Genomic DNA, 48,129 nt, shown 5'->3' on the forward strand with positions numbered 1-48,129 from the left:
GTCCCGTCCATGGTCAGGAACTGCATCATTTTCTCGGCAACACGCGGGTCCACCGGCGTGGTTGCGGAGTAATCGAGGTAAATCGGTAATTTCATTGCTCTTAAACTCCGTACATCACTCAATGCAAGGAATCAGGCAACCGGCTTGATGTACGACCGAGTACACGGAATGTCGGAGCATCCCGGCCTGATTCTGAAAGCTCTTTATAATCGTTGTCCCGCCGTTTCGCGCTGCCTCGCCCTGTCAGCCGCAGCCCGAAACGGGACGGGTCACTCAGGCGCGCAGTTTAACGTCGATCGCGTCCTGGGTGCGCGCATTGCGCTGGGTTTCGTGCTGATGCTGACGACCGGAAACATCGAGGATCTCCTGGTTATTCACCAGTTCTCCGAGGGTGATATTGTTCAGGAAGCCGGTCAGACGCTCGCTCAGATCGCGCCACAGCGCGTGAGTCAGGCATTTATCGCCGCCCTGACAGCCGCCCTTGCCCTGGCAACGGGTGGCATCAACGGATTCGTCCACGGCGCTGATGACTTCGCCGACGGCGATACTGCCGGCATCTTTACCTAACAGATAACCACCGCCTGGGCCACGAACGCTGGAAACCAGGCCATTTTTACGCAGGCGAGAGAACAGCTGTTCCAGATAGGAAAGCGAAATTCCCTGACGCTCTGAAATATCTGCCAACGGCACCGGGCCCGTTTCAGAGTTGAGCGCAACGTCAAGCATCGCGGTCACGGCATAACGCCCTTTAGATGTCAGTCTCATGTCTTACTTAACCTCAAACTCGCCCCTGGCCGGGCTTTTTATTAATATGGGTATTGCATAGCAGGGCCAAGTCTGACATTCCCGAGTAATTTGGTCAACTATTTACTTGACTGTTTTAGTCAGGTATTTGGCTTTCCGTGCCGTTATTAATTTCGAGCCGCTCCCGGGGTCGGCCAAAGGCCTCGCCCGGGCTACAACAGAGATGTAGATTCGTAGGCCGGATAAGCGAAGCGCCATCCGGCGTTAACGCTCTTACTTACCTTTATTCTGCTGCTCAATAGACGCCAGCATGCCGCGCAGGATGTTCAGCTCCTGGCTTTCCGGACGTGCGCGGGTGAACAGACGACGCAGCTTGTTCATCACCTGCCCCGGATGATTCGGGCGGATAAAGCCCGTCGCCAGCAGCGTCTGCTCAAGATGGTCGTAGAATCGCTCGAGATCGTCCACCAGCGGGTACGGCGCCTCTTCATGTTCAACCGCCGGCTGCGCTTGCTCCTGCGCCGCCAGCCAGGCCATCCGCACTTCATAGGCGATAACCTGCACCGCCATCGCCAGGTTCAGCGAGCTGTACTCCGGGTTGGCGGCGATGGCCACATGGTAGTGACACTTCTGCAGTTCATCGTTAGTCAGGCCAACGCGCTCGCGGCCAAACACCAGCGCCACCGGCGCATGCTGGCCTTCGGCGATGCTTTTCAGACCGCATTCGCGCGGGTCGAGCATCGGCCACGGCAGCGTGCGGGAGCGCGCGCTGGTGCCAACCACCAGGCTACAGCCCGCCAGCGCTTCATCAAGGGTATCGACGATCTGCGCGTTGCCAATGACGTCGCTGGCGCCCGCAGCCAGAGCAATGGCCTGGGAATCAGGCTTCACCAGCGGATTGACCAGCCACAGGTTGGTTAAGCCCATGGTTTTCATCGCGCGGGCAACGGAGCCCATATTGCCGGTGTGGGAAGTTTCTACCAGTACGATTCGAATATTTTGCAGCATTATGGTTCTTCGGCTAAAGATTATTCGGGCATGCTACCATAAAACGGAGACATAAGCAGATTTCGCTGTTATTATATGCGCCGTTTTTTCCCGTTCTTTAACATCCAGTGAGAGAGACCGATGCATCCGATGCTGAACATCGCCGTGCGCGCCGCGCGCAAGGCGGGTAATTTAATTGCCAAACACTACGAAACGCCAGACACCGTAGAAACCAGCCAGAAAGGCAGCAATGATTTTGTGACCAACGTCGATAAAGCCGCCGAAGCGATTATTATCGAAACCATTCGCAAATCTTACCCGCAGCACACCATTATCACCGAAGAAAGCGGTGAACACGCTGGTGAAGAGCAGGATGTTCAATGGGTTATCGATCCACTGGATGGCACCACCAACTTCGTTAAACGTCTGCCGCACTTCTCTGTTTCCATCGCCGTACGCATCAAAGGCCGTACTGAAGTCGCGGTGGTTTACGATCCGATGCGTAACGAACTGTTCACCGCGACCCGCGGCCAGGGCGCGCAGCTGAACGGCTACCGTCTGCGCGGCAGCAACGCTCGCGACCTCGACGGCACCATCATCGCGACCGGCTTCCCGTTCAAGGCGAAGCAGCACGCCACCACTTACATGAATATTCTCGGCAACATGTTCACCGAATGCGCCGATTTCCGCCGTACCGGCTCCGCCGCACTGGATCTGGCCTACGTTGCCGCCGGCCGCGTTGACGGTTACTTTGAAATCGCCCTGAAACCATGGGATTTCGCCGCAGGCGAGCTGATCGCTCGTGAAGCAGGCGCTATCGTGTGCGACTTCACCGGCGGTCATAACTATATGCTGACGGGTAACATCGTTGCCGGTAACCCGCGCGTGGTAAAAGCGATGCTGGCGAACATGCGCGAGCAGCTGAGCGATGCGCTGAAGCGTTAATCTCTTACTGATGTCAAAAAGGAAGCCGCGGCTTCCTTTTTTTATGTCATGACAGCATCCTCAGGATCTGGCGAATCACCGCATTACCGCCAATACAGAGCACCGTCAGGCCGCTAAATAAAGCCAGCGGTCCGCGCCAGCGCAGGCAGCCCTGCGGCCCCAGCCAGCACCGGAAACACAGCGCGATTCCTACCGTCGCCAGGCGAGCGAGCAGCACGCCCACCATCGCCGGAACCAGCAGCAGCCATCCCCACAGCGGCAGCTCATACTGCTGCGCACTGAGTAAAATCCATACCAGCTGAAACGGCAGATAAAAACTCAGGGCAACGATCAGCGGAATGCGAATATTGCCTGCCGGTGCGGCAACGCCTTTAACGCCGCGCCAGCCGTCGCGCAGCAGTATTGCTGCCAGCACCAGCGTGGCCAGATAGCAAACGTCGTTACAGATGCCCGCAATCTGCATTAGCCTGTCGCTGCTTAGCTTACTCATAAACGCGAAACGCCAGAAAATGATCACCAGAAAACCGAACTGCAACGCCCAACTGCGCAGGATCCAGTCGACCATCTCCCGCGGCGAGGGTTGGTTATGCACAGCCCAGGCGACGATGGGCAGTTTACTGTGCCCGGGATGGCAAAAGGCCAGCACGAAGCCTGACAGCGTCAGGGTGGCGTAGGCCACCAGCGGGATATCCGCGACACTCGCCACCCCGAATCGCATAACATACGGCATGGCGTGGTAGACGCGCACCAGATCGGACGGCCACCAGCTGGCCAGGGCTGGAAACCAGAAGACGATCGCCAGGCCCGCCAGCAGCCCGGCGGCGCCGGCGCAGCCATAATAGAACCGCCCGCTCTGCGCGGGAGAAACGATATTTGCGGCCATAGCGACTCCTTGTCATCCGCCGAAAAGCGGAAAACTAGAGCATCGCCGCGTCAGCGGCAAGCGCCGGCGCCCACTTTCGGATTTGCGCCCGACGCCTGGCTAAAACGGACGGATCCCGCCGCCGGCCGGGACGGCGCTGAACCACATCACGCCTGCCGCCGCCAGCAAAATGACGCCGCCGGCCAGCGCCAGCGTCAGCCAGCCTACCTGGCGCCACAGCGGCGGCGCCTGATGCTGACCCAGCTTCACCGCCAGCTGGCGAAAACTGTGCACCAGCAGCGCCAGCGCCGTGATAGTCAATGAGGTCCCTGCCGCCATCGCCAGCGCCGCCGCCATCCCCCAGCTGAACACTCCGATCACTTTGCTGAACAGCAGGACCATGATCGCCCCCGAGCAGGGACGCATGCCCATCGACAGGACTATCACGGTGCGGGCCCGCCAGTCGTCGCCGGCCTGCAGCTGCTCCGGGGCCGGGAGATGCTGATGCCCGCAGCCGCAGTGTTCGTTATGAACATGATGCGGGGTGAACGCGGTAAACGTTGGCCGGCTCAGCAGCAGACGCAGCTTTTTCAGCGCCCGCCAGCAGAGCAGCAGACCTAACGCGCCCACCAGCAAATAGCTCCCCTTCTCCAGCCAGAAACTGCTGAGATGCAGCTGGCGCGCTGGCAGCTGCAGTAGCGCCAGCACCACCACCACCAGCGCGATAGCCACCAGCCCCTGCAACAAAGAGGCGGCCAGCGTCAGGTTAATACTCGATTTCAGCTTTGAGGGATGGGTGGCAAGCCAGGTCGTAATGACAATTTTGCCGTGGCCGGGCCCTAAGGCATGCAGCACCCCGTAAACGAAGCTGAATCCAAGCAGCGACAGCCCCGCCGCAGCCGGGTTCTCCGCCACCGCCTGCAGCAGGCGGCTGAGCTCCAGATTGAGCGCGCGCTGCCAGACCGCGCTCTGCATCAGCACCTGCGGCCAGGCCAGCCACAGCCAGATGCCGCCCGTTACGCTCACGGCCAGCAGCAGCGCCAGCGGCCACAGCGCTTTCCAGCGCGAAGTTCGCGCGCGGGGGGTAAAAATTACTGACATGTCAGCGTCACCTTCTGGGCAAAATAGCTGCCCAGCGCCATATCCTCAGGCGGCGCATCCGCTTTATCCAGCGACTGGGCGTATGAGAGCATTTTGTCATTCGGTTTTGGCGTCATCACCGTTGCCTTACAGACGGCCTGCAGCGCGGCGGGCAGGGAAAAATCGCTATCTTTGTCATAAAACATATCGACATAGTAGGTCGGATCGAAAGTGGAAAAGGTAAATGTCTGCCCGGCAACGGGTTGCGGCGTCGCCAGCGGCAGGGTGAAGGTCAGTACCGCCTGCAAGCCGTCGCGCTCAAGACCGTAGCCGTCGGGGCGATTGTCAAATTTCACCCGCTGGCCGTTGTGCCACAGCTCGCTGAAATAGTGCTGGCCGAGCACGTTGGCCATCACCTCCGCCGCCAGTTTTTTCCATACTTCGCTGCCCGGTTTAGCGTTTCCGGCGTCGTAAAGCAGATCCGATGAGGTTATTTCATCCATTGTCCAGCGCATTTTAAAGGCGCTCAGCAGGCCGTCTTTGACCACCGGCTCGCTCTGCAAACTGATGAAGCTATGCGGATGCGCAGCGGCTGTCCATGATAAAACCATGAAAAACGCCGCGCTGGTGCATTGTTTCACTCTGTTCATCTGTTCCTCACGTGAAAAATTCTGTGAACTTCGCCAGCAATCCTGAGCTAAAGCGGGCGCACTTCCCTGCCCCCGCCGCCGTCATTGTCTATCCTTAGCGGAAACCCTAACTGGAACTTACCAGATGATGACCGTCATTGAACCACCATCTGCGCTTTCCAGTCCACAGCGCCGTAGCCAGGTGCTCCTGATGTTTTATCTGCCCGGACAGTCGGTAACGACTGAACGGCTTGGCAGAATCAACCTCGTTGATGAGACCACGGCCCGGCAGGATATCGAGGAGACCGGACGCGAAATTCAGCGTTACCACCGCCTGACCCTTCGGTCACAGGTGGACGGCAGCTATCGGATTGAAGGCGCCGCGCTCGACCAACGTTTATGCCTGCTGCATGCGCTGCGGCGGGGGCTGCGCCTGTGCCCGCAGTTCGTTAACCATCATTTTACCCCGGCGCTGAAAACGCAGCTTAAACAGGAAGGCATCGCCCGTACCTTGTACGATGATACCAACCTGCAGGCGCTGGTGAACCGTTGCGCGCGAGCGCTCAATCGCCAGTTCGACTGCCGGGACGTCCAGTTTCTGCGCCTGTACCTGCAGTACTGCCTGCTTGAGCATCACCGGGGCTATTCACCCGACTTCAATGATGAACAGCAACGCTGGGCGCAGACCGCCGCCGAGTTCACTCTGGCGCAGGAGATTGTCCGCCACTGGCAGCGCCGGGTCGGCGCTCCGCCGCATGTCGGAGAGCCTTTTTTCCTCTCGCTGCTGTTTATGATGCTCAAAACCCCCGATCCGCTTCGCGATGGTCACCCGCAGGATCGACGCCTGCGGCTGGCTATTTCCGGCCTGATCCACCGCTTCCAGATGCTCGCCGGCAGGTCGTTCAGTGACGAGCAGGGGCTGAGCGACCAGCTTTATATTCACTTGTCGCAGGCATTGATCCGCAGCGTGTTTGCCATCGGCATCGACAGCACGCTCACGGAGGAAGTGAGCCGGCTCTATCCTCGTTTACTGCGCACCACCCAGGCGGCATTGAGCGAATTCGAGGAGGCCTGGCACGTCCGTTTTAATGAGGAAGAGACCAGCTTAATCGCGGTGATCTTTGGCGCCTGGCTGATGCAGAAAAGCGACCTGCATGAGAAGCAGGTTCTGCTGCTGACCGATGATAATCCGGATATAGAAGCGGCCCTGGAGCAGCAGCTGCGCGAACTGACGCTGCTGCCGCTGAATATCAAATACCAGAGCGTAGAGCGCTTTCAGAAGGAAGGCGCGCCCAAAGGGGTGACGCTTATCGTCACTCCCTATGCGACGGCGCTGCCGCTGTTTTCACCGCCGCTGATCCACGCGGAGAACTGCTTCACCGAACGCCAGCAGCAGCATATCTGCGCGATGCTCGAGGACTAGGCCGCCACCGTTTTTGGCCGAATAGCCAACGCCGGGATGGTCAGCAGCGCCATTACCCAGAACACGCCCTGGTGCAGGTGCTGGTAGAGGAAGCCGGCGAAGACGGTCATAATGGCGATACTCCCGCCCATCGCCACCGCGGAGTAGACGGCCTGCAGGCGGATCACTTCGCTGCCCTGGCGGGCGGCGATATAGCGCATCGCCGCCAGATGACACACCGTAAAGGTCCCGCAGTGAAGGATCTGCGCGAGGATAAGCCCCGGCAGCGCTGTGGTCCAGCCCATCAGCGTCCAGCGAACCAGCCCGCACAGGGCAGAGAGCAGCAGCAGATCCCGCGCGCTAAAGCGGCGGAACACCTTTTTACTTAGCGCGAAGATCACCACTTCCGCCACCACACCTAACGACCACAGATAACCGACCGCCGAGGCAGAATAGCCGGCCTGCTGCCAGTAGATGGCGCTAAAGCCATAGTAGGCGGCGTGCGCCCCCTGCAGCAGACAAACGCAGGCGAGAAAGCGCCAGCTTTGGCGCACCAGCGTCAGCCAGGCCGCCATTCCGGCCCCCTGCTGCGGGCGCGACGCCCCCTGAGGCATCACCGACGGCTTAAGCAACATGCCGAGCAGCATCGAGGCGACGCCCAGGCTTAGCATCAGCAGGATCGCCCGGTAATCGAACAGGCTCACCAGCTTACCGGTCAGCGCCGAACCAATCACAAAGGCGATGGAGCCCCATAGCCGCACCCGGCCATAGTCCATGGTGATCTGCTTTTGCCAGGTATTGGCCAGAGCATCCGTCAGCGGCACCAGCGGTGAAAAGAACAGGTTGAAGCCGATGATAATCGCCAGCAGCCATGCCACGTGGCTGCCGGCCCAGAAGGCCAGCGCGAAGAGCAAGGTTAACAGCGCCAGCACGCGCAGCGCGGCGATCAGCCGGGAGGGGTCGCTCACCCGCGGGGCGATCAGCAGGCTGCCGAGAAAACGGGCCACCAGACCGGCGCCAAGCAAAATGCCGATGGTTTCCGGGGTCAGCCCGTTGCCGGCCAGCCAGACGCTCCAGAAGGGCAGAAAAATACCGTAGCTAAAAAAGTAAGTGAAATAACTGAGCGCCAGCCAGCGCGTGGAGTGCAAGACCATGATTTCCTCCCGAATGGTGGCGATAGTCTGGCGATAAACCCCATCGTGAGTAAACCTGTGTCTCACTCTCTATATGGAAGTTGAGTACATTTGTCTTTAAATCGTGACGCGCATCACGGAGCACTCCCCACTCCGTCACCGGTTGTATTAAATAAAATCCGATAACCGGGCATCAAAGTGCGACCAACGATACGGCGAAATCCTAATGAAACGAAGCGCGACATTATTATTTTCCTGCTATGGCGGCTGGCAACTTTGTGTATTACGTTTAAATCACACGTCTCTCATAACGAGCTGATTATGAACACACTCCGCTATTTTGATTTTGGCGCATCCCGCTCTCTGCTACTGCTCATCGCCCGCATCGCCGTGGTGGTTCTGTTTCTACTTTTTGGCTACCCCAAACTGCTGGGCTTTAGCGGTACGGTGCAATACATGGCCGCCTCCGGCGCGCCGATGCCGACCCTGGCGGCGATTATCGCCGTCATTATGGAAGTGCCTGCCGCGATTTTAATTGTGCTGGGCTTTTTCACCCGCCCGCTGGCGGTCATCTTTATCTTCTACACCCTCGGCACGGCGGTGATTGGCCATCACTACTGGGATATGACTGGCGATGCGGTATTGCCGAACATGATTAACTTCTGGAAAAACGTCAGCATCGCCGGCGCCTTCCTGCTGCTGGCAATCACCGGCCCAGGGGCAATCTCCCTCGACCGTCGCTAATCTGCAGATGCAAAAAAGGCCGCAAACGCGGCCTTTTTGATGTCAACGCTAACGCTTACGCGTAAACCGGGAAGCGGGCGCAGATATCCAGCACTTTGCCTTTCACACGCTCAATGACCGCGTCGTCATTGATATTGTCCAGCACGTCACACATCCAGCCAGCCAGCTCTTTGACTTCCGCTTCTTTAAAGCCGCGACGAGTCACAGCCGGAGAACCGATGCGGATACCGGAGGTCACGAACGGGCTCTTCGGATCGTTCGGCACGCTGTTTTTGTTGACGGTGATGTTGGCGCGGCCCAGGGCAGCGTCAGCTTCTTTACCGGTCAGGTTTTTATCCACCAGGTCCAGCAGGAACAGATGGTTCTCAGTACCGCCAGACACCACTTTGTAGCCGCGGTTCAGGAACACTTCCACCATTGCTTTGGCGTTTTTCGCAACCTGCTGCTGGTAAACTTTAAACTCTGGCTCCATCGCTTCTTTCAGCGCCACCGCTTTCGCCGCGATAACGTGCATCAGCGGGCCGCCCTGCGCGCTTGGGAATACCGCAGAGTTCAGCTTCTTATACAGCTCTTCGCTACCGCCTTTCGCCAGGATCAGGCCGCCGCGCGGACCCGCCAGGGTTTTGTGGGTGGTGGTGGTCACGACGTGAGCATGCGGAACCGGGTTCGGGTATACGCCAGCGGCAATCAGGCCTGCCACGTGCGCCATATCGACGAACAGGTAAGCGCCGATGCTGTCAGCGATTTCACGCATTTTTGCCCAGTCAACGATACCGGAGTAAGCGGAGAAACCACCGATGATCATCTTCGGTTTGTGTTCCTGAGCCTGCTTCGCCATGTCGTCGTAGTCAATTTTGCCGGACTCATCAATACCGTAAGGGATGATGTTGTACAGTTTGCCGGAGAAGTTAACCGGGGAGCCGTGAGTCAGGTGGCCGCCCTGCGCCAGGTTCATACCGAGCACGGTGTCGCCCGGCTGCAGCAGCGCGGTGTAGACGGCAAAGTTAGCCTGGGAGCCGGAGTGCGGCTGGACGTTAGCATAGTCAGCGCCGAACAGCTCTTTCGCGCGGTCGATAGCCAGTTGCTCAACCACGTCGACGTATTCGCAGCCGCCGTAGTAACGCTTGCCCGGATATCCTTCAGCGTATTTGTTGGTCAGCTGAGAGCCCTGCGCCTGCATTACGCGCGGGCTGGTGTAGTTTTCGGAGGCGATCAGTTCGATGTGCTCTTCCTGACGTACTTTTTCCTGCTCCATAGCCTGCCACAGTTCGGCATCATAATCGGCAATGTTCATTTCACGCTTTAACATCCGCATCTCCTGACTCAGCTAACAATAAAATTTCGGCCTAAAAAGGCGGTCCGATTGGACAACGGCCCACAGTATAACCGAATCATTCTGTGATAACAGGTCTTGACAAAGGATTTTACGCAAACGTTTGGCTCCGCATGACACAAGGCTTTGAGCAATAACGCCTCTCTCAGTATCAACGGATTTCTTTTCAGGATTGTGATGCAAATTCTTCATGTTGTAACTGCAACAGCGGAAAGTGTTAAAGAACCATTTACAACGCAGGGTTATTTCCTTAAGATGCATTTAAAATACATCATTAAGATAACACCCAAGGAAGCACACTATGCTCGACGCTCAAACCATCGCTACGGTCAAAGCCACCATCCCTCTGCTGGTAGAGACTGGACCAAAGTTAACCGCCCATTTCTACGATCGGATGTTCGCGCATAACCCGGAGCTCAAAGAGATCTTCAATATGAGCAACCAGCGCAATGGCGACCAGCGAGAAGCGCTGTTCAACGCCATTGCCGCCTACGCCAGCAATATCGATAACCTGCCTGCCCTGCTGCCGGCGGTGGAAAAGATCGCCCAGAAACACACCAGCTTCCAGATCAAACCGGAGCAGTACAATATTGTTGGCAGTCATCTGCTGGCGACCCTCGATGAAATGTTCAGTCCGGGCCAGGAAGTGCTCGATGCCTGGGGTAAAGCCTACGGGGTGCTGGCGAACGTCTTTATCGGCCGCGAAGCCGAGATCTATCAGCAAAACGCCCGTAAAACCGGCGGCTGGGAAGGGACTCGCGCGTTCCGCATCGTGAAGAAAACCCCGCGCAGCCAGCTTATCACCAGCTTTGAGCTCGAGCCGGTCGACGGCCAGCCGGTCGCCGATTACCAGCCTGGGCAGTATCTGGCCATCTGGCTGAAGCCGGAAGGCTTCGAATATCAGGAAATTCGCCAGTACTCCCTGACCCGCAAAGCGGACGGTAAGGGCTACCGCATCGCGGTTAAACGCGAGGAAGGCGGCCAGGTTTCCAGCTGGCTGCATAACCATGCCAGCGAAGGCGATGTGGTCTATCTGGCTGCGCCGGCCGGGGACTTCTTCCTTAACGTCGAACCGCAGACGCCGGTCACCCTGATCTCAGGCGGCGTCGGGCAAACGCCGATGCTGGCGATGCTGGATGCGCTGGCGAAGAGCCATCATCAGGGTCAGGTGAACTGGTTCCATGCGGCGGAAAATGGCGAGGTCCACGCCTTTGCCGATGAGGTGCAGGCGCTCGGCGCGGCGCTGCCGGCGTTTACCGCTCACGTCTGGTATCGCAACCCGAGCGAGGCTGACCGTCAGGCAGGACGTTTTGATAGCGAAGGTTTGATGGATTTAGCGGCGGTGGCGGAAACTATTCGCGACCCGCAGATGCAGTATTATCTCTGCGGCCCGGTAGCGTTTATGCAGTTTGCAGCGAAGCAGCTGGTAGAATTAGGGGTCAATAAAGACCACATTCATTACGAATGCTTCGGCCCGCATAAGGTGCTGTAAGCCCCGACGCCGCGGGGATTTGTAGGCCGGGTAAGCGCAGCGCCACCCGGCAATACTGCAACGAGCGGCGAGCGTTAAATCGCCGCGTCGTCTTCTTCGCCGGTACGGATACGAATGACCCGCGCCACGTCGAAGACAAAGATCTTGCCGTCACCGATTTTACCGGTCTGCGCGGTACGGATGATGGTATCCACACAGGTATCGACGATATCGTCGGTCACCACGATTTCAATTTTCACTTTCGGCAGAAAATCCACCATATATTCCGCGCCGCGGTAGAGTTCGGTGTGCCCTTTCTGGCGGCCAAAGCCTTTCACTTCCGTTACCGTCATCCCGGTGATGCCGACTTCGGCCAGCGCTTCACGCACGTCATCCAGTTTGAAAGGTTTAATAATCGCATCAATCTTTTTCATGGTGTTCCTGTCTTAGTCGCGTAACCGGTTGCTTACCGTATCATATCTTGCGCTATGTTGCGGAGCTACTCTTTAAAGTCATTGGCGTCGAGCTCATGGCGCGACAGCAGCTTATAGAATTCGGTGCGGTTGCGTCCAGCCATCCGCGCGGCGTGGGTGACGTTGCCCCTGGTAATCTGCAGCAGCTTGCGCAGGTAGTTCAGCTCAAACTGATTGCGCGCTTCCACGAAGGTCGGCAGCGCCGTGTTCTCGCCTTCCAGCGCCTGTTCCACCAGAGCATCGCCGATCACCGGCGACGAGGTCAGGGCCACGCACTGCTCAATCACGTTCACCAGCTGGCGCACATTGCCCGGCCATTTGGCGGCCATCAGCCGCTTCATTGCATCGCTGGAAAATGCCCGCACGAACGGCTTATGGCGATCGGCGGACTGACGCAGCAGATGGTTGGCCAACAGCGGAATATCTTCCGTGCGTTCGGAGAGCGGCGGGATCTTCAGGTTAACCACATTGAGGCGATAAAACAGATCTTCGCGAAACTCGCCGCGGGCCATCGCCTTCGGCAGGTCGCGGTGGGTGGCGGAGATGATCCGCACGTTGATCTCGATATCGCGGTTGCTGCCGAGCGGGCGAACCTTACGCTCCTGCAGGACGCGGAGCAGCTTCACCTGCAGGGCGACAGGCATATCGCCGATCTCGTCGAGAAACAGCGTGCCGCCTTCGGCGGCCTGGAATAACCCTTCGCGGTTGCTGACCGCGCCGGTAAAGGCGCCCCGAGCATGGCCGAACAGTTCGGACTCGAGCAGCTGTTCCGGCAGCGCGCCGCAGTTAATCGCCACGAAAGGCTTGTCATGACGCGGGCTGGCGTTGTGGATCGCCTGGGCGACTATCTCCTTCCCGGTCCCGCTCTGGCCGTTAATCAGCACGCTGACGTCGGACTGCGCCACCATCCCGGCCTGCTCGAGCAGGCGCAGCATCAGCGGGCTGCGGGTGACAATCGCCTGGCGCCACGCTTCGTCGGTGGCTGGCGATCGCTGCTCCAGCGCCTCATCAATGGCTTTATACAAGGCGTCTTTATCAACTGGCTTGGTCAGGAAGCTGAAGACGCCCTGCTGGGTGGCCGCCACCGCGTCGGGGATCGAGCCATGGGCGGTGAGAATGATCACCGGCATGCCGGGCTGCCCCTTCTGGATCTCACTGAACAGCTGCAGGCCGTCCATTTCATCCATCCGCAGATCGCTAATCACCAGATCCACTTTCTCACGTCCCAGCACGCGCAGCGCTTCCGGTCCGCTCTCGGCGGTGACCACGCTATAGCCTTCGCTGACCAGACGCATGCCGAGCAGCTTCAGCAGCCCCGGATCGTCATCCACCAGCAGCAAACGCGCCGGTTTACGGATCGTCATGGATCACCTCCGGTACTTTTTCGCTGCCGAAATTGCCGCCCGGCTTGCGGCTGGAGAGCTGGCGTTCAATATCCGTCAGATTCTCCAGCTTACGGGTGGTCAGCTCCAGCTGCTGGCGCAGCGACTGCTCCTGCTGGCGCAACGTCTCCAGCTCGCTATCGCTGGACTGCTGAAGCTTCGCGTAGCGGGCTCGCTCCTCCACCAGCTGCAGCTGACGGGTCTGCCCGTCGCGCCAGAGCTGATATAGCGGGCGGACCTGAACGGCGATTTGCGGGCTGAAGGTGTCGAGACGCGCCACCAGCTCGCGGCGCTCGTCAGGGGTAATTTTGGCATCGGCAAGCAGAATGCCGCGGCGGAATGCGTCCTGCCAGCTGTCGTCGGTATGGCGTTTCGCCTCCGCTCGCGCCTGCACCGGCGCGAGACGATCGGCGCAGTCAATGCCCCGCAGCCAGTAGAGGGGGTTTTTGTCGCTGGCATCGCTGCTGTGCGCCCAGATATCAGCGCAGTCCACGGCGACAAAATCGGCCACCTGGTGCTGCGCCTGCCCGGGGGCAGCGGCACCTTCCGCACTATGCGGCGAGAAGCCGGCGGAACACCCCGCCAGCGTCAGACAAGCAATGCCTGGGAGCAGCCATCCGCTAAGGGAACGGCGCCAGGCCAGGAATTGGGACATAGTTCCCCGATATCGATTCATTAGTTGGATTATTCCGGAGCTGAGGGAAGCGTAATGCGAAAACAGACCTGCCCGGCGGGGGCGTCAACCAGACTGAGTTCCCCTTGCATCTGACGGACACAGTCGCGGGCGATGCTTAACCCCAGCCCACTGCCTTTAACGGCCCCCTTACGCTGGTGACTTCCCTGGTAAAAAGGCTCAAAAATCATATTCTTTTCTGCGGCCGGGATCGGTTCGCCGCTGTTGGCGACATCAATACGCACCTGCTCTCCGTGCCGGTAGCTATGGATACGAATGTTACCGGATTCAGCGCCATAGTGCACCGCATTGGAGTAGAGATTATCCATTACGCTTATCAATAACGCAGGCTCCGCCAGACAATGCCGCGCCCGCAGCGCCAGCTCGGTATGCATCAGTTTAGCCCGCGCAGGCAAACTGTGCGCCGCCACGACGTTTTCCACCAGCTCCACCAGGTCCACTGCTTCCCGGGCTACCGGGCCGTCGGCCTGTTTGCGGTTGTAGTTCAGCAGCTGTTCAATCAGCTTTTGCAGGTTGCGGCTGCTGCTGTCGAGGATCTCGACGATCTCCTGCTGCTCCGGCGTCAGCGGTCCGGCGACCCGGTCGGCCAACAGCTCGGTGCCTTCACGCATACTGGCCAGCGGGGTTTTAAGCTCATGCGACAGATGGCGAAGAAACTGATGCCGCTGCGACTCCAGCCATGCCAGGCGCTCGCTGAGCCAGATGATGCGCTTGCCCACCGAGCGCAGCTCGCGCGGGCCAGTAAACAATGCCGCGTCGTCCAGCGACTTCCCTGCGCCCAGCTGATTGATCATTCTTTCGATACCTTTCACCGGGCCGATGATCATGCGGGTGAAAAGCAGCACCAGCGCCAGGCTCAGCAGAAACAGCACCAGCGCCTGCCAGCCGAAAAACTGGCCGCGCTCGGCAATCTCCTGCTGCAGCTGCTGGCCGCGGGAATAGACCACCGCCCGGGTCGCCTGGACCATGTCGCTGTTATTACTGGCGAAAACTTCCAGTCTGGCGGCTGCCTCGGCGTCAGGGCCGCTGTTGTTACACTGCAGCTGCGCCAGATCGCTGACATCCTGGCGCAGCGCCTGCCAGAGCTTTTCGTCCGGCAACACGCCGGCGTGCGCGTCCAGCATCTGGCTGTAGCGCTGCCGCTGGTTTTGATAGACGCGCGCCAGCGTCGGATCGTCCAGCACGCAGTACTGGCGATAGCTGCGTTCCATCTCCAGCGCGGCATTGATCATCGCCTCACTGCGGCGGGCATCGACCAGCGTCGTACGGTTGATATGCGCCGCCTGGGCGCTGAGGGCATTGAGGCTCTGCCAGGCCTGCCAGGCCAGCACCAGTAACGGCAGCAGGATCAGCACAAAGGAGAGCGTCACCAGCTGACGCAGCGAACGGGGAAAAAGAGAGAGTCGCTTCAAGGGTGTGGTCTCAATCATTAGCTCTGGTCGATGCTAACTGAGGAGCGCGGCGGAGAAAAGCGATACCCGTCGCCACGGCGCCGCAGAAACAACAAAGCCAGGCGCAAGGCCTGGCTTTGTTGAGAAATGAGGCGGTGCCTTACTCGACGTTTCGCCCGATGTCTGATAAAGCCAGGCTGTTATCAGGAGTTGGACGGCAGGCACCTGTTTGTGCGTCATTCGAAGTTTATGTAGCGCGTCCCGAAGGGGCTGACATAAGAAGGTGAATGAGCCACTGGTTAATATTATGCATGAACTATGCCATCTTTCAAAACATTTTATTAACACGTTGATATATATGACTTTCACCATAAAATCCAACCATTCCAGCGCTGTATACTTTTCATCCATGATGTCGCCGATTAGCGACACTAAATATGCCCCAGGTTACTCATCATTTAAATCAATAACTTAAGTGTCGCTTTTTGACGACACCGCAATATGCCGGTTGTCGGTGATTCCCGACACCCTGGCGTGCCGACCGTCACAGATAAAAAAAGCCCCCTGCCTGAGCAGGGGGCTGATACGTTCGCGTGACACGCTGCGGGAAAATTAACCCAGCTGTTTACGCGCATTGCGGAAGATACGCATCCACGGGCTGTCTTCGCCCCAGTTTTCCGGGTGCCAGGAGTTGCTCACGGTGCGGAAGACGCGTTCCGGGTGCGGCATCATGATAGTCGCGCGCCCGCTTTCGCTGGTCACGGCGGTGATACCGTTCGGGGAACCGTTCGGGTTCGCCGGATAGGTTTCGGTCACTTTGCCGAAGTTATCCACGAAGCGCAGCGCCACCAGGCCTTTGCTCTCCAGCTGGGCCAGATGCGCGCTGTCGCGCACTTCCACCTGACCTTCGCCGTGGGAGACCGCAATCGGCATCTGTGAGCCAACCATGCCTTGCAGCAGCAGAGACGGGCTTTGCGTCACTTCCACCAGGCTGAAGCGCGCTTCAAAGCGGTCAGAGTGGTTGCGCACAAAGCGCGGCCACAGGTCGCTGCCCGGGATCAGCTCGCGCAGATTGGACATCATCTGACAGCCGTTGCACACGCCGAGCGCCAGGGTCTGCGGACGATGGAAGAAGGTCGCGAACTCATCGCGCACGCGCTCGTTGAACAGAATCGACTTCGCCCAGCCTTCACCTGCCCCCAGCACGTCGCCGTAGGAGAAGCCGCCGCAGGCCACCAGGGCATGGAAATCGCCCAGACCGGTGCGGCCCGCCAGCAGGTCGCTCATATGCACGTCAATGGCGTCAAAGCCAGCGCGATGGAAGGCCGCCGCCATTTCAACGTGAGAGTTCACACCCTGCTCGCGCAGGACGGCCACTTTCGGACGCGCGCCGGTGGCAATGTACGGTGCGGCGACATCGTCATTAATATCAAACGAGAGCTTCACATTGAGGCCCGGGTCGGCGTCGTTGGCTTTCGCCTCGTGCTCCTGATCGGCGCAGGCCGGGTTGTCGCGCAGACGCTGCATCTGCCAGGTGGTTTCCGCCCACCACATGCGCAGCGTGGTGCGGCTTTCGCTAAACACCGTCTGACCACCGGCGGTCAGCACGAAGCGATCGCCCTCGACCGCTTTACCGAGGTAATGCACACAGTCCGCCAGGCCGTTAACCGCCAGAATGGCTTCCACCGCCTCACGGTCTGCGGCGCGGACCTGGATCACCGCCCCCAGCTCTTCGTTGAACAGCGCCGCCAGACGGTCGTCGCCCAGCGCGGCGATATCCGCCTCCACACCGCAGTGGCCGGTAAAGGCCATTTCCGCCAGGGTGACCAGCAGGCCGCCGTCGGAGCGGTCGTGGTAGGCCAGCAGTTTACGCTGCGCCACCAGGGCCTGCATCGCATCCCAGAAGCCTTTCAGCTGCGCGACATCGCGCACGTCAGCCGGCTTGTCGCCGAGCTGGCGATAGACCTGCGCCAGCGCCGTCGCGCCCAGCGCGTTGTGCCCTTTACCGAGGTCGATCAACAGCAGGGCGTTATCTTCCGTCAAGAGCTGCGGCGTGACGGTATGACGAACATCTTCGACACGGGCGAAGGCGGAGATCACCAGCGACAGCGGAGAGGTCATCTCACGCTGCTCGCTGCCTTCCTGCCAGCGGGTTTTCATCGACATTGAGTCTTTGCCGACCGGAATGGTCAGGCCCAGCGCCGGGCACAGCTCTTCGCCCACCGCTTTCACCGCCTCATACAGGCCAGCGTCTTCGCCCGGGTGGCCGGCAGCGGCCATCCAGTTAGCCGACAGCTTCACGCGGTTCAGCTCGCCAATCTGCGTGGCGGCGATGTTGGTCAGCGCTTCGCCAACCGCCAGACGGCCGGAGGCGGCGAAGTCCAGCAGAGCAACCGGGGCGCGCTCGCCCATCGCCATCGCTTCGCCGTAGTAGCTGTCGAGGCTGGCGGTGGTTACCGCGCAGTTGGCCACCGGGATCTGCCACGGGCCGACCATCTGGTCGCGGGCGACCATGCCGGTCACGGTGCGGTCGCCGATGGTCACGAGGAAGGTTTTCTCGGCCACCGTCGGCAGGTGCAGAACGCGATTAACCGCATCGGCGATGGTAATCGGTTGGCGATCCAGCGCGCTGCCCTGGGCTTTCAGGGTCTGCACGTCACGGGTCATTTTCGGCGTTTTGCCAAGCAGGACGTCCAGCGGCAGATCGATCGGCTGATCGTTAAAGTGGCTGTCGCTCAGGCTCAGGTGCTGCTCGGCGGTGGCTTCGCCGATAACCGCATAAGGCGCGCGCTCGCGGCGGCACAGCTCGTCGAACAGCGGCAGTTGCTCCGGGGCGACCGCCAGGACATAACGTTCCTGCGATTCGTTACACCAGATCTCCAGCGGGCTCATGCCTGGCTCATCGCTCAGGATATCGCGCAGCTGGAATTTACCGCCGCGGCCGCCGTCGCTGACCAGCTCCGGCATGGCGTTGGAGAGACCGCCGGCGCCGACGTCGTGGATAAACAGGATCGGGTTGGCGTCGCCCAGCTGCCAGCAGCGGTCAATCACTTCCTGACAGCGACGCTCCATTTCCGGGTTGTCACGCTGGACGGAGGCGAAATCGAGGTCGGCATCGGACTGGCCGGAGGCCATGGAAGACGCCGCGCCGCCGCCGAGGCCGATGTTCATCGCCGGGCCGCCCAGCACGATCAGCTTCGCGCCGACGGTAATCTCGCCCTTCTGCACGTGCTCGCCGCGGATGTTACCGATACCGCCGGCCAGCATGATCGGTTTGTGGTAGCCGCGCAGCTCTTCGCCGTTATGGCTGGTGACTTTCTCTTCATAGGTGCGGAAGTAGCCGTTCAGCGCCGGACGACCAAATTCGTTGTTAAACGCCGCGCCGCCCAGAGGGCCTTCGGTCATGATGTCCAGGGCGGTGACGATGCGATCCGGTTTCCCGAAATCTTCTTCCCACGGCTGTTCGAAGCCCGGGATGCGCAGGTTGGAAACCGAGAAGCCCACCAGACCCGCTTTCGGCTTCGCGCCGCGGCCGGTGGCGCCTTCATCGCGGATCTCGCCGCCGGAGCCGGTTGCCGCGCCCGGCCATGGGGAGATGGCCGTCGGGTGGTTATGGGTTTCCACCTTCATCAGAATGTGCGCCGGCTCCTGATGGAAGTCGTAGCGCCCGGTCTGGTGGTCGGCAAAATAGCGCCCCACTTCAGACCCTTCCATCACCGCGGCGTTGTCTTTATAGGCCGACAGGACGTAGTCCGGCGTTTTTTCGAAGGTGTTTTTGATCATTTTGAACAGCGACTTCGGCTGCTGTTCGCCGTCGATGATCCAGTCGGCGTTGAAAATCTTGTGGCGACAGTGCTCTGAGTTCGCCTGGGCGAACATGTACAGCTCGATGTCGTTCGGATTGCGTCCCAGACGGGTAAACGCGTCCTGCAGGTAGTCAATTTCGTCATCTGCCAGCGCCAGACCCAAACGGAGGTTGGCGTCAATCAGCGCCTGACGCCCTTCGCCCAGCAGGTCAACGCTGGTCACCGGCGTCGGCTGATGGTGAGCGAACAGCTTTTCGCCCGCTTCCAGCGCGTCGAAGACGCTCTCCATCATGCGGTCGTGCAGTTCCGCCGCCACCGCGGTCCACTGCGCTTCGCTCAGGGTCGAGGCTTCAACATAATACGCCACGCCGCGCTCCAGACGCACAACCTGAGCCAGGCCGCAGTTATGGGCGATATCGGTAGCTTTAGAAGACCAGGGAGAGATGGTGCCAGGGCGAGGGGTCACGAGCAGTAATTTACCGGTCGGGGTATGGCTGTTTAAGCTCGGGCCATATTTAAGCAGTCGCGCCAGGCGCTCGCGATCGTCAGCGCTCAGCGGGGCGTTCAGATCGGCAAAATGAATATACTCGGCGTATATGGCGCTTACCGGAAGGTTGGCCGCCTGAAATCGTGCCAGCAGTTTATTAATACGGAATGCCGACAGTGCAGGTGAACCACGCAAAATTTCCATCATAAGTCTCTCGTCTTCGAAGCTTTCAGGGTGAGCCAGGGGGGGAAACGGGCGTCATTATAGTGAATCCTGCGCCCCGACGAAACCGTTTGCGTAGAAATAAAATCATTGATGCTGTTTATCAATAAATGTGACGCCTATCGCGAATAAGTTGCCAACTGGCGCATTCTTAAGCAGAATGCCGCTCATTCGACGACAACCTTGCGTTTTTTCCGGACATCGCCTGCTGAGGAACCTGAAGCTGCAGAAGATTAACGCGCTGAAAAAATTAAAGATTAATTATCTGCTGATCGGCATTGTCACCCTTTTGCTGGCGGCTGCCCTGTGGCCGTCGATCCCCTGGTCCGGTAAACCCGAGAACCGGGTGGCGGGTATTATCGCTCGCGGCGAGCTGCGCATCAGCACCATCAACTCGCCGATGACCTTTGCCACCATGAACAATAAAACGTTCGGCCTGGACTACGAACTGGCGAAGCAGTTTGCCGACTACCTCGGCGTGACGCTTAAGATAACCGTCCGGCAGAACATCAGCCAGCTGTTTGACGACCTCGACGACGGTCAGGCCGATATGCTGGCTGCCGGGCTGGTCTATAACCAGGAGCGGGTGAAAAACTATCAGGCCGGCCCCACCTACTATTCTGTTTCGCAACAGCTGGTCTACCGCGTCGGCAATACCCGGCCGCGCAGCCTCGCGGCGCTGACCGCCGAGCAGCTCGCCATCGCTCCGGGCCACGTGGCGATCAACGACCTGCAGACCTTAAAAGCCGAGAAATACCCGGATCTTGCCTGGCGCGTGGACGAAAAACGCGGCACCACGGCGCTGATGCAGGCGGTGATTGACGGCAAACTCGATTACACCATCGCCGACTCGGTGGCCGTCAGCCTGTTTCAGCGCGTCCATCCGGAGCTGGCGGTAGCCCTCGATATCACCGACGAACAGCCGGTCACCTGGTTCAGCGCCCGGGACGATGATAATTCCCTGTCGGCGGCGATGCTTGATTTCTTCAACAACATCAATGAAGACGGCACCCTGGCGCGCCTGGAGGAGAAGTACCTCGGCCACGGCAACGATTTTGATTACGTCGATACCCGCACCTTCCTGCGCGCGGTGGAAAACATTCTTCCGGAGGTGCAGCCGCTGTTTGAAAAGTACGCCCGCGAGATCGACTGGCGCCTGCTGGCCGCCATCGCCTGGCAGGAATCCCACTGGGATCCACAGGCCACCTCTCCTACCGGCGTGCGCGGCATGATGATGCTCACGCGCAATACGGCGCAAAGTCTGGGGCTGACTGACCGGACCGATGCGGCGCAGAGTATCGACGGCGGCATGCGCTATCTACAGGATATGATGGATAAAGTGCCGGATTCGATCCCGAAAGATGAACGCATCTGGTTTGCGCTGGCCGCTTACAATATGGGCTATGCCCATATGCTGGACGCCATGGCGCTCACCCGCAAACAGAAAGGCAATCCTAACAGCTGGGCGGACGTTAAGCTGCGTTTACCGCTGCTGAGCCAGAAACCCTATTACAGCAAACTAAAATACGGCTATGCCCGCGGCCATGAGGCCTACGCCTATGTGGAAAACATCCGCAAATATCAGATAAGCCTTGTCGGCTATTTGTCAGAGAAGGAGCGCCAGCAGCAGCAAATGCTGGCCCTGGCGGAAGATTACCCGGCCGTGCTCCCCAATGAGCTCGAACAGCCGCAGGAGACCACCCTGCCCTTTTTCAAGTTTCGCGCCGAAAAACAGATGGATAATGCCCGGATGAAACTCCCAGGCCACCTGTATTAACTTTCCCCGTTCTGCTCCCGGGCTTTCTTCAGCGCTTTTTTCTCTTCCCGCCGCCAGCGGAAGAAGTCGCTCAGCATGGCAGAGCAGGACTCCGCCAGCACGCCTTCGCTAATCTCAACCCGATGGTTCATTCCCGGGTGATGCAGAACATCCATCAGCGAGCCGGCGGCACCGGTCTTGGCATCCCTGGCGCCAAACACCAGGCGGGCGATACGGCTGTGCACCATCGCCCCCGCGCACATCACGCAGGGCTCGAGGGTCACGTATAGCGTGGCATCGATCAGGCGGTAGTTTTGCAGCACCAGTCCGCCCTGGCGTAAGGCCATAATTTCCGCATGGGCGGTAGGGTCGTGACGGCCTATCGGCCGGTTCCAGCCCTCGCCAATGACCTGATTGTTATGCACCAGCACCGCGCCCACCGGTACCTCACCCTCTTCCCAGGCGCGCTTCGCCAGCGTCAGGGCATGACGCATCCAGTATTCATCATTGAGTTCGAGGTCAGACACAGCGGCCACTCCAGCAGAAAAAGCGGGGCGCATTATACATGGGAGCTATCAATTACACACTATTACTCCAGCTGCTGCAGCTCTCCCTGCGGAGTGACCCGCCAGCGATGCTGGCAAAAGCCGAGCAACGGGTTATCCTGCTCGCTGTCGCTATAGCCGCTATACAGCTGCAGCGGTGCGCCAATCTTTTTCTCCAGCTGCACCACCTTTTCATGGCCCAGGCAGCGCAGGGTCAATACCCAGCCGCCCCAGCGGCGCGCGGTGCGGCTGGCTATCAGATTCACCCGCGGCAGCCAGAGGGTATCGCGATAGACCTGTTCCACCAGCGACTGCGGCGAGCCGGTGATCAACCAGACGTCGGCATCGGTACTGGTCAGGTAGGCCGTCAGCCGCGCATGAACCACGGGAAACGCTGTCACATGATGACGAAACCAGCCGACAAACTCCGCTTCCAGCCGCTTCAGTACCGCCTCGCGACGGCCAAAGGTTGACGCCCATAGCAGGAGGCTCATCGGCCAGCGCGCCGCCCGCCCGCACACCGCCAGCCCGGCAAGGATCACCGGCCCCATCGCCACCACCAGCAGCAGGTTCAGCGGCAGATGGCGCAGCAGGTAGCGCAGAAAACTGCCGAACATATCCTGTTGATGCAAGGTTCCGTCCAGATCGAAAAACACCACTCTCCGTTCACTGTGCTGCAAACTGCCCCCTTCTCTCAGGATTCACTTCTCGTTAGGGTAAGCTTAACAGTCTTATGCCATGAAGAGGGAAAACATCCCTGCCGTTAAGGAAGAATTAAATTAGCAGGCGAAGGAAAAATTGTGGCTTATGAATTTTTAATTCGTGGTATACCCCTTATAATCGAATAAAAATTCTTTCAGTCACGAGCCGGACGGCTCCAGCGGAGCTCCAATGAACTGTTTAACGCGTATTCGTCAGCGCTATCCCACCCTGGCGGCGAGCGACAAAAAGTTGGCCGATTTTATTCTGAGCCAACCCGATGACACCCGGCACCTCAGCTCACAGCAGCTGGCGACGGAAGCCGGGGTGAGTCAGTCCAGCGTGGTTAAATTTGCCCAAAAACTGGGGTTCAAAGGCTTTCCGGCGCTGAAGCTGGCGCTGAGTGAAGCGCTGGCCAGCAGCCCGGATCCGCACTCCGTCCCGGTACATAACCACATTCGCGGTGACGACCCGCTACGTCTGGTGGGCGAGAAACTCATCAAAGACAATGTCGCCGCCATGCATGCCTCGCTGGACGTCAACACTGAAGAGACGCTGCGGGAAGCCGTCACGCTGCTGCGCAACGCCCGGCGGGTGATCGTCACCGGGATTGGCGCGTCCGGCCTGGTGGCGCGTAACTTTAGCTGGAAGCTGATGAAGATCGGCGTCAACGCTGTCTCTGAGCAGGATATGCACGCTCTGCTGGCGACGGTGCAGGCCATGTCCAGCGACGATCTGCTGCTGGCGATCTCTTACTCCGGCGAGCGTCGGGAGATCAATATGGCGGCCGGTGAAGCGCTGCGCGTCGGCTGTAAGATCCTGGCGATCACCGGCTTTAGCCCTAACGCCCTGCAGCAGCAGGCGACCCACTGCCTGTATACTATCGCCGAAGAGCAGGCGACGCGCAGCGCGGCCATCTCCTCCACCAGCGCGCAAATGATGCTCACCGACCTGCTGTTTATGGGGCTGGTGCAGCAGGATCTGGAGCGGGCGCCGGAGCGCATTCGCCATAGCGAAGCGCTGGTGAAAAAGCTGGTCTGAGCAGAAAATGGGCGTATAATGCCCGCCCTGTTTGTGTTGTTTCTGAGATTTTCCTGATGGCGCTGTTAATTACCAAAAAATGCATCAACTGCGATATGTGCGAGCCGGAGTGCCCCAATGAGGCCATTTCGATGGGTGACAGCATTTATGAAATTAACAGCGACCGCTGCACCGAATGCGTGGGCCATTACGATACGCCCACCTGCCAGAAGGTGTGCCCGATCCCGAATACTATTCTGAAAGATCCGGCACACGTCGAGAGTGAAGAACAGCTGTGGGATAAATTCGTCCTGATGCACCACGCGGATAAAATTTAACCGCCGTCGCGCTTAGCTTTCGACAATCACCGTGGCGCAGGCGTAATGGCGCTCATCGGCGAGCGTGACATGAATATGGCTCACCCCCAACCGTTCCGCCAGCCGTTGCGCCTCACCCCATAGCCGCAGCTTCGGCTTGCCCAGCTCATCGTTGTAAACTTCGAACTGATTAAAGGCCAGCCCGTTGCGGATCCCGGTCCCCAGCGCTTTCGCCGCCGCTTCCTTGACCGCAAAGCGTTTCGCCAGGAAACGCACCGGCTGCTGGTGCTGCTCCCAAATGCTCCATTCATGGTCGCTCAGCACCCGGCGGGCAAGGCGATCGCCGCTGCGGGCGATCACCGCTTCGATGCGGGCGATCTCGACGATGTCGGTACCCAGCCCGAGAATGGCCATTAGCCGCGCGCTTCCAGCATCAGACGCTTCATTTCCGCGACCGCCTCTTTCAGGCCGCTCATCACCGCGCGGCCAATAATCGCGTGGCCGATATTCAGCTCATGCATTTCCGGCAGCGCGGCAATCGCTTTCACGTTATGATAGGTCAGACCGTGACCCGCATTAACCTTCAGGCCGAGGCTGGCGGCGTAGGCGGCCGCTTTGGCAATGCGTTCCAGCTCCTTCGCCTGCTCGGCGTCGGTTTTAGCATCGGCATAGCAGCCGGTATGGATTTCGATATAAGGCGCGCCAACGTCCGCTGCCGCTTTAATTTGTGCTTCATCCGCATCGATAAACAGGGAGACCAGGATGCCGGCATCCGCCAGGCGTTGACAGGCATCACGCATCTTGTCGCGCTGGCCGGCGACGTCCAGCCCGCCTTCGGTGGTCACTTCCTGGCGCTTCTCCGGCACCAGGCAGCAGAAATGCGGTTTGGTTTCGCAGGCGATCGTCAGCATCTCTTCGGTGACCGCCATTTCAAGATTCATGCGGGTGTGCAGCGTCTGGCGCAGGATACGCACATCGCGATCGGTGATATGGCGGCGGTCTTCGCGCAGATGCACGGTAATGCCGTCGGCGCCGGCCTGTTCGGCAATGAAAGCCGCCTGAACCGGATCCGGGTAGGCGGTGCCGCGGGCGTTACGCAAGGTCGCGATATGGTCAATATTGACCCCTAACAGTAATTCAGCCATGACAATCCTCGTTAATCATTCTTCGTATTATCCGCTCGCGCCTTTCGCGCGGGCATAAACTGGCGAAACAATTCCCGGCTCTTGAGCGGTTTGCCGCCGAGATAGGGCTTCAGGGCGATACGGGTAAAGCGCTTCGCGGCGCGCAGCGTATCAACATCAGGAAACTCGCGACTCGCCAACGCTTTCAAATGGTGCCCGGTAAACGTGTTGTTATCAATCACCAGGCTGGCAATAAAGCCTTTTTCTTCGCGATAGCGGTAGGTCATGGTGTCGTCCACCGGCTCGCCGCTCCCGGCGCAGTGGAGAAAATCCACGCCATAGCCCAGGTGCCCGAGCAGCGCCAGCTCAAAGCGCCGCAGCGCCGGCTCCGGCGAGCCGCTGGCCCCGGCGAGCGCCTGAATGCAGTGCAAATAGTCAAAAAAGAGTTCGGAGAAGCGCGTTTCGTGCTCCAGCACACGGGAGATAAGCTCGTTAACGTAAAGACCGCTGTAGAGGGTGATGCCGCTGAGCGGCAGCGCCAGCGAGACAGCTTCCGCGCTGCGCAGGGTTTTGACTTCGCCGCGGCCGCCGAAGCGAACCAGCAAGGGGGTAAAGGGCTGTAAAGCGCCTTTAAGATTCGAGCGTTTGGAGCGTGCGCCCTTGGCAACCAGGCGCACGCGACCGGATTCTTCCGTGAAGACGTCCAGCATCAGGCTGGTTTCGCTCCACGGTCGGCTATGCAGGACAAAGGCGCGCTGCCATCCATCCACGTTGCGTTAACTCAGAGGTCGTCAACATAACCGAGACTGCGCAGGGCGCGCTCGTCATCGGCCCAGCCGGATTTCACTTTAACCCACAGCTCGAGGTGCACCGGCGCTTCAAACATCTCCTGCATGTCCTTACGCGCTTCGATACCGATGGTTTTGATTTTGGCGCCTTTGTTGCCAATCACCATCTTCTTCTGCCCTTCACGCTCGACGAGGATCAGGCCGTTGATGTCGTAACCGCCGCGCTCGTTGGTCACAAAACGTTCGATTTCCACGGTGACGGAGTACGGCAGCTCAGCGCCAAGGAAACGCATCAGTTTTTCACGGATGATTTCGGAGGCCATAAAGCGCTGGGAACGATCGGTAATATAATCTTCCGGGAAGTGATGGATCGCTTCCGGCAGATGCTTACGCACGATCGCCGCGATGGTGTCGACGTTGGTCCCCGTTTCCGCCGACATCGGCACGATATCAAGGAAGTTCATCTGGCTGGCGAGGAACTGCAGGTGCGGTAACAGATCCGCTTTTTCCTGCACGTTATCTACCTTGTTGACCGCGAGGATCACCGGCGCTTTCGCGTCGCGCAGCTTGTTGAGCACCATCTCGTCGTCCTGCGTCCAGCGGGTGCCTTCCACCACGAAGATGACCAGTTCAACATCGCCAATCGAGCTGCTGGCCGCTTTGTTCATCAGGCGGTTAATGGCGCGCTTCTCTTCCATATGCAGGCCCGGAGTATCGACGTAAATCGCCTGATACGGCCCTTCGGTATGGATGCCGACGATGCGGTGACGGGTGGTCTGCGCTTTACGGGAGGTGATCGAGATCTTCTGCCCAAGCAGCTTATTCAACAGCGTGGATTTGCCAACGTTTGGACGACCCACGATGGCGACAAACCCACAATAACTTTTTTCTTCGCTCATTCCAGCTCCAGCTTTTTCAGCGCCTGTTCGGCGGCAGCCTGCTCCGCCTTACGACGGCTGGAACCTGTGCCAACCACCGGTTCACTCAGGCCACTGACCTGGCAGTGGATAGTAAATTCCTGATCGTGCGCTTCGCCGCGCACCTGGACCACCAGGTAGGACGGCAGCGGCAGATGACGACCCTGCAGATACTCCTGCAGACGCGTCTTCGGATCCTTTTGCTTATCGCCCGGGCTGATTTCGTCCAGACGAGTCTGGTACCAGGAGAGAATTAAGCGTTCAACGTTCTGAATATCGCTGTCGAGGAAAACCCCGCCAATTAACGCTTCAACGGTGTCCGCGAGAATCGATTCGCGACGGAAACCGCCGCTTTTCAGTTCGCCCGGCCCGAGGCGCAAGCATTCGCCCAGCTCAAACTCGCGGGCGATTTCCGCCAGCGTGTTGCCGCGCACCAGCGTCGCGCGCATACGGCTCATGTCGCCTTCATCCACGCGAGGAAAGCGATGATACAGCGCGTTAGCGATCACGAAACTTAAAATGGAGTCGCCTAAAAATTCCAGGCGCTCATTATGTTTGCTGCTGGCACTGCGGTGAGTTAATGCCTGTTGCAACAGCTCCTGATGATGAAAAGTGTAGCCCAGCTTTCGTTGAAGCCGATTAATTACGATGGGGTTCATGCGTTACCAATAAATGAATGCGTCAAAGATGCAGCACACGAAACCGACCTGAGCATACGCTTCAAACAGGAAGTTGAAACAGACCAATACGCTTTCGTGTGCAGTGTCACCCGGCAGAGCGACAACCAAAAACTTCGGGGGGATATTCTATACGCAACGACACGGGATGTCGTTAGTTTGAATGGATTTAAATACTAAATAATTCACGCCGCTGCGATAACAGCAGCGGCGTGAATTCAGCAGATGAAATTAATGAATTCCACCAATGCGCGATAACCGCACACCGGTCGGCCATTCACCTTCCTGCTTTTCAAAACTCATCCAGATAGCGGTGGCTTTTCCGACCAGGTTTGCTTCCGGCACAAAGCCCCAGTAACGGCTGTCGGCGCTGTTATCCCGGTTGTCGCCCATCATGAAGTACTGACCCGGCGGCACAATCCAGGTGGCCAGCGGCAGACCGCTCTGATGGTAATACATGCCAGCCTGATCCTGAGCAATCGGCACCATCAGAATACGATGCGTGACGTCGCCCAGCGTCTCCTGACGCTCGGTGAGGCGAATGCCGTCGGCTTTGGTTTCGCCCTTCGGCAGCTGCCAGAAACCGCTGCTCGCCTCGCCGCCGTTGCTGCGGGAGAAGGTCTGAACGAAATCGCTCGGCTCCACGTTGGAGTAAGTCACCGGCAGCGCGTTGCCGCAGGCCTGTCCGGAGCTACAGCCCGGCTGAATAGTGACCTGCTTGGCAATCGGATCGTAGGTGACCTTATCCCCCGGTAGCCCCACCGCGCGCTTGATGTAGTCCAGGCGCGGGTCTTCCGGATATTTAAACACCACGATGTCGCCGCGCTTCGGATGACCCGTCTCGATCAGCGTTTTCTGGTAGATAGGATCTTTAATGCCGTAGGCAAATTTCTCCACCAGGATGAAATCGCCAATCAGCAGAGTCGGCATCATCGAACCGGATGGGATCTGGAACGGCTCATAAATGAATGAACGTACCACCAGAACGATCGCCAGCACCGGGAAAACCGATGCGCCGGTTTCCAGCCAGCCCGGTTTCGGGCCGACTTTCTTCAACGTCTTTTTGTCCAGCTGCTCGCCGGTCGCTGCCTGAGCAGCGGCCTGACGCTCACGACGTTTCGGTGCAAAAATGAACTTGTCCAGGCACCATAAAACGCCCGTCACCAGGGTTGCAATCACCAGGATCAGGGCAAACATGTTCGCCATGCCAACTCCTTAGGGTTATTTGCCGTCTTTACCAACGTGCAGAATGGCGAGGAACGCTTCCTGCGGCAGTTCAACGTTACCGACCTGCTTCATACGCTTCTTACCTTCTTTCTGCTTCTGCAGCAGCTTTTTCTTACGGCTGACGTCACCGCCGTAGCATTTCGCCAGCACGTTTTTACGCAGCTGTTTCACGGTAGAGCGCGCGATGATGTGGTTGCCGATGGCCGCCTGAATCGCGATGTCGAACTGCTGACGCGGAATAAGATCTTTCATCTTTTCCACCAGCTCGCGGCCGCGATACGGCGCGTTATCGTTGTGGGTGATCAGCGCCAGCGCATCGACGCGCTCGCCGTTGATCAGCACATCGACGCGTACCATGTTCGACGCCTGGAAGCGTTTGAAGTTGTAGTCCAGCGACGCATAGCCGCGGGAGGTAGACTTCAGACGGTCGAAGAAGTCGAGCACCACTTCCGCCATCGGGATTTCGTAGGTCAGCGCCACCTGTTTACCGTGGTAAACCATGTTGGTCTGCACACCACGTTTCTCCACACACAGAGTGATCACGTTGCCGAGGAACTCCTGCGGCAGCAGCATGTGACACTCGGCGATCGGCTCGCGCAGCTCCTGAATATTATTCAGCGGCGGCAGCTTGGACGGGCTGTCGACGTAGATAACTTCTTTGGAGGTGGTCTCCACTTCGTAAACTACCGTCGGCGCGGTGGTGATCAGGTCGAGATCGTATTCACGCTCCAGACGCTCCTGAATGATCTCCATGTGCAGCAGGCCGAGGAAGCCGCAGCGGAAGCCGAAGCCCAGCGCGGTAGAACTTTCCGGCTCGTAGAACAGAGAGGCGTCGTTGAGGCTCAGTTTGCCCAGCGCGTCGCGGAAAGCTTCATAATCATCGGAGCTCACCGGGAACAGGCCGGCATACACCTGCGGTTTCACCTTCTTAAAGCCAGGCAGCGCTTTGTCTGCCGGGTTGCGGGCGGCGGTCAGGGTATCGCCCACCGGCGCGCCGAGGATGTCTTTGATCGCGCAGACCAGCCAGCCTACCTCGCCGCATTTCAGCTCGGTACGGTCAACCTGTTTCGGGGTAAAGATGCCCAGACGGTCGGCGTTATAGACCTGGCCGGTGCTCATGACCTTGATCTTATCGCCCTTGCGCATGGTGCCGTTTTTAATCCGCACCAGCGACACCACGCCGAGGTAGTTATCGAACCAGGAGTCGATAATCAGCGCCTGCAGCGGCGCGTCCGGATCGCCTTCCGGCGGCGGAATATCGCGCACCAGACGCTCCAGCACGTCGGTCACGCCGACGCCGGTTTTCGCCGAGCAGCGCACCGCATCGTGGGCATCGATCCCGACGATATCTTCAATCTCGTCCGCTACGCGCTCAGGGTCGGCCGCAGGCAGGTCGATCTTGTTGAGTACCGGAACGACCTCCAGGTCCATCTCCATGGCGGTGTAGCAGTTGGCCAGGGTCTGGGCTTCTACGCCCTGCCCGGCGTCAACCACCAGCAGCGCGCCTTCGCACGCGGCGAGGGAACGGGAGACTTCATAGGAGAAGTCCACGTGGCCCGGGGTGTCGATAAAGTTCAGCTGATAGGTCTCACCGTCGTTGGCCTTATAGTCCAGGGTGACGCTCTGCGCCTTGATGGTGATCCCGCGTTCGCGCTCAAGATCCATGGAGTCCAGAACCTGGGCTTCCATTTCACGATCAGAAAGGCCACCGCAAATCTGGATGATACGGTCAGACAGCGTCGACTTACCGTGGTCGATGTGAGCGATGATCGAAAAGTTACGTATATTCTTCATATTTAGAGTTAATTATGCCTTACGAGTATCATGAGGCCGCTGTACTGTGCCTGACGTTTTTTAATCCGAAAACGCCGCATTCTACACTACATCCTTGAAACCAGGAAATGCTGTTAGATCCAGCATAACCGCAGAAATTGTGGCGTTGTAACAGGAAGGGTAAATAAAGATAAGGGCCAGTGAAATCACTGACCCATGTCGGAGGAAGGCGTTTCGATACGCACCAGATCCGGCGGCAACGCGACGCTCAGGATCACCGGCTGCCACGACTGGCGCGCTGCCAGCTGCGGCGACAGACCGCGCGCCACCAGGAACCCGCCGACGCCGCCCAGCAGCGCGCCGCAAAGTGACGCGATATCGCTGGCAAACAGCACCTGGAAAATCGACGCCATCACAAACAGCCCCACCAGCGGCGCCATGTAGACCAACAGCGCCGAACCCAGCAGACTGCTCTCGGCGATCCCCAGCTCCACTTTTTGCCCCGCCGTCAACGGCTGCTCGCAGGGCACGCTGATGGTATGGCTGGTCTGCGGCCCCAGCTTGTTTAATACCCGGCTGCCGCAGCCGGCGCGGGAGGCGCAACTGCTGCAGGAGGCTTTAACGTCGCAGTGCACCTGCGCCACGCCGTTATGCCAGGAAACCACGGTGGCCCACTCTTTGATCATTGTACTGCCTTGAATTTAATGCTGTCTGAGATACGCTTCGCCGTCTGCGGCGGCAGTTCGCCCACCACGGTGATCTCCGCGTTATCGCGTACCGTCGTGCTGACGGTGCGTCGGCCGGTGCGCAACAGCTGGTCGCTGCTGGCCGCGGTGGCGCGGTTGATATTGATCGAGAAGCTGAACAAGCCGTCGGAATAGAGACGTGATTCTACCGGACCATCAAAGGTGGGCAGACGACGCTGGCTGCTGGAAACCTCAGTCATGCCCTGAGGGAGCCACGTCGGCGCCCAGTTGAAGTTGGCTTTGTCGCCCCCTTCAGGCACCGACAGCTGCGGCGGCAAATTCGCTTTTGCCAGCGTCTCCATGCTGGCGCTAACGTTATCACCAACGTTGAAAGAGACGACCCGGAACTGCTCCAGCGTTTCTCCGTCGCGGTCGAGCAAATCGACGCGCAGCGGCAGCTTAGTCTCAGCGTCCAGCCAGGCGATAAAGCTATAGCGCGTGCCGTCGCGAGCCACGACGCGGATCACGTCGCAGAGGCGGTCGGCGATACGGGTACGGCCCACGGAGATAAAATCATAGGCTGCGCTGAGACGTTTGAAATCGCTGTAAACCAGCGACGGCAGCGAATCGACGATATAGTCGCCGTTCAGGGTGAACGGATCGAGGCCGGGTTCAAAATAGCTGATTTCCGTACCGCGCAGGACCACTTCCCGGCGCGGACCGTCCAGCTGCAGAAGCTGCGCCAGCGGTTGATTGTTCAGTCGCGCGTGACGATAGCGCAGCGACTCAACGCCTTGTTTGCTGATGCTGACGAACGAGAGCTCATAGTTGAGGGACTGGCTGGCCAGGTTCATCTGCTGCAACAACGCCCCGGACGATGTATCAGCCGAGGCGTTGACAGAGAACAACAGACTGCCTGCCATGAGCGACATGGCACACCAAAGTTGCTTCATTACTGCGATTGCGTTCCTAAAGTTTGATAACCCGGCACCTGGACTGCGGCCTGCTGAGTCTGGGCCTGGCCAAACTGAAGCTGCTCAGCGTGCAGGCGGCGCTGCAGTTCGTAGTCCTGCAGCATGGCGTTAATCCGCCGGCGCTGTTCCTGGACCTGAGCCTGCTGGCCGCTACCTGCTGATGCGTCAGCCGGTACGCCAAGACTTACCGGGCTCGCTTTGCCCATCATTGGCAGCGTATTGAACACCGGCGCCTCTGGCTGCTGAGCGGCATCAGACTGCCCATTATAGTGCTGGACGCCGACGATAACCGCAAGCGATACGCAGGCGGCAACGCCCATCTGGGTCAGTGAGCTGGCCCACGGACGCACTTTGTTCCAGAACGGCATCTGCCGCCACTGGTGTGGTGCGGGCTGAGATTCAGGAATAAGCGGCGCCGTCTGACGAACGGGCTCATTTTCAATGGCGGCCATCACCCGGGCGGAGATATCAAATTGCAGCACCTCTGCGGTATCGCCACGCAGCGTATCGCGGATAAGGTGGTAACTCTCCCAGGTTTTTTGCATCTCAGAAGAACGACTCAGCTCGTTGAGCAGTTCGTTATCCAGCGTTTCACCATCCATTAAAGCCGAAAGTTTTTCTTTCTGCATGCCTGATACCCTTTTCCAGTATTCCGCTATCGTCAACGCCTGATAAGCGGTTGAACTTTATTATCAATAGCTTCTCGCGCCCGGAAGATACGCGAACGCACCGTCCCAACCGGACAATCCATGATAGCGGCTATCTCTTCATAGCTCAGGCCATCCAGCTCCCGTAACGTAATTGCCATGCGTAAATCTTCCGGGAGCGATTCAATGGTACGAAAAACTATTTGTCTCAGTTCTTCTGACAACATTAAGTTCTCAGGGTTCGAAATTTCTTTCAACGCTCCGCCGCTTTCGAAGTTTTCCGCCTCGTTGGCGTCAACATCGCTGGACGGCGGACGGCGTCCCTGAGCAACCAGATAATTCTTCGCCGTATTGACGGCGATACGGTATAACCAGGTGTAAAAAGCGCTATCTCCCCGGAAAGAGTCCAGCGCACGCCATGCCTTAACGAACGATTCCTGAACGACGTCAGCGATATCGCCCGGCGGTACATAGCGGGAAACCAGGCTCGCGACCTTATGCTGATAGCGCACTACCAGCAAATTAAACGCTTTCTGATCTCCTTTCTGGACCCGTTCAACAAGGACCTGATCCGTTAACTGCTCGCTCATCCGAGGTAATGTCTCCCCAAACCCAATTCCCATGCGTCTTCAAAACACCACCCAAAATCTGCATTATGAGCAAGCTGACTGTTGGAGTGTATGAAAACAATAAAGTTCCGTTACGCTTTTTGTTTTTTGTCTGGCAACGGCGGCAGATCGTTATCAATCATTATATGCCCTGGTTGCTAAACGATAGGTTAGTCAATAAGAAAAAGCGCAGGCCCGTCTGAAGGGTATCGTAACACGGCGTTTATTTCACTATAAAATCCAATGCTATCAACCTGCCACGCGTCTCATTTTCGCCGTGCTCCAGACCGTTTCCGCTCGCCTGCTGTTTAGCCGTCACAACGCCCGCCAAAAAAAATGTACGATTCCTCACGAGCTGGTGCTATTGTGAGCTAAATGTGTTTAGTAAATTAAACAAAGACGATGAATACCACTCCTGACTTCTCTTGTGATGTGTTGATTATCGGCAGCGGCGCTGCCGGCCTCTCCCTTGCGCTGCGCCTGGCAGAGCACAGTTCGGTGACCGTGCTGAGTAAAGGGCCGATCAGCGAAGGTTCTACGTTCTATGCCCAGGGCGGGATTGCCGCCGTTTTCGACGAGACGGACAGTATTGAATCCCATGTCGAAGATACCCTGATTGCCGGCGCAGGGTTATGCGATCGCCATGCGGTCACCTTCGTCGCCAGCAATGCCAGATCATGCGTCCAGTGGCTTATCGATCAGGGCGTATTGTTTGACACTCAGGTCCAGGCCAATGGCGAAGAGAGCTATCATCTCACGCGCGAAGGGGGCCACAGCCATCGGCGCATTCTCCACGCCGCCGACGCTACCGGCAAAGCGGTGGAGACGACGTTGGTCGATAAAGCCCTCGCCCACCCCAATATCCGCATCCTTGAGCGCAGCAATGCCGTCGACTTGATCGTATCGGATAAGATTGGCTTGCCAGGTACGCGCCGGGTGGTCGGGGCGTGGATCTGGAACCGCAATAAAGAGCGCGTGGAAACCTGCAGCGCGAAGGCGGTGGTGCTCGCCACCGGCGGAGCCGCCAAGGTTTATCAATACACCACTAACCCCGACGTCTCTTCCGGAGACGGTATCGCGATGGCCTGGCGGGCGGGCTGCCGGGTGGCGAATCTGGAATTTAACCAGTTTCACCCCACCGCGCTGTATCATCCGCAGGCGCGCAACTTCCTGCTTACCGAAGCGCTGCGCGGCGAAGGTGCCCACCTTAAACGCCCGGACGGTACCCGCTTTATGCCGGACTTTGACGAACGCGGCGAGCTGGCCCCACGCGATATCGTCGCCCGCGCCATCGATCATGAGATGAAGCGCCTTGGCGTGGACTGTATGTTTCTTGATATCAGCCATAAACCCGAGGCGTTTGTTCGCCAGCACTTCCCGATGATTTACGAAAAGCTGCTCGGCCTGGGAATTGATTTAACCAAAGATCCGGTGCCGGTCGTCCCTGCCGCACATTACACCTGCGGCGGCGTGATGGTGGATGATAATGGCCGCACCGACGTCGATGGGTTATACGCTATCGGCGAAGTCAGCTATACCGGGCTGCACGGCGCGAACCGTATGGCCTCGAACTCGCTGCTGGAGTGCCTGGTTTACGGCTGGTCCGCCGCGGAAGATATTGCCCGACGCCTGCCGCTGGCCCAGAAGGTTAGCACCCTGCCGGCGTGGGATGAAAGTCAGGTGGAGATCCCGGATGAACTGGTGGTTATCCAGCATAACTGGCACGAGCTGCGGCTGCTGATGTGGGATTACGTGGGGATTGTGCGCACCACCCGCAGGCTGGAGCGCGCCCTGCGGCGCATTACCATGCTGCAGCAGGAGCTGGATGAGTATTACGCCCGCTTCCGCGTCTCGAATAATCTGCTGGAGCTGCGCAATCTGGTGCAGGTGGCGGAGCTTATCGTACGCTGCGCGATGTTGCGCAAAGAGAGCCGCGGTCTGCATTACACCCTCGACTATCCGCAGCCGCTGCCGAACAGCGGCCCGTCGATACTGTCGCCCCTGGCTCACATAAAGAGATAAAAATCCTCGGTCAGAGCGGTAAAGCCTTCAGAATACTGCTGCTCTGGCCCGCGAATCGCCAGCCTGTCGCTGAAACACTCCCCCGCCGTCGGGGAGAAAGCCAGCAGCACCCGGTGCGGCGGCCGCAGCTCGGTCTCCGCCACGTCAGTGCGCAGTCGCAGGTGCCAGCCCATCGCGGTTGCCCGTTCGATAAACGCATTACCGATATCTACCGGCAGCACCACGCAAAAAAAGCCTTCTTCGGTGATATGTTCAGCGGCGCAGGTCAGCAGAGAAGCGTGATCGAGCGTAGTGGTATACCGCGCCTGCTCCCGCTGCGAGGTGGCGCAAGGCACCCCTTCCGCAAAAAAGGGCGGGTTACTGATTATCAGTTGATAGCGTCGGGTCTGCGGCGGCTGCCACTGATGAATATCGGCCTGACAGACCTCAACCCGCGCAGCCCATGGCGACGCGAGAGCATTTTCCTGCGCCTGGGCGGCGGCCTCTGCGTCCAGTTCAACCGCATCGACACATACATCATCGCCGGTACGCTGGGCGAGCATTAGCGCCAGCAGGCCGCTGCCGGCGCCAATATCCAGCACATGCTTCACCCCGGCAATCGGCGCCCAGGCGCCGAGCAAAATGCCGTCGGTACCCACCTTCATCGCGCAACGATCGTGGGCGATAAAAAACTGTTTGAAGGTAAAACCATTGCGCGGCAGCGCAAACTTCGACTGAGACATCCTCAATAACCTTGCCGACAAAAACTCCTGAACGTAAGGCTATGCACAATACCGGAGAACAGATAGCCTTACAAACAGATGAACATTACGTCAGTAACGTCTATAATCGGCGGCCCACTCAGAGGTAGAACATGACTGTAACGACTTTTTCCGAACTTGAACTCGACGAAAACCTGCTGGAGGCCCTCCAGGATAAAGGTTTCACTCGCCCGACAGCCATTCAGGCCGCCGCTATTCCGCCTGCGCTCGATGGCCGTGACATCCTCGGTTCAGCGCCGACCGGCACTGGTAAAACGGCGGCGTATCTGCTGCCAGCGTTGCAGCACCTGCTCGATTTCCCGCGTAAGAAATCCGGCCCGCCGCGTATTCTTATCCTGACGCCGACCCGCGAGCTGGCGATGCAGGTGGCTGACCACGCCCGCGAGCTGGCAAAGCATACCCATCTGGATATCGCCACCATTACCGGCGGCGTAGCCTACATGAACCACGCGGAAGTGTTCAGCGAAAACCAGGACATCGTGGTCGCCACCACTGGTCGCCTGCTGCAGTATATAAAAGAAGAGAACTTCGACTGCCGCGCCGTCGAGACCCTAATCCTCGATGAAGCCGACCGCATGCTGGACATGGGCTTTGCGCAGGATATCGAAACCATCGCCGGTGAAACCCGCTGGCGCAAGCAGACCATGCTGTTCTCCGCGACGCTCGAAGGCGATGCGATCAAAGACTTCGCCGAACGTCTTCTGGAGGAGCCGGTTGAAGTTTCCGCTAACCCGTCGACTCGCGAGCGCAAGAAAATCCATCAATGGTACTACCGCGCTGACGATATCGAACATAAAACCAAACTGCTGGTGAATCTGTTGCAACAGCCGGAAGCTACCCGCGCTATCGTCTTTGTGCGCAAGCGCGAGCGCGTGCATGAGCTGGCCAACTGGCTGCGTGAAGCCGGGATTAACACCTGCTGGCTGGAAGGCGAGATGGTGCAGGCCAAGCGTAACGAAGCCATCAAGCGTCTGACCGATGGCCGCGTAAACGTGCTGATCGCTACCGACGTCGCCGCCCGCGGTATCGATATTCCGGACGTCAGCCACGTCTTTAACTTCGATATGCCGCGCACCGCCGACATCTATCTACACCGTATCGGTCGTACCGGGCGTGCAGGTAAGAAAGGCACCGCGATTTCGCTGGTTGAAGCGCACGACCACCTGTTGCTGGGCAAGATCGGCCGCTACGTTGAAGAACCGCTGAAAGCTCGGGTGATTGATGAATTGCGACCAAAAACCCGCGCGCCAAGCGAGAAGCTGACCGGTAAACCATCGAAGAAAGTGCTGGCGAAACGCGCCGAGAAAAAAGAGAAAGAAAAAGAAAAGCCGCGGGTGAAAAAGCGCCACCGCGATACAAAAAATATCGGTAAGCGCCGGAAACCAAGCGCAGCCGGGACGCCATCAGCGCCCAACGAAGAGTAAAAAAAACGCCGGGTTATCCCGGCGTTTTCACATCTGGCGTTAGCCTTACAGGCTTTCGGTAAAGGTACGAGCGATAACGTCGCGCTGCTGTTCCGGCGTCAGGGAGTTGAAGCGCACCGCGTAGCCAGAAACACGAATGGTCAGCTGCGGATATTTTTCCGGATGCTCAACCGCGTCCAGCAGAGTTTCACGACGCAGCACGTTAACGTTCAGGTGCTGACCGCCTTCCACGCGAACTTCTGGTTTCACGTCTACCGGGATTTCACGGTATTCGATTTCACCCAGTTTGCTGACCGCCACCACGTCATCTTCCGCAAAACCACCTTTGGCGCACAGGCAGCGCGCTTCGCCTTTTTCGCTATCCAGCAGCCAGAAAGAGTTCAGCAGGTCGTCGTTTGCCGCTTTAGTAATTTGGATACCAGTAATCATTTGATGCCTCCCAGGCAGTGTTTATTCGATTTTGGCCTCTTCGCGGCCAATTGGTAAAACCATTGTTGTATGAGTGTATATATATCAGCCGTACCCTCGGCATTCTTTGATGTAAATCAATAAAAACCACTCGCTCTAAGTGGGTATGCAAGGATTTTATTGTTTTACATCAAGTTACGCCATGCGCTGCTATAAATAATTTTGTAAATTTTCAATTTTTTTTGCATGAAGGCCCGCGTTGAGCCGTGCCGATTTTGTTCTGTAGAAAGAAGCCGTTAAGCTATAGCAATGACCCTTTGCAGGAGAGCAAGATGACCCCCCCTTTAACCTGGCATGACGTGCTGGCGGATGAAAAGCAACAACCCTATTTTCTCAATACTCTGAAGACCGTCGCCGAAGAGCGCCAGTCCGGGATCACCATCTATCCACCGCAAAAAGACGTCTTCAATGCGTTTCGCTTTACCGAACTGGGCGATGTCAAAGTCGTCATTCTCGGCCAGGACCCCTATCACGGCCCGGGGCAAGCCCACGGTCTGGCGTTCTCGGTTCGCCCGGGCGTCGCCATCCCGCCCTCGCTGCTAAATATGTACAAAGAGCTCGAGGCCACTATCCCTGGCTTTACCCGCCCTACCCATGGTTACCTGGAAAGCTGGGCGCGCCAGGGAGTGCTCCTGCTGAATACGGTCCTGACCGTCCGCGCCGGGCAGGCGCACTCGCACGCCAGTCTCGGCTGGGAAACGTTTACCGATAAGGTAATCGCGTTAATCAATGAGCATTGCGAGGGAGTGGTCTTTCTACTGTGGGGCTCCCATGCACAGAAGAAAGGCGCGATTATCGATCGCCAGCGCCACTGCGTACTGAAGGCGCCGCACCCGTCACCGCTCTCTGCACATCGCGGCTTCTTTGGCAGCAACCATTTCGTGCAGACCAATCAGTGGCTGACCGAGCGCGGCGAAGCGCCGATTGACTGGATGCCGGTCCTTCCCGCCGAAAGCGAGTGATCGACAGCCATAAAAAAAGCCAGCATCAGCTGGCTTTTTTATTCAGGGACAGGTATTACGCCTTGTTCTGACGCCACCACTCCGCCAGCAGAACGCCGGTCGCCACAGAGACGTTCAGGCTTTCGACATTGCCGGTACCATCGATGGCGACGCTGAGGTCCGCGCTGGAGATCGCTGCATCCGACAGGCCATCGCGCTCCTGGCCTAACACCAGCACCATTTTCTTCGGCAGCTCGGCTTTAAACAGCGGGGTACCATTATGGCTGGAGGTCGAGACAATCGCGTAGCCCGCCTGACGGAATTGATCAAGAGTATCGATGAAGCTGTCGCCGGTGATCGGCTCAACATGTTCCGCACCGCCTTCCGCCGTACGGATCGCCGCGCCGGACTCCAGCACGCCGGCATCCTGAACCACAACGCCCTTCACGCCGAAGTGCGCGCAGCTGCGCATGATCGCCCCGAGGTTGTGCGGGTTACCCACGTCTTCCAGCGCCAGAACGCAATCTTCTTCTGCGGCCTTCGCGACCCACTGGGCAACAGAGGTGCCGTGGCGTTTTTTGATCAGGAAGCAGACGCCGCCGTGGTGATCGGTCCCGGAGGCTTTCGCCAGCTCGGCTTCATCAACCACATGATAGGCTTTACGGTTAGCCGCCATCCAGCGCAGCGCCTCTTTAAAACGCGGCGTCACGCTCTGAATAAACCAGGCGCGGACAATAGCTTCCGGGCGGCTCTGGAACAGGGCCTGACAGGCGTTTTCACCATACACGCGGGTCTCTTCCGCGCGCTGGCGACGCAGTACTTCCGGATCGATAAAGCTCTTCCCGCTGATCCCGCCGTGATCTTCTTTTACCGGCGTCTCATCGCCAGGGGCGCGGGAAACGGTACGCCACGGGGACGCATCGTCACGATGAAAATCATCGCGCTTGCGCTCATCACGCTTGCGGTCATCGCGTTTACGATCGTCACCGCGGCTGTTTCGTTCGTCACGCGCAGGGCGGCTGCGGCCGTCAACACGAGATTTTCCTGGACGACCTCCCCCTTTCCCGGTACGTGGGTTATGGGTGCGTTTGTCAGAATCATCATCACTGCGGACATACATCACTTTGACCTTGCCGCTTTTATTTTTCAGTTCGTCGCTCATCAATTTTCTCCACCTGCGCTGCGCGAAGCGCGCAGATTACCCGATGTGTCATCGCTTCGCCATGATTTCGTTTAAAAGCCGGCCTCTATTGCACTCATCGAACAAAACGCATTGTCCTTAAATAACACTTAATCGATAATATGTAACATCACAGAAACATATCGGCCACGTGCCACGTTGCAACCCATAACCAGAGGTTAGTTATGAATACCGTTTGTGCCAGTTGTCAGGCTCTGAACCGCCTCCCGGACGATCGTAGCGCGGATGGCGCAAAGTGCGGACGCTGCGGTCACGATCTTTTTGACGGCGACGTCATCAACGCGACCGGGGCAACGCTGGATAAACTCTTAAAGGACGATCTGCCGGTCGTTGTTGATTTCTGGGCGCCATGGTGCGGTCCCTGCCGTAGCTTCGCGCCGATCTTTGAAGACGTTGCGGAAGAGCGTAGCGGGAAGATGCGCTTTGTGAAAGTTAACACCGAAGCGGAACGTGAGCTTAGCGCACGGTTTCGTATCCGCAGCATCCCGACCATTATGATGTTCAAAAATGGCGAAGTGATCGACATGCTCAATGGCGCGGTGCCAAAAGCGCCATTTGATAGCTGGCTGAACGAAGCCGGACAGCAGTAATCCTTCCGGGGCACCGCTTGTGCCCCGTTTTAGCCTCTGCGACAATAGCGCTTTTCATTAGCGACTCCCATGACTGATAACGCTGTCCTTCGCCTGCGCGCCGAACGTCTCGCGCGAGCCACCCGCCCTTTCCTTGCGCGCGGTAATCGCATCCGCCGCTGCCAGCGCTGTCTGCTGCCGCTCAAGCAGTGTCTGTGCGCCACGTTAACGCCGGCGCAGTCCACCAGCCGCTTTTGCCTGGTGATGTTTGATACGGAACCGATGAAGCCCAGCAACACCGGTCGGCTCATCGCCGATATTCTGCCGAATACCGAGGCTTATCAATGGTCGAGAACCGAGCCGCCGCAGGGGCTGCTTGACCTGGTCGCCCATCCCGATTACCAGCCGATGGTGGTGTTCCCCGCCTCCTACGCCGGGCCGGAGCGCCAGGTCCTGAGCGCGCCGCCGTCTGGCAAACCGCCGCTGTTTATCATGCTCGACGGCACCTGGACCGAAGCGCGTAAAATGTTCCGTAAGAGCCCTTATCTGGACGCGCTGCCGATAATCTCCGTCGATCTGTCCCGCATCTCAGCCTACCATCTGCGCGAGGCGCACGCCGATGGACAATATTGTACCGCGGAAGTGGCCATCGCCCTGCTGGACCTGGCGGGCGATGCACCGGCCGCCGCAGCGCTTGGCGAACACTTCACCCGCTTCCGGACCCGTTACCTGGCGGGAAAAACCCAGCATAAGGGCAGTATCACAGCGGACCAGGTGGAAAACGTTTAAAATCATTCGGTCACTGGGATGAAAGGAGACCGGTATGAGCCAACGAGGCCTGGAAGCACTGCTGCGACCAAAGTCCATCGCCGTTATTGGCGCATCAATGAAACCGCAGCGCGCTGGCTATCTCATGATGCGCAACCTGCTAGCCGGTGGCTTCAATGGCCCGGTGCTGCCGGTGACCCCCGCCTGGAAGGCGGTGCTCGGGGTGCTGGCGTGGCCCACCATCGAGAGCCTGCCCTTTACGCCGGATCTGGCGGTACTCTGTACCAACGCGCGGCGTAATCTCGAGTTGCTTGAAGCCCTGGGGCAGAAAGGCTGCAAGACCTGCATCATTCTTTCTTCGCAGCCTGAGCAGTATCCGGCGCTGCTGGCGTGCGCCACCCGCCATCAGATGCGCCTGCTCGGCCCCAACAGTCTCGGCCTGCTGGCACCGTGGCAAGGGTTGAACGCCAGCTTTTCGCCGGTGCCGATCCATCGCGGTAAACTGGCCTTTATCTCGCAATCGGCTGCCGTCTCCAACACCATCCTTGATTGGGCGCAACAGCGCGAGATGGGGTTTTCCTACTTCATCGCGCTGGGTGATAGTCTGGATATAGATGTCGATGACCTGCTGGACTTTCTGGCCCGCGACAGCAAAACCAGCGCCATTTTGCTCTACCTTGAGCATCTCAGCGACGCGCGCCGGTTTGTTTCCGCCGCGCGCAGCGCCTCGCGAAACAAGCCGATCCTGGTGATTAAAAGCGGCCGTAGTCCCGCGGCGCAGAAGCTGTTGCACGTCAACTCCGGGATGGATCCGGCATGGGATGCGGCCATCCAGCGTGCTGGTCTACTGCGGGTCCAGGATACCCATGAGCTCTTCTCCGCCGTAGAAACCCTGAGCCATATGCGCCCGCTGCGCGGTGAAAAACTGATGATCGTCAGCAACGGCGCGGCGCCGGCGGCGCTGGCGTTGGATGAGCTTTGGCTGCGTAACGGTAAGCTGGCGACCCTCAGCGAGGAGACGCGCGACGCCCTGCGCCAGGCGCTGCCGGGCGGCGTCGAGATCGCCAACCCACTGGATCTACGCGATGACGCCAGCAGCGAACATTATCAGCGGGCGGTGAATATTCTGCTTAACAGCCAGGACTATGACGCGCTGCTGGTGATCCACTCTCCCAGCGCCGCCGCGCCGGGCACCGAGAGCGCCCTGGCGCTGATCGACGCCCTGAAGCACCATCCGCGTGGCAAATATGTCACCGTGCTGACCAACTGGTGCGGCGAATTCTCCTCCCAGGAGGCGCGACGGCTGTTCAGCGATGCCGGCCTTCCCACCTACCGTACGCCGGAGGGGACCATCACCGCCTTTATGCATATGGTCGAGTACCGCCGTAACCAGAAACAGCTACGCGAGACCCCCGTGCTGCCGGACTCGTTAACCGCCAATACCAGCGAGGCGCATGCCCTGCTCCAGCAAGCGATCGATGACGGCGCCACCACGCTGGATACCCACGAGGTCAGCCCGGTACTCCGGGCCTACGGCATCCACACACTGCCAACCTGGATCGCCGCTGACAGCGCGGAAGCGGTGCATATTGCTGAGCAGATAGGCTATCCGGTTGCGTTGAAGCTGCGTTCCCCGGATATTCCGCACAAATCAGAAGTACAGGGGGTCATGCTGTATCTGCGTACCGCGGCAGAAGTGCAGCAGGCAGCGGATGCGATGATCGATCGCGTCAGGCTGGCCTGGCCCCGGGCGCGCATTCATGGCCTGCTGGTGCAGAGTATGGCCAATCGCGCCGGCGCCCAGGAGCTGAGAGTGGTGGTTGAGCACGATCCTCTCTTCGGCCCGTTGATTATGTTGGGCGAAGGCGGCGTGGAGTGGCAGGCCGAGGACCAGGCCGCCGTGGCGCTGCCGCCGCTGAATATGAACCTGGCGCGTTATCTGGTGATCCAGGCGATCAAAAATAAGAAGATCCGCGGCCGCAGCGCATTGCGACCGCTGGATATCGCGGGCTTAAGCCAGCTGCTGGTTCAGGTCTCGAACCTGATCGTCGACTGCCCGGAGATCCAGCGCCTGGATATTCATCCCCTGCTCGCCTCCGGCAACGAGTTTACGGCGCTGGATGTTACCCTTGGGCTTGCTCCCTTCAGCGGCGACAGTGAAAGCCGTCTCGCTATTCGTCCCTATCCGCACCAGCTGGAGGAGTGGGTGGTGATGAAAAATGGAGATCGCTGTCTGTTCCGGCCGATCCTGCCGGAAGATGAACCGCAGCTGCTCGCGTTTATCGCCCAGGTCACCAAAGAAGATCTCTATTATCGCTATTTTAGTGAGATCAACGAATTTACCCATGACGACTTAGCCAATATGACCCAGATCGACTACGATCGAGAAATGGCGTTTGTCGCCGTCAGGACCACCGCGGAACAGAGCGAGATCCTTGGCGTGACGCGGGCGATCTCAGACCCTGATAATATTGATGCCGAGTTTGCTGTGCTGGTCCGTTCAGATTTGAAAGGGTTAGGCCTGGGCCGAAGGCTGCTGGTAAAGCTGATCGCCTATACGCAAAGCCATGGCCTGCAACGGCTGAATGGGATTACGATGCCGAATAACCGAGGCATGATCGGCCTCGCCAGAAAGCTGGGATTCACCGTTGATATTCAGCTGGAAGATGGGATTGTCAGTCTGTCGCTGCCCCTGAATCAGGGATAATCGCGCGACGCTGACCGCAATTGTTGACCACATTAGCGGGTAGTAATGGTATTATTGCCCGCTTACGTCGTCTGCATGGTACAGAAGACCCTTCAATAAACAGAGAAGAAACGCACTGTGATGTTGTCAAAATTTAAGCGTAATAAACATCAACAACACCTTGCCCAACTCCCTAAGCTTTCTCAGTCAGTTGATGATGTAGAGTTCTTTTACGCCCCTGCGGATTTCAGGGAAGCGTTACTGACCCGGATTGCCAACGCCACTCAGCGTATATGCATTATTGCGCTCTACCTGGAGCAAGATGATGGCGGAAAAGGAATTTTGCAGGCCCTGTATGACGCCAAGCGTCAGCGTCCGCAACTGGATGTTCGCGTCCTCGTGGACTGGCACCGCGCTCAACGTGGCCGTATCGGCGCCGCCGCCTCCAACACCAACGCCGACTGGTATTGCCGGATGGCCACTGAAAATCCGGGCGTAGAGATCCCCGTTTACGGCGTGCCGATTAACACCCGGGAGGCGCTCGGCGTTCTCCATTTCAAAGGCTTTATTATCGATGACTGCGTCCTCTACAGCGGCGCCAGCCTGAACGATGTTTATCTGCATCAGCATGATAAGTACCGCTATGATCGCTATCAGTGCATCCGAAACGGCAAAATGGCGGACGTCATGTTTGACTGGGTCGACAATAATCTGGTTCAGGGACGCGGTGTGAATCGTCTCGACAGACCGGATCGGCCAAAAAGTCCGGAAATCAAAAACGACATTCGCCAGTACCGTCAGGAGCTCCGCGACCGCAGCTACCATTTTGTCGGCACCGCCGGTGACGAAGAACTCTCCGTCACCCCGCTGGTAGGCCTGGGGAAATCCAGCCTGCTGAACAAAACTATCTTTCACCTGATGCCCTGTGCCGAGCACAAGTTAACGATCTGCACCCCCTACTTCAACCTTCCTGCCGTGCTGGTAAGAAATATCATCCAGCTGCTACGCGACGGTAAACAGGTGGAGATTATTGTCGGCGATAAAACCGCTAACGATTTCTATATTCCCGAAGATCAGCCGTTTAAAATCATCGGCGCGCTTCCTTATCTGTATGAAATCAACCTGCGGCGTTTCCTCAGCCGGCTGCAGTATTATGTGAATACCGATCAGCTGATCGTCCGCCTGTGGAAGGATGACGATAACAGCTACCACCTGAAAGGCATGTGGGTTGATGATGAGTGGATGCTGCTCACCGGCAACAACCTTAACCCGCGCGCCTGGCGACTCGATCTGGAAAATGCCATTCTGATCCACGATCCAAAGCAGCAGTTGGGGGCCATGCGGGAGAAAGAGCTGAAGCTCATCCGCATCCACACCACGGTGGTGAAACATTATCGGGATCTGCAAAGTATTGCCGACTACCCGGTGAAAGTGCGTAAACTGATCCGCCGACTGCGGCGGATCCGCATCGACCGGCTGATCAGCCGTATTCTCTGACAATCAGCCCCGCCTCGACGGGGCTTTTTTCTGGAAGCACTATGCGTACGATAATCGTGATTGCTTCGCTGATGTTAACGGGCTGCAGCCACATGGCAAATGATGCATGGTCCGGTCAGGACAAAGCCCAGCATTTTCTGGCCTCGGCGATGCTGTCTGCCGCGGGCAATGAATATGCGCAACATCAGGGTTACAGCCGGGACCGCAGCGCCGCTATCGGCCTGATGTTTTCTGTCAGCCTCGGCGCCTCAAAAGAGCTTTGGGACAGCCGCCCGGCAGGGAGCGGCTGGAGCTGGAAGGATTTCGCCTGGGATGTAGCCGGCGCGACCACCGGCTACGCTGTGTGGCAACTGGCGCACCAGTAGCGGCTAAAGACGCAGGCCTTTGCCCTTGCGATGCAGCATCAGGGAGACCAGGAAGGCGATGGCCGCCATCACCGTTACGTACCAGTAAAAAGCGTGCTCTATCCCCGCCGATTTAAGCGACAGCGCGACATACTCCGCCGAGCCGCCAAACAGGGCATTCGCGACGGCATAGGAAAGCCCTACCCCAAGCGCACGAACCTGCGCCGGGAACATCTCGGCCTTCAGGATGCCGCTGATCGAGGTATAGAAACTGACAATCAGCAAGGCGCAGATCACCAGGCCGAAGGCAGCATAGGGGGAGCTCACTTTTTGCAAGGCGCTCAGGATAGGCACGGTAAATAATGTCGCCAGTACGCCAAAGCACAGCATGGAGGTACGGCGGCCTACTTTATCCGAAAAAGCGCCGAACAGCGGTTGAACCAGCATATAAACGAACAGCGCCGCAGTCATGATCACGCTGGCGGTGCTGGCCGTCATACCCGCCGTGTTGACCAGATACTTTTGCATATAGGTAGTAAAGGTATAAAAGGTCAGCGATCCGGCGGCGGTAAAGCCCAACACCATCACGAAGGCCCGGCGATTACGCCACAACCCTTTAAATGAGCCAGCCTCTTTCAGCGCTCGGGTCTCCTGCTTTGAGGTTTCGTCCAGCTGGCGACGCAGCCACAGCGCGACGATGGCCAGTACTGCCCCGAGAGCAAAAGGAATACGCCATCCCCATGCATGCAGATCTTCGTCGCTCAGCACCTGCTGGAGCGCCACGACCACTAATACCGCCAGTAGCTGTCCGCCAATTAACGTGACGTACTGGAAAGAGGCGTAGAAGCCTTTCTTTCCTTCAATCGCCACTTCACTCATATAGGTCGCGCTGGTGCCATATTCTCCCCCGACCGACAGCCCCTGGAACAGACGGGCCAACAGAAGCAACGCCGGAGCCCAGGTGCCGATGACTGCATAGCCCGGCAGGCAGGCAATTACCAGTGAACCAAAGCACATCATGCAGACCGAAATAAGCATGGACGTTTTACGTCCGCGGCGGTCAGCGATCCGACCAAACAGCCAGCCACCGATAGGACGCATCAGAAATCCGGCGGCGAATACGCCTGCCGTTTGTAAAAGTTGAGTGGTGGTATTTCCGGATGGAAAGAAGATATGGGCAAAATAGAGCGAGCAGAATGAGTAGACGTAAAAATCAAACCACTCAACCAGATTTCCCGAGGAAGCGCCAACAATTGCCCAAATACGACGACGGGTGTCAGCCTGCTCCGGCGCGGCCCGTTCGGTAATGCTACTCTCTGTCATTGTTATATTGCTCCAGCAAAGACTGCAATCTGTCTTGTCGGGCGTACCACGTCACGCAGACAAATTAGTTAGTAAACTAAATGTTATATAATTGTTATATCTTTATATGTGATTGCATTCACATTTTTTTTCGTAAGCACGGTTTTCGCGATCAACGCCAGTGCAGGAGCAAGGAAAAAGTGGATTATGGCGAAGGGATTGCCATGACGGGGTTTTATGTTGCTTTGAATGAAGATGATGAACTGGATATGGTGGGGTTGTCTCCGGAGGCGGTGCTGCGCACCCCTGGCCGGGCTACCGGGGCGTGGCTCCATGTCGGACCCGTAGCCCCGTAAAGCGCAGCGCCACCGGGGAGATATACCCCATACAGCAAAAAAACCCGCACCTTTCGGGACGGGGTTCTTGTTAAAACGCAAAAACAAAAGGCCCAGTCTTTCGACTGAGCCTTTCGTTTTATTTGATGCCTGGCAGTTCCCTACTCTCACATGGGGAGACCCCACACTACCATCGGCGCTACGGCGTTTCACTTCTGAGTTCGGCATGGGGTCAGGTGGGACCACCGCGCTAGTGCCGCCAGGCAAA

General features: G+C 58.3%; 47 protein-coding genes and 1 rRNA gene (1 of these 48 cut by a window edge). 16 read left to right on the forward strand and 32 right to left on the reverse strand.

Annotated features, from left to right (window positions below):
* The 3 genes from iscS to trmJ form a co-directional block, all read right to left on the reverse strand.
* Nucleotides 1–95, reverse strand: partial view of a cysteine desulfurase gene (gene iscS, locus MKS11_RS15380; RefSeq protein ID WP_017900428.1) — the 5' end (the start) only. 1,120 nt of this gene lie to the left of the window's left edge; the window shows 95 of its 1,215 coding nt (coding positions 1–95); the start codon lies at nucleotides 93–95; its stop codon lies beyond the left edge, outside the window.
* A gap of 178 nt (nucleotides 96–273) precedes the next feature.
* On the reverse strand, nucleotides 274–765 hold the full coding sequence (gene iscR / locus MKS11_RS15385; RefSeq protein ID WP_002913993.1) for a Fe-S cluster assembly transcriptional regulator IscR: 492 nt from the start codon (nucleotides 763–765) through the stop codon (nucleotides 274–276).
* A 252-nt stretch (nucleotides 766–1,017) separates the two neighbouring features.
* Nucleotides 1,018–1,752: a tRNA (cytosine(32)/uridine(32)-2'-O)-methyltransferase TrmJ gene (trmJ, locus tag MKS11_RS15390; RefSeq protein WP_017900427.1), complete on the reverse strand. Its 735-nt coding sequence runs from the start codon at nucleotides 1,750–1,752 to the stop codon at nucleotides 1,018–1,020.
* Between the two features lie 120 nt (nucleotides 1,753–1,872).
* Between trmJ and suhB the strand changes: the two genes are divergently transcribed.
* Nucleotides 1,873–2,676 (forward strand): inositol-1-monophosphatase, encoded by an 804-nt coding sequence (gene suhB, locus MKS11_RS15395; RefSeq protein ID WP_002913995.1) that lies wholly within the window; start codon nucleotides 1,873–1,875, stop codon nucleotides 2,674–2,676.
* A gap of 46 nt (nucleotides 2,677–2,722) precedes the next feature.
* Here suhB and MKS11_RS15400 read toward each other — a convergent pair whose 3' ends face one another.
* The 3 genes from MKS11_RS15400 to MKS11_RS15410 all read right to left on the reverse strand — a co-directional run bounded on the left by MKS11_RS15400 (nucleotide 2,723) and on the right by MKS11_RS15410 (nucleotide 5,268).
* The gene (locus MKS11_RS15400; protein ID WP_049003911.1) at nucleotides 2,723–3,559 is read right to left on the reverse strand and encodes a hypothetical protein; all 837 of its coding nucleotides are present in this window, start codon (nucleotides 3,557–3,559) and stop codon (nucleotides 2,723–2,725) included.
* A gap of 99 nt (nucleotides 3,560–3,658) precedes the next feature.
* The gene (locus tag MKS11_RS15405; RefSeq protein ID WP_004201862.1) at nucleotides 3,659–4,639 is read right to left on the reverse strand and encodes a nickel/cobalt transporter; all 981 of its coding nucleotides are present in this window, start codon (nucleotides 4,637–4,639) and stop codon (nucleotides 3,659–3,661) included.
* Nucleotides 4,630–5,268 carry a DUF1007 family protein gene (locus tag MKS11_RS15410; RefSeq protein WP_004201860.1) on the reverse strand — a complete coding sequence of 213 codons (639 nt, stop codon included), beginning with the start codon at nucleotides 5,266–5,268 and terminating at the stop codon, nucleotides 4,630–4,632. Before MKS11_RS15410 ends, MKS11_RS15405 begins: the two co-directional genes overlap by 10 nt.
* Nucleotides 5,269–5,392: 124 nt before the next feature.
* Between MKS11_RS15410 and csiE the strand changes: the two genes are divergently transcribed.
* A complete protein-coding gene (gene csiE / locus MKS11_RS15415; protein ID WP_087771186.1) occupies nucleotides 5,393–6,670 on the forward strand; it encodes a stationary phase inducible protein CsiE in 1,278 nt (425 codons plus the stop codon).
* Here csiE and MKS11_RS15420 read toward each other — a convergent pair.
* A complete protein-coding gene (locus MKS11_RS15420; protein WP_087771187.1) occupies nucleotides 6,667–7,803 on the reverse strand; it encodes a 3-phenylpropionate MFS transporter in 1,137 nt (378 codons plus the stop codon). The two genes, csiE and MKS11_RS15420, sit on opposite strands and share 4 nt — an antisense overlap.
* A gap of 300 nt (nucleotides 7,804–8,103) precedes the next feature.
* Here MKS11_RS15420 and MKS11_RS15425 point away from each other — a divergent pair, with 300 nt between their 5' ends.
* Nucleotides 8,104–8,526 (forward strand): DoxX family protein, encoded by a 423-nt coding sequence (locus MKS11_RS15425; protein WP_004201855.1) that lies wholly within the window; start codon nucleotides 8,104–8,106, stop codon nucleotides 8,524–8,526.
* Between the two features lie 55 nt (nucleotides 8,527–8,581).
* Here MKS11_RS15425 and glyA read toward each other — a convergent pair whose 3' ends face one another.
* Entirely contained in the window at nucleotides 8,582–9,835 is a 1,254-nt protein-coding gene (gene glyA, locus MKS11_RS15430) for a serine hydroxymethyltransferase (RefSeq protein WP_002914027.1), read from the reverse strand.
* A gap of 325 nt (nucleotides 9,836–10,160) precedes the next feature.
* On the opposite strand from glyA, the gene hmpA reads away from it, so the two are divergent.
* On the forward strand, nucleotides 10,161–11,351 hold the full coding sequence (hmpA, locus tag MKS11_RS15435; protein WP_064794946.1) for an NO-inducible flavohemoprotein: 1,191 nt from the start codon (nucleotides 10,161–10,163) through the stop codon (nucleotides 11,349–11,351).
* A 74-nt stretch (nucleotides 11,352–11,425) separates the two neighbouring features.
* Here the strand turns inward: hmpA and glnB are convergent, their stop codons facing one another.
* From glnB to purL, 5 genes are all read right to left on the reverse strand, one after another.
* Complete coding sequence (gene glnB / locus MKS11_RS15440; RefSeq protein WP_002914032.1) at nucleotides 11,426–11,764, reverse strand: nitrogen regulatory protein P-II; 339 nt, start codon at nucleotides 11,762–11,764, stop codon at nucleotides 11,426–11,428.
* 65 nt (nucleotides 11,765–11,829) lie between these two features.
* On the reverse strand, nucleotides 11,830–13,167 hold the full coding sequence (gene glrR / locus MKS11_RS15445; protein ID WP_004201849.1) for a two-component system response regulator GlrR: 1,338 nt from the start codon (nucleotides 13,165–13,167) through the stop codon (nucleotides 11,830–11,832).
* Nucleotides 13,154–13,840 (reverse strand): two-component system QseEF-associated lipoprotein QseG, encoded by a 687-nt coding sequence (qseG, locus tag MKS11_RS15450; protein WP_176377257.1) that lies wholly within the window; start codon nucleotides 13,838–13,840, stop codon nucleotides 13,154–13,156. Before qseG ends, glrR begins: the two co-directional genes overlap by 14 nt.
* A 29-nt stretch (nucleotides 13,841–13,869) precedes the next feature.
* A complete protein-coding gene (locus MKS11_RS15455) occupies nucleotides 13,870–15,291 on the reverse strand; it encodes a HAMP domain-containing sensor histidine kinase (RefSeq protein WP_074194561.1) in 1,422 nt (473 codons plus the stop codon).
* Nucleotides 15,292–15,882: 591 nt separating this feature from the next.
* Nucleotides 15,883–19,770, reverse strand: a complete 3,888-nt coding sequence (gene purL, locus MKS11_RS15460; protein ID WP_048295293.1) for a phosphoribosylformylglycinamidine synthase — start codon at nucleotides 19,768–19,770, stop codon at nucleotides 15,883–15,885.
* Between the two features lie 175 nt (nucleotides 19,771–19,945).
* On the opposite strand from purL, the gene mltF reads away from it, so the two are divergent.
* On the forward strand, nucleotides 19,946–21,562 hold the full coding sequence (mltF, locus tag MKS11_RS15465) for a membrane-bound lytic murein transglycosylase MltF (protein ID WP_048295294.1): 1,617 nt from the start codon (nucleotides 19,946–19,948) through the stop codon (nucleotides 21,560–21,562).
* On the opposite strand, the gene tadA is transcribed toward mltF, so the two are convergent.
* Nucleotides 21,559–22,068 (reverse strand): tRNA adenosine(34) deaminase TadA, encoded by a 510-nt coding sequence (gene tadA / locus MKS11_RS15470; protein ID WP_023318886.1) that lies wholly within the window; start codon nucleotides 22,066–22,068, stop codon nucleotides 21,559–21,561. The two genes, mltF and tadA, sit on opposite strands and share 4 nt — an antisense overlap.
* A 62-nt stretch (nucleotides 22,069–22,130) precedes the next feature.
* Nucleotides 22,131–22,766 (reverse strand): phosphatidylglycerophosphatase C, encoded by a 636-nt coding sequence (gene yfhb / locus MKS11_RS15475; protein ID WP_004201838.1) that lies wholly within the window; start codon nucleotides 22,764–22,766, stop codon nucleotides 22,131–22,133.
* Between the two features lie 211 nt (nucleotides 22,767–22,977).
* On the opposite strand from yfhb, the gene MKS11_RS15480 reads away from it, so the two are divergent.
* The gene (locus MKS11_RS15480) at nucleotides 22,978–23,826 is read left to right on the forward strand and encodes a MurR/RpiR family transcriptional regulator (protein ID WP_017900417.1); all 849 of its coding nucleotides are present in this window, start codon (nucleotides 22,978–22,980) and stop codon (nucleotides 23,824–23,826) included.
* A gap of 56 nt (nucleotides 23,827–23,882) precedes the next feature.
* A complete protein-coding gene (locus MKS11_RS15485) occupies nucleotides 23,883–24,143 on the forward strand; it encodes a YfhL family 4Fe-4S dicluster ferredoxin (RefSeq protein WP_004144350.1) in 261 nt (86 codons plus the stop codon).
* 12 nt (nucleotides 24,144–24,155) lie between these two features.
* Here MKS11_RS15485 and acpS read toward each other — a convergent pair whose 3' ends face one another.
* The 12 genes from acpS to rseD all read right to left on the reverse strand — a co-directional run bounded on the left by acpS (nucleotide 24,156) and on the right by rseD (nucleotide 33,626).
* Complete coding sequence (gene acpS, locus MKS11_RS15490; protein WP_004201835.1) at nucleotides 24,156–24,536, reverse strand: holo-ACP synthase; 381 nt, start codon at nucleotides 24,534–24,536, stop codon at nucleotides 24,156–24,158.
* Entirely contained in the window at nucleotides 24,536–25,267 is a 732-nt protein-coding gene (gene pdxJ, locus MKS11_RS15495) for a pyridoxine 5'-phosphate synthase (protein WP_017900416.1), read from the reverse strand. The genes acpS and pdxJ overlap by 1 nt, the downstream gene beginning before the upstream one ends.
* Nucleotides 25,268–25,278: 11 nt before the next feature.
* Entirely contained in the window at nucleotides 25,279–26,016 is a 738-nt protein-coding gene (gene recO / locus MKS11_RS15500; RefSeq protein ID WP_004201833.1) for a DNA repair protein RecO, read from the reverse strand.
* Between the two features lie 11 nt (nucleotides 26,017–26,027).
* Nucleotides 26,028–26,933 (reverse strand): GTPase Era, encoded by a 906-nt coding sequence (gene era / locus MKS11_RS15505; protein ID WP_017900415.1) that lies wholly within the window; start codon nucleotides 26,931–26,933, stop codon nucleotides 26,028–26,030.
* Nucleotides 26,930–27,610 (reverse strand): ribonuclease III, encoded by a 681-nt coding sequence (gene rnc, locus MKS11_RS15510; protein ID WP_002914065.1) that lies wholly within the window; start codon nucleotides 27,608–27,610, stop codon nucleotides 26,930–26,932. Before rnc ends, era begins: the two co-directional genes overlap by 4 nt.
* Nucleotides 27,611–27,859: 249 nt before the next feature.
* Nucleotides 27,860–28,834 (reverse strand): signal peptidase I, encoded by a 975-nt coding sequence (gene lepB / locus MKS11_RS15515; protein ID WP_004201827.1) that lies wholly within the window; start codon nucleotides 28,832–28,834, stop codon nucleotides 27,860–27,862.
* Nucleotides 28,835–28,849: 15 nt separating this feature from the next.
* Nucleotides 28,850–30,649, reverse strand: a complete 1,800-nt coding sequence (gene lepA, locus MKS11_RS15520) for a translation elongation factor 4 (RefSeq protein WP_004201823.1) — start codon at nucleotides 30,647–30,649, stop codon at nucleotides 28,850–28,852.
* Between the two features lie 185 nt (nucleotides 30,650–30,834).
* Nucleotides 30,835–31,314, reverse strand: a complete 480-nt coding sequence (gene rseC / locus MKS11_RS15525) for a SoxR-reducing system protein RseC (RefSeq protein ID WP_004201822.1) — start codon at nucleotides 31,312–31,314, stop codon at nucleotides 30,835–30,837.
* Nucleotides 31,311–32,267 carry a sigma-E factor regulatory protein RseB gene (gene rseB / locus MKS11_RS15530; RefSeq protein WP_004201821.1) on the reverse strand — a complete coding sequence of 319 codons (957 nt, stop codon included), beginning with the start codon at nucleotides 32,265–32,267 and terminating at the stop codon, nucleotides 31,311–31,313. The genes rseC and rseB overlap by 4 nt, the downstream gene beginning before the upstream one ends.
* Nucleotides 32,267–32,917 (reverse strand): anti-sigma-E factor RseA, encoded by a 651-nt coding sequence (rseA, locus tag MKS11_RS15535; RefSeq protein WP_004201820.1) that lies wholly within the window; start codon nucleotides 32,915–32,917, stop codon nucleotides 32,267–32,269. Before rseA ends, rseB begins: the two co-directional genes overlap by 1 nt.
* A gap of 32 nt (nucleotides 32,918–32,949) precedes the next feature.
* Nucleotides 32,950–33,525, reverse strand: coding sequence for an RNA polymerase sigma factor RpoE (gene rpoE, locus MKS11_RS15540; protein WP_002914074.1), 576 nt, complete (start codon nucleotides 33,523–33,525; stop codon nucleotides 32,950–32,952).
* Nucleotides 33,522–33,626, reverse strand: coding sequence for a rpoE leader peptide RseD (gene rseD / locus MKS11_RS27690; RefSeq protein WP_122383554.1), 105 nt, complete (start codon nucleotides 33,624–33,626; stop codon nucleotides 33,522–33,524). Before rseD ends, rpoE begins: the two co-directional genes overlap by 4 nt.
* 319 nt (nucleotides 33,627–33,945) lie before the next feature.
* On the opposite strand from rseD, the gene nadB reads away from it, so the two are divergent.
* Nucleotides 33,946–35,565, forward strand: coding sequence for an L-aspartate oxidase (nadB, locus tag MKS11_RS15545; RefSeq protein WP_017900412.1), 1,620 nt, complete (start codon nucleotides 33,946–33,948; stop codon nucleotides 35,563–35,565).
* On the opposite strand, the gene trmN is transcribed toward nadB, so the two are convergent.
* The gene (gene trmN, locus MKS11_RS15550; RefSeq protein ID WP_017900411.1) at nucleotides 35,550–36,287 is read right to left on the reverse strand and encodes a tRNA(1)(Val) (adenine(37)-N(6))-methyltransferase TrmN; all 738 of its coding nucleotides are present in this window, start codon (nucleotides 36,285–36,287) and stop codon (nucleotides 35,550–35,552) included. The two genes, nadB and trmN, sit on opposite strands and share 16 nt — an antisense overlap.
* 131 nt (nucleotides 36,288–36,418) lie before the next feature.
* Here trmN and srmB point away from each other — a divergent pair, with 131 nt between their 5' ends.
* Nucleotides 36,419–37,750 (forward strand): ATP-dependent RNA helicase SrmB, encoded by a 1,332-nt coding sequence (srmB, locus tag MKS11_RS15555; RefSeq protein WP_004201817.1) that lies wholly within the window; start codon nucleotides 36,419–36,421, stop codon nucleotides 37,748–37,750.
* A 45-nt stretch (nucleotides 37,751–37,795) separates the two neighbouring features.
* On the opposite strand, the gene grcA is transcribed toward srmB, so the two are convergent.
* Nucleotides 37,796–38,179 carry an autonomous glycyl radical cofactor GrcA gene (gene grcA / locus MKS11_RS15560; RefSeq protein WP_002914084.1) on the reverse strand — a complete coding sequence of 128 codons (384 nt, stop codon included), beginning with the start codon at nucleotides 38,177–38,179 and terminating at the stop codon, nucleotides 37,796–37,798.
* 311 nt (nucleotides 38,180–38,490) lie between these two features.
* Here grcA and ung point away from each other — a divergent pair, with 311 nt between their 5' ends.
* Entirely contained in the window at nucleotides 38,491–39,180 is a 690-nt protein-coding gene (gene ung, locus MKS11_RS15565) for a uracil-DNA glycosylase (RefSeq protein WP_057216653.1), read from the forward strand.
* Between the two features lie 55 nt (nucleotides 39,181–39,235).
* Here the strand turns inward: ung and MKS11_RS15570 are convergent, their stop codons facing one another.
* Nucleotides 39,236–40,321: a tRNA/rRNA methyltransferase gene (locus MKS11_RS15570; protein WP_023318890.1), complete on the reverse strand. Its 1,086-nt coding sequence runs from the start codon at nucleotides 40,319–40,321 to the stop codon at nucleotides 39,236–39,238.
* Between the two features lie 203 nt (nucleotides 40,322–40,524).
* Between MKS11_RS15570 and trxC the strand changes: the two genes are divergently transcribed.
* The 5 genes from trxC (at nucleotide 40,525) to MKS11_RS15595 (ending at nucleotide 46,245) form a co-directional block, all read left to right on the forward strand.
* Nucleotides 40,525–40,950, forward strand: a complete 426-nt coding sequence (gene trxC, locus MKS11_RS15575; protein ID WP_002914091.1) for a thioredoxin TrxC — start codon at nucleotides 40,525–40,527, stop codon at nucleotides 40,948–40,950.
* Between the two features lie 69 nt (nucleotides 40,951–41,019).
* Nucleotides 41,020–41,718 (forward strand): tRNA-uridine aminocarboxypropyltransferase, encoded by a 699-nt coding sequence (gene tapT, locus MKS11_RS15580; RefSeq protein WP_032456473.1) that lies wholly within the window; start codon nucleotides 41,020–41,022, stop codon nucleotides 41,716–41,718.
* A gap of 34 nt (nucleotides 41,719–41,752) precedes the next feature.
* Entirely contained in the window at nucleotides 41,753–44,404 is a 2,652-nt protein-coding gene (locus tag MKS11_RS15585) for a bifunctional acetate--CoA ligase family protein/GNAT family N-acetyltransferase (protein ID WP_284109617.1), read from the forward strand.
* 120 nt (nucleotides 44,405–44,524) lie between these two features.
* On the forward strand, nucleotides 44,525–45,880 hold the full coding sequence (gene pssA / locus MKS11_RS15590; RefSeq protein ID WP_064178291.1) for a CDP-diacylglycerol--serine O-phosphatidyltransferase: 1,356 nt from the start codon (nucleotides 44,525–44,527) through the stop codon (nucleotides 45,878–45,880).
* 41 nt (nucleotides 45,881–45,921) lie between these two features.
* Nucleotides 45,922–46,245 (forward strand): YfiM family lipoprotein, encoded by a 324-nt coding sequence (locus MKS11_RS15595; RefSeq protein WP_004201811.1) that lies wholly within the window; start codon nucleotides 45,922–45,924, stop codon nucleotides 46,243–46,245.
* A 3-nt stretch (nucleotides 46,246–46,248) separates the two neighbouring features.
* Here the strand turns inward: MKS11_RS15595 and MKS11_RS15600 are convergent, their stop codons facing one another.
* On the reverse strand, nucleotides 46,249–47,547 hold the full coding sequence (locus MKS11_RS15600; protein ID WP_004201810.1) for an MFS transporter: 1,299 nt from the start codon (nucleotides 47,545–47,547) through the stop codon (nucleotides 46,249–46,251).
* Between the two features lie 203 nt (nucleotides 47,548–47,750).
* On the opposite strand from MKS11_RS15600, the gene MKS11_RS15605 reads away from it, so the two are divergent.
* A complete protein-coding gene (locus tag MKS11_RS15605) occupies nucleotides 47,751–47,882 on the forward strand; it encodes a hypothetical protein (RefSeq protein WP_254911806.1) in 132 nt (43 codons plus the stop codon).
* A 127-nt stretch (nucleotides 47,883–48,009) separates the two neighbouring features.
* Here the strand turns inward: MKS11_RS15605 and rrf are convergent.
* A 5S ribosomal RNA gene (rrf, locus tag MKS11_RS15610) occupies nucleotides 48,010–48,125 on the reverse strand.
* Nucleotides 48,126–48,129: the final 4 nt, after the last annotated feature.

Origin of the sequence: Klebsiella sp. K5-45, from assembly GCF_030128605.1 — a bacterium.
Taxonomy (GTDB): Bacteria; Pseudomonadota; Gammaproteobacteria; order Enterobacterales; family Enterobacteriaceae; genus Klebsiella; species Klebsiella quasipneumoniae.

What these genes read in the sequence shown, in the direction of transcription:
- suhB (WP_002913995.1), top strand. Translation starts at nt 1,873, where the DNA reads ATGCATCCGATGCTGAACATCGCCGTGCGCGCCGCGCGCAAGGCGGGT.
- glrR (WP_004201849.1), bottom strand. Translation starts at nt 13,167, where the DNA reads ATGACGATCCGTAAACCGGCGCGTTTGCTGCTGGTGGATGACGATCCG.
- rseC (WP_004201822.1), bottom strand. Translation starts at nt 31,314, where the DNA reads ATGATCAAAGAGTGGGCCACCGTGGTTTCCTGGCATAACGGCGTGGCG.
- lepA (WP_004201823.1), bottom strand. Translation starts at nt 30,649, where the DNA reads ATGAAGAATATACGTAACTTTTCGATCATCGCTCACATCGACCACGGT.
- MKS11_RS15585 (WP_284109617.1), top strand. Translation starts at nt 41,753, where the DNA reads ATGAGCCAACGAGGCCTGGAAGCACTGCTGCGACCAAAGTCCATCGCC.
- MKS11_RS15420 (WP_087771187.1), bottom strand. Translation starts at nt 7,803, where the DNA reads ATGGTCTTGCACTCCACGCGCTGGCTGGCGCTCAGTTATTTCACTTAC.
- acpS (WP_004201835.1), bottom strand. Translation starts at nt 24,536, where the DNA reads ATGGCCATTCTCGGGCTGGGTACCGACATCGTCGAGATCGCCCGCATC.
- qseG (WP_176377257.1), bottom strand. Translation starts at nt 13,840, where the DNA reads ATGTCCCAATTCCTGGCCTGGCGCCGTTCCCTTAGCGGATGGCTGCTC.
- era (WP_017900415.1), bottom strand. Translation starts at nt 26,933, where the DNA reads ATGAGCGAAGAAAAAAGTTATTGTGGGTTTGTCGCCATCGTGGGTCGT.
- nadB (WP_017900412.1), top strand. Translation starts at nt 33,946, where the DNA reads ATGAATACCACTCCTGACTTCTCTTGTGATGTGTTGATTATCGGCAGC.
- grcA (WP_002914084.1), bottom strand. Translation starts at nt 38,179, where the DNA reads ATGATTACTGGTATCCAAATTACTAAAGCGGCAAACGACGACCTGCTG.
- ung (WP_057216653.1), top strand. Translation starts at nt 38,491, where the DNA reads ATGACCCCCCCTTTAACCTGGCATGACGTGCTGGCGGATGAAAAGCAA.
- MKS11_RS15600 (WP_004201810.1), bottom strand. Translation starts at nt 47,547, where the DNA reads ATGACAGAGAGTAGCATTACCGAACGGGCCGCGCCGGAGCAGGCTGAC.
- srmB (WP_004201817.1), top strand. Translation starts at nt 36,419, where the DNA reads ATGACTGTAACGACTTTTTCCGAACTTGAACTCGACGAAAACCTGCTG.
- rpoE (WP_002914074.1), bottom strand. Translation starts at nt 33,525, where the DNA reads ATGAGCGAGCAGTTAACGGATCAGGTCCTTGTTGAACGGGTCCAGAAA.
- lepB (WP_004201827.1), bottom strand. Translation starts at nt 28,834, where the DNA reads ATGGCGAACATGTTTGCCCTGATCCTGGTGATTGCAACCCTGGTGACG.
- hmpA (WP_064794946.1), top strand. Translation starts at nt 10,161, where the DNA reads ATGCTCGACGCTCAAACCATCGCTACGGTCAAAGCCACCATCCCTCTG.
- trxC (WP_002914091.1), top strand. Translation starts at nt 40,525, where the DNA reads ATGAATACCGTTTGTGCCAGTTGTCAGGCTCTGAACCGCCTCCCGGAC.
- MKS11_RS15410 (WP_004201860.1), bottom strand. Translation starts at nt 5,268, where the DNA reads ATGAACAGAGTGAAACAATGCACCAGCGCGGCGTTTTTCATGGTTTTA.
- MKS11_RS15400 (WP_049003911.1), bottom strand. Translation starts at nt 3,559, where the DNA reads ATGGCCGCAAATATCGTTTCTCCCGCGCAGAGCGGGCGGTTCTATTAT.
- rseA (WP_004201820.1), bottom strand. Translation starts at nt 32,917, where the DNA reads ATGCAGAAAGAAAAACTTTCGGCTTTAATGGATGGTGAAACGCTGGAT.
- MKS11_RS15605 (WP_254911806.1), top strand. Translation starts at nt 47,751, where the DNA reads ATGACGGGGTTTTATGTTGCTTTGAATGAAGATGATGAACTGGATATG.
- purL (WP_048295293.1), bottom strand. Translation starts at nt 19,770, where the DNA reads ATGATGGAAATTTTGCGTGGTTCACCTGCACTGTCGGCATTCCGTATT.
- pdxJ (WP_017900416.1), bottom strand. Translation starts at nt 25,267, where the DNA reads ATGGCTGAATTACTGTTAGGGGTCAATATTGACCATATCGCGACCTTG.
- trmJ (WP_017900427.1), bottom strand. Translation starts at nt 1,752, where the DNA reads ATGCTGCAAAATATTCGAATCGTACTGGTAGAAACTTCCCACACCGGC.
- trmN (WP_017900411.1), bottom strand. Translation starts at nt 36,287, where the DNA reads ATGTCTCAGTCGAAGTTTGCGCTGCCGCGCAATGGTTTTACCTTCAAA.
- csiE (WP_087771186.1), top strand. Translation starts at nt 5,393, where the DNA reads ATGATGACCGTCATTGAACCACCATCTGCGCTTTCCAGTCCACAGCGC.
- MKS11_RS15485 (WP_004144350.1), top strand. Translation starts at nt 23,883, where the DNA reads ATGGCGCTGTTAATTACCAAAAAATGCATCAACTGCGATATGTGCGAG.
- MKS11_RS15405 (WP_004201862.1), bottom strand. Translation starts at nt 4,639, where the DNA reads ATGTCAGTAATTTTTACCCCCCGCGCGCGAACTTCGCGCTGGAAAGCG.
- MKS11_RS15570 (WP_023318890.1), bottom strand. Translation starts at nt 40,321, where the DNA reads ATGAGCGACGAACTGAAAAATAAAAGCGGCAAGGTCAAAGTGATGTAT.
- MKS11_RS15425 (WP_004201855.1), top strand. Translation starts at nt 8,104, where the DNA reads ATGAACACACTCCGCTATTTTGATTTTGGCGCATCCCGCTCTCTGCTA.
- iscR (WP_002913993.1), bottom strand. Translation starts at nt 765, where the DNA reads ATGAGACTGACATCTAAAGGGCGTTATGCCGTGACCGCGATGCTTGAC.
- tapT (WP_032456473.1), top strand. Translation starts at nt 41,020, where the DNA reads ATGACTGATAACGCTGTCCTTCGCCTGCGCGCCGAACGTCTCGCGCGA.
- rnc (WP_002914065.1), bottom strand. Translation starts at nt 27,610, where the DNA reads ATGAACCCCATCGTAATTAATCGGCTTCAACGAAAGCTGGGCTACACT.
- mltF (WP_048295294.1), top strand. Translation starts at nt 19,946, where the DNA reads ATGCCGCTCATTCGACGACAACCTTGCGTTTTTTCCGGACATCGCCTG.
- glnB (WP_002914032.1), bottom strand. Translation starts at nt 11,764, where the DNA reads ATGAAAAAGATTGATGCGATTATTAAACCTTTCAAACTGGATGACGTG.
- MKS11_RS15480 (WP_017900417.1), top strand. Translation starts at nt 22,978, where the DNA reads ATGAACTGTTTAACGCGTATTCGTCAGCGCTATCCCACCCTGGCGGCG.
- pssA (WP_064178291.1), top strand. Translation starts at nt 44,525, where the DNA reads ATGTTGTCAAAATTTAAGCGTAATAAACATCAACAACACCTTGCCCAA.
- MKS11_RS15595 (WP_004201811.1), top strand. Translation starts at nt 45,922, where the DNA reads ATGCGTACGATAATCGTGATTGCTTCGCTGATGTTAACGGGCTGCAGC.
- rseB (WP_004201821.1), bottom strand. Translation starts at nt 32,267, where the DNA reads ATGAAGCAACTTTGGTGTGCCATGTCGCTCATGGCAGGCAGTCTGTTG.
- glyA (WP_002914027.1), bottom strand. Translation starts at nt 9,835, where the DNA reads ATGTTAAAGCGTGAAATGAACATTGCCGATTATGATGCCGAACTGTGG.